The organism is Acetobacterium bakii (assembly GCF_001263355.1).
In the GTDB taxonomy this organism is placed as follows: domain Bacteria; phylum Bacillota; class Clostridia; order Eubacteriales; family Eubacteriaceae; genus Acetobacterium; species Acetobacterium bakii.
The window spans coordinates 115,344-158,648 of record NZ_LGYO01000027.1 but is presented as its reverse complement, the minus strand read 5'-3'; the positions used below and the strand labels follow the sequence as shown (position 1 = coordinate 158,648).

Genomic DNA, 43,305 nt, shown 5'->3' with positions numbered 1-43,305 from the left:
CACAAACAATTTTGTAACGTGCAGGCGAACAGGTGATAGCCTGTACGCCGTGCAGTGTAAAAATTGTTTCGTGTAAACTGGCAGCGAAGCTCACGGTAGTTTCGCAATTACCTGAATTTTATTAATAATTATGCTTTTTTATATGCTGGTGCTTTTCCTGGAGGTGCTGTCAAACCAGTCCATGCATCTTCGGTGGTGAACATTTCGATCAGGCGTCCCAATTCCAAGGTGATGGCTTCGTCAATGGATACCTTTGACTGGGCTTCCATCAGCTCATTGGCGACAATCAGTGCCAGCGGGGCTTTTTTCTTGATGATTGCCAGCGTCTTCATTCCAAAGTCAGCATCAACATCCTCAGGCACCTGTCCGTTCATGATTGTTTCCAGATTATTCCCTGCAAAGATGGCCGATTCTTTTTCAAATGCATCGGGGGCGGGTTGTCCCTGATACTTGTCCTGTTTTTTCTGAGCAGTCAGCTTCTTAATGGTTTCTTCAAGTTGATCGACGGTTGTCAGTTCGGTTATCATTCCCAGCTTCTGAGCCATTTCCGCATTGATTGATTTACCCGTGAAAACGAAGTATTTTGCCAGATCTTTGCCAACCAATCGTTCCATTCTGATCATACCGCCCAAACCGGGATAGATGCCGATCGATGTTTCCGGGAATCCGAATGAACCGGCGCCGGTTGCGACGATATACTGGCAAGCAAGTGCTAATTCGCTGCCGCCGCCAAGGGACAACCCATCTACCACAGCGATTGTTGGTTTAACAGATGATTCAAATCGTCTCAATAACTCGTGGCCTTTTCTGGTAAACTCAACGGTTCGGTCTAAAGTTGTATTTTCCATGTTTTCAATGAAGAATTTGATGTCGGCTCCGGCAATGAAAGCCTTTCCAGCACCGTTGATGGTAATGGCCTTAACCGCTTCGTTGCTTTCGGCTTCATCGAACTTCTTTTCCAGCTGATTAACAATCGTTTCGTTCAGAGCGTTCATCGCTTCTGGTCGGTTGATGGTGATTGTGGCGATACCGTCTTTGACGTCAAGTTCCACATATTTGAATTCAAATGGTTTTCCGCTTTCGTTTTGCTTGGTCAGTAAAGCCGGCATTTTAAAGTCAGGATAGCGCTTACCCATTGCTTCCACAACTTCGTATACTTTCGCAATGCCAAGTTTGTTCATGATTTCAAATGGTCCGAATTTCCAGGCCAATCCGATTTTTGCGCCTCGGTCTGTATCTTCAATGGAAGCGATCCCTTCATCAACAAGCTGACAGGCCACTCCCAATGAGGTCCCATACATATAATCCATAACGGTTTGAATTTTCGATTCATCCACTTCACCACTTAAATCAAAGAGTTGTTTTGACTCAACTTGCTGAATCAGTAATTTAGGTGCTGCATAAAAACTGCCCAGTTCATTTTCCAGTGTTTTTGCTGAATGAACGGCAATCGGTACGCCAGTAACGTTCATCAACTCAAAGGGTCCCATGCCGATGCCAAATGCTTTCTTGCAAGCGGCTTCAATCGTAGGGATATTAGCAATTTCCTGTTCTAAGACCCGCACGGCGGTGACATAGAATGGGATGAAAATTCGATTCACGGCAAAACCGGGGGAATCTTTTACAATGATGTTTGTTTTTGCATGAAGCTTTCCGATGAGTAACGCGGTCTTTAGTGTTTCTTCACTGGTTCCTTCGTGAGGAATGACTTCAACCAGTCTGTTCTTGGCTGGGTGGAAGAAATAGTGCATCCCAATAACCTTGTCCGGTCGATTGGTCCAGGCTGCCAGTTCGTGAACGTACAGGCTGGAGGTGTTTGTTGCAAAAATGGTTTTTGGATCACATATTGCATCGAGCTTTTTAAACAGTTCACCTTTGACAGTTTTGTCTTCAAAAACAGCTTCCACAATCAAATCCATATCGGTAAGATCTTCGTATGAGGTTGTTCCGTTAATTCTTTTTAAAGTTTCCTGCATTTTATCTGCTGTAATAACGTTTCGGTCAACTGCCTGCTGCAGCATATTGGTGATAATCCCAATGCCTCGTTCAACTTGAGCATCATTCATATCCACCAAAGTCACATTCAAGCCTTCTTGTGCCATCTTCTGGGCGATCCCTCCACCCATATTACCTGCACCAACAATACCAATTTTGTAGCCGTTGCTCATCCTTATTCTCCTTTTTGACCAATCATTAATGACAGTCATTTTTTAATTTACTATTCTGGCTTATCTGCTTTATAAAATCCAAAGATCGATAAATCTCTAAAATAGTTTGCTTTCTAACTTTTTTCTAAAACAACGTTCTAAAACATTATTCTAGAACGCTGTTATATTTATTATACTTATCATTCGCAAATTGTCAATATATTATTTGTAAATGTTTTCTTTTTCCGACTTTCCTGAAAAATACTATAGGAACATGCCTATGAGCGGGAATTTAGAGCAAAATAAAAACAAGGCTAAAGATGAATCGCCTAGCTTAATCATTGCAAATATTTTAAAAGATCCTGGCGGACCTGACACTAACCAGTATTTTTCCGCCAGAATCTATTTTTACTCTTAACCGTCTCCCCTTACCCGGTATTTATAGCTTCGTCCGTCTTGCCTCCCCGGTTGTTTCAATGCGCTGCCATATACAGTTCGCATTAAATTCGCAGAGATACCGCAATCTGTTTTATGAAACCATTACTTTTATTGTTCGTTTAATTTTCGGCTGTATAAAGCGTGCTTAAATCAACCTTTCGTTTATCGAAGATCACTGTCATAAACATAACGAAAGCCGATACCGGCAGGCATAAATAGACAACCTGGCTGACAATATGTGATTCCGGAACGGCCATCCATATCACCATCACGACTAAAGCAGACAGAACCGTTAAAAAACAGGTGCTTTTTCTCAGATACCCGGGGGCATATAAGATTGCAAATATCAGCAGGGTATATGGCGTATAAAGTGTCAGAAGCTGCATTAGAAAACTAATGATTCCGCTGATATTTGTTGCCACCAAAAGACCCATTAAAGCCGAAAGAACCAGCACGACCTTTGAAATGATGATTTGCTTTTTATCGGGTAAATCTTTATATATCAAATCGACGATGATATTCTTTGTGACGATGGATGATATCCCCAATAATAGAGCAATGGCTGTTGATACATCAGCAGCCCACAGCCCCGCAAACACCAACCCTGCAATCACCGGATTTAATGTCATGGTTAAGGCCGGCAGCGCCATGGCGCTGTTTTCAAGTCCCGGGAACTGGATGGCTGCAAGAATTCCCAATGCTGCCGCAATAAAACCGATGGGAAAAATCAGAACAGCTGCAGTCAGCATACCTTTTTTTGCATGTTTTTCATCGATGGCACCCATTGTTGGCTGGTACATCGTTTGGTTCGCAGGCGTATTGATAATCATCGTGATCACCCAGCCCAGGAGGATTCCAGGACCCATTCCGCTTACTAGATCGAGCCACTGACCACCCGGCGGCAGCGTCGAAATAACTGTACCAATGCCTCCCGACTTGGTGATCGAAGCGATTACTGCGACAATGAGTCCCAAATAAATGACGACGACATTCATCAGATTGGCCATGCTGGCTCCCAGCAATCCGCCAATGAACGATACCAAGATATAGACAATGGTCGATGCAATCATTCCGCCGGTATAAGTGAAAAAATCCGGCAGCAACACACTGAGCAAAGCTCCGCCGGCGATAATCTGAAGCGCATTGATGCCAAACAGAATAATAACCTGGACAACGATTGCGATGGTTCCATTGACGGTGCCGAAGGCTTTTAAAAATATTTCACTGACCGTATTAATATTCATCTTTCTTACTTTTGCCGAGATGAAAAGGCCAAATACCGCAGCGCCAGCTGCCCAGGCGCCAGTGTACCAGCCTGCTGATATGCCACTGGTATAGGCATTTTGAGCAACACCAATGGTACTTGACCCGCCGACAGCGTTACCGGTCACCATGACTGCTATCAGATACCAGGGCAATCTTTGTCCGGCCAGCAAATAATCTTTGCTGCTGGAAGTCTTTGTGATTTTTGTCGAGTAGTAAGCAATTCCGACAATCAGAATCATATACAAAATTACGATAATCAATGGTATATTCACTTCATTCACTCCTCTTTTCAATTTGACATGAATCAGTAGCTAATAATTTTTCAAATTCACCCTTTGTATTCATCACTCAGTCTACATAACTGATAACGGTTACATTGGTTGAAGCAATATTTATAACCATATATTGCTTCAACCGGTGCGGTGGTGAACAGCACTGGCTGGAAGCAATTAATAAAATTATTCTGTTGCAGCATTTGGGTTCCTGTCGAGGGAAGCTGATCCTTATTCAGGCGACATTTTGGGTTGCTTCAGGTTTTGCATATTTGAATTCAAACGGCTTTTCAGTCACGTATTGTTTAAGCAACACTCTCGGCATTTTAAAGTCGGGATATTGATTACACGTTGCGTTCACGCATTCATACACTTTCGGCATCCCAAGTTTATTCATGATTTCAAATCGTCCATATTTCCAGGCCAATCCGGTTTTTGCGCCTTGATTAGTTCGTGTTCCAGAACTTACTCTGGAACACGAACTTTAATTTTATTTACTTGTCATTTATGAATTGTCACTCGTTTATTTGCTCATATTATTTTTTAAATGCAATCCTTTATGCCTCGATGGTTGCTGATAGTTTTCTATCCGCAACTTCTTTACTCATATCTGCCATTTTTGCAGGTGTCAATGAGTACAGTTTGAACATTAACAGTAGGCCAACGATGATAACAATGGCTGGATACAGAGAAAATCCATTTTTAATGCCTTGAATCAGTTCCGGGGTAACGGCCATATCGGCGACATAGTTGACGGAGCTAAGGACAGCGGCAATGATCATTGAGCGGACAAAGATGGAAATTTTAATGGGAAAACTGATCAGTGACATGATAAAGCCACGGGCATTTTTCCCTGTTTTCCACTCACCGTAATCAACGGTTGCGGAGTACATGGCCACACCCAATGAATCAGGTAAACCATAACCAATGTAGGCCAGCAACATAACAATCTTGAAGGCGGTTGCCGGAAGCGGGATAAACCATACGATCAATAGACCGATAACTAGCAGGCTCAGGGCGATCATATAGGTGTTTTTTTCACCCAGACGTTTGGCAATGGGTGCTGCCACTAAAGCAGCAAAGAAGTTGACGACGGTTAATCCGGTCATGAATAATGCCAGTCCCGGTAAATCGTTGATGACATATTTAAAGTAATAAAATGCCATTCCGAATATAATAAATCGGCCCAGGTATCGGCCCAGTTCCACAATCATCAGTCCCATTAATGGCGGATTGACAACAATTTGTTTAAGCATTTCGCCAACCGGCATCTTGTCAGCTTTTTTTCCCGCAGGTGCTGCACAGCCGTTAAAAGCATAGTCTTTTGTCAGGCCAAAATAGATCCAGTTACAGGTGATCATGATACAGCCGGTGATGGCTGCCATATAGGTATAACCTAACAAGGGATCGCCGGTACCGGCACCAATGGCAGCAATTGCCTTAACACCAAAGAAGGTAAACGCGAGTGTCCCCAGGGCATTGAACATCCCTCTGTTGCTGGCCATGGAAATACGTTCGCCACGATCCGTTGTCATGGCATTGTTCAGAGAAATATGGGCGGCATAAAAGGTATTCCAGACCAAATGACTAACAACAAAACCAATAAGTATGATCAGTGCACTGACATTCGGCGAACCACCGAGTTGGGTAAACTGAAGCACATAAAACATTGCCGCAACAGGCGGGCCGACTAAGAGCCAGGAACGGTATTTCCCCCATTTTAGATTGCTTTTTTCCAGAATAACTCCGGATGTCGGCACTGCTAAAATATCGATCAGACTGGTGGCCAGTAAGATGGTACTGACCAATGCCAGAGGCAATTTTGCAAAGTCTGTTAGAAATGCTGCAAAAAACATGACCTCGATGGTGACTAAGGTCTGAAAGCCGAATGACGGCAACCCGTAAAGGTTAAGGACTGACTTTTTCAATGGTTTATTCATTGTGTTCTCCTCTTAAAATATAATTTTTTATTGCTAACTTGACCGATTTAATTCTTCCAAAATTGTCGGAATCACTTCGTAAAGATCACCGACGATACCATAGTCCGCTACTTCAAAAATCGGAGCATTTTCATTTTTGTTAATGGCGATAATATAATCTGAACTCTGCATTCCCGCCAGATGCTGAATCGCTCCGGAGATACCACAGGCAAAATAAATCTTTGGCTTAACCGTTGTACCGGTTTGTCCAACCTGATAAGAATGGTCAATCCAGCCGGCATCAACACAGGCTCTGGACGAGGCAATGGTTCCACCCAGTTTCTCAGCCAAATTTTTCAATAATTCAAAACCGTCGGGATTGCCTAATCCCATTCCGCCGGAAATAATGAATTCTGCATCAATCAGAGATGCCAATTCGCCGGTTTCTTTTACCATTTTAATTATTTTAGTTCTAATCTCATTGTCTTCAAAACTTACATCGAGCTTGATCGCCTTTCCTTTTCTTCCCGGTACATGTTCTGCTTTATCCATCACCCCAGGCCGTACGGTTGACATTTGGGGCCGGTGGTTAGGACAGATAATCGTAGCCATCAGATTGCCGCCGAATGCCGGTCGGGTCTGTCTGATTTTTTTATCTTCCGGATCTATTTCCAGCTTGGTACAGTCCGCTGTTAAACCGGTATCGCATTTTACTGCCAGACAGGGGCCTAAATCTCGGCCGATATGCGTTGCGCCAAGCAACACAATTTCAGGTTTGAATTTCTCGATTGCTTCTTTAATTACTTTGGTATAAGCATCGGTTCGGTAATTCTTTAGTTCGGGATGATCCGCAAAATAGACTTGATCTGCTCCGAAAGCAAATAGTTCATCTGTCATGCTGTCAACATTTTCCCCGCACAGCACAGCGCTCACTTCGGTCCCTATTTCAGCTGCTAATTTTCTGGCCTCGCCAAGCAGTTCAATAACCACCGGCATAATCTGACCTTCTCGTTGCTCGGCAAAGACCCAAACCCCTTTATAATCGCTTAAATCCTTTTTTACGGTTTCATCGGTTTTCTCAATTGCATCAAATGGACACTCGTCCACGCAAACGCCGCAACCGGTACATGCATCACCAATGACAGCAATTTTGTTCTCCATTACAATTGCACTAAAGGGACAACTATCGATACATTTAGAACAACCTTTACATTTTTCTGCTACTATTTTAACAGCCATATTACCATGTCCTTTCTATATTACATGTAACCCTTTTAATTTTGAAATCAAACTGGTACTCATCTCTTTAACCGTTCCGTTAAGCATCTCGCCTTTACCTTTTGAAGCTGGTGTAAAGGAACGAAATACTTGGGTTGGCGAAGCTTTTAAGCCGCAGTTTTCGGGTGACAAGTTAATATCCTCGTGTCCCCATACCGTAATTTCCTTCTTGCAGGCATTAACAATATTGGAGATGCTCATATATCGCGGTTCATTTAATTCTTTTACAGCGGTCAGCAGGCATGGTGTTGCGACTTCAATCAATTCATAGCCATCTTCCATCTGACGCTGAACAATCACTTTATCGCCCTGTAACTCAATATCCTGGACATAGGTAACAACCGGAACATCTAATCTTTGCGCTGTCTGCGAGCCCACTTGGGCGGTATCTCCGTCAATTGCCTGTCTGCCGGCAAAAATAATATCCAAATCGCCTATTTTTCTGATACCTGCGGCAAGAGTATTTGAAGTCGACCAGGTATCGGCACCGCCAAATGCGCGATCGCTTAGCAGGTAAGCATCATCGGCTCCCATTGCCAGGCATTCTCTCAGCATTTCGCTTGCTTGTGGCGGTCCCATGGTTAGGACTGAAACTGTTACATTTGGTTCGGTATCTTTTATCGCCAGGGCTGCTTCCAGCGCATTGGCATCATCTGGATTTAAGATACTGGGAACACCTTCTCTTATTAATGTTCCTTTAACCGGATCTATTTTAACTTCGTTGGTATCCGGTACCTGTTTTACACATACTAATATTTTCATACTTAACAATCTCCTCTATATCCCGATTTGTTTCCAGCTCCCATCAGTTTTACTTCTTGAGCAACTGTCCTGCGATGACTATTTGCTGGACTTGTGATGTGCCCTCGTAGATTGTAAATACTCTGCAATCCCGGTAAAGACGCTCAACCCGATAGTCTTTCATATAACCATAACCGCCATGTATTTGGACCGCTTTGGCACAAATTTCATTACAAATTTCTGAAGCGAAATATTTGGCCATGGAAGCTGCCGTGGTGGCATTCTGATTGGTATCCTTTTTGTAAGCGGCATCATAAACCAGATGTTTGGCAGCTTGCAGTTTGGTCGCCATGTCGGCAATCATAAAACTGATCCCCTGGAAATCGGCAATTCGTCTGCCAAATTGTTTTCTGTCCTTTGCATATTGAATCGACGCATCCAATGCCGCCTGAGCCACCCCAATTGACTGTGCCGCAACGCCAATACGGCCGACATCCAGGGTCTTCATAGCATTGGTGAAGCCCTGATTAAGTTCGCCCAGCATATCTGCTTTAGATACCCGAACATTTTCCAGAATGATGTCACTGGTGGCACATCCGATTAATCCCATTTTATGTTCTGGTTTGCCGCAGGAAACGCCATCCATTTTCATATCGATAATGAATGCGGTAATCCCTTTTGTCCCTCTGCTCATGTCTGTTTTTGCATAAACGACCGCATAATCTGAGAAAGGTGCCATGGTAATAAATGTTTTTCGTCCATTTAAGACATAACAGTCGCCATCTTCCACCGCCGTCGTTGTCATCCCGCCCGCATCAGAACCGGCGCCCGGCTCAGTTAATGCAAAGGCCAGAATTTTTTCGCCGGTTACCACCGGTTTTAAATATTTTTCTAATTGTTCAGCGGTTCCTGACAGTAATAATGGACCGCCGCCAAGGGAATTCGGTGAAGAAACATAAAGACTTGCCACTGCGCTTTCTCTGGCGATTTCTTCCATGACAATCGCATAACCGCGATGATCAGAGCCGGATCCGCCCAGTTCCTGGGGAATTTTAATCCCGAAGAACCCCGCTTTTCCCATTTTTTTTAAGAGTTCTGCCGGAAATATATCGGTCTCTTCAATTTTATCTAATACGTCTGATGTAAGTTCATTCTTGGCAAAATCTCTCGCCAGTTTACGAATTAACTCATGCTGTTCGTTAAAAATCATTTTTACGCTCCTCTTGAATTTTTAATAAAAGATCTTCCTTCATTGTCCTTACGTCAATCTTAAAACTGGCATTATGAGGAAACTTTTTATATATTATGATGTATTTTGGCATTTTGTAATCTGCCAGATGCTCTTTTATTAATTCCCTTATCTCTTCAACTGATGTTTTACCAGTGGGGCACTCTACACAGGCAACAATCTCCTCCTGCACGATCGACATCGGAATACCAAATACTTTTACCTGATGGACATATTCATTCAAAAGGATAATTTCTTCTATTTCTTTTGGTGAAATATTCTCACCCGATCGAATAATCAGCTCCTTGATCCTGCCGACGACATATAAATTGCCTTCACGGTCAAGATAACCAATGTCCCCAGTTTGCAGCCAGCCATCTTTAGACAACACTTTATTTGATTCAACATCATCTTTATAATAACCATGCATGACATTATAGCCGGAAATTTCTATTTTTCCCGGTTCATTTGCTGCTAATTGTTTGCCGGACTCCATGCTTACAATACGCAATTGGATATTGCTGATTTTTTTACCCACAGTTTTAGAACGCAGCTCCAGTGAATCTTCATACTTTGGAAAAGTGATACTTGGTGACGCTTCAGTCTGGCCGTATGACTGCATTAAATGTAAAATGCCTAAGTTTTCGATGATTTTCAAATAATCTTGCTGATAGACCGTTGACCCTGCAATGATTCCTGAATTCAGTGAATTCAAAGAATAATTTTCCCGCTCATTATGATGAATAATTGCTAAAAATTGAGAAGGAACAGCATTTAATACGGTACATTGATTATTATCGATCACCTCCATTATCGATTTTGTTTTACAGACTGAGTTTAAAAAAAGACTCCCGCCGTGTATTAAAGATGCCAGTAATCCAGTTGATAAACCAAAACTATGAAATAATGGTAGTGCTAGACAGAATTTATCATTCTTTGTCCATTGCATTGTTTCGACCGCTTCCCTGGCTATATTGATCAGCTGATAATTGCTCAGTAAAATTCCCTTAGGTTTACTCGTCGAGCCTGAAGTAAAAAGCATACTTGCCATATCATGGCTTTCTGCTTGATCTTCTCTGCTCTGGAGTACTATTCTATCGGATTCTGACAAGGGCGCTAATTTTGATAAACTATGAAATGATTCTCTTCCAATTGATTTGCAGGGATATGTTTTTGTGATTATTTCTGATGGGTTTCCTTTAAGGTTGTCGCCATAACATATGTAATCCACATCGCCAAACTCCATTAAATATTTGGCCTCATGGGTTACTATTTTCGGATTTATCAATACTGAAACAGCCCCAATTTTGGCAATGGCAAGATAACAGCAAATCCACGCCGGTGTATTATAACTCCATAAAGCCACGTGATCATCTTTACCAATATTATCATCAATAAGATTAATGGCAATTCTGTCTGAAATCAAATCAATATCTATCCATGAAAAAGATTCATTTTCATAGACAACTGCAATCTCGTCTTTTTTGTCTTTTAAAACCTCATAAAATTGCTCAATAATCGTTATTGATTTTAATTCCATTGCCTTATTTTAGTATTTCTTTAAATGTTTCGACAGCGGTTCTGACCTGTTCGTAGTTGGTCATCTGACGGTCAATTTCGATCAGCAATAAGGGAATGTTCTTTTCGGCACAGGCCTTCTTAATGATGACATAGTCAAATTCTTCGGGATCACAGAATTTAGTCATGACGAAAATTACGCCACGGGCCTGATATTTTGCTACCAGATCGACGGTATACTGAGCGATGGCCTTGTCGACATTAAAGAGGACTGAACAGTTATCCATCTCCGCAAACTTACCGGCCAGACTATCCAGGCTAGTTTCGGCGGGTTTGGCATCAACCTGATACTGTCTTGATTCGCCGGCGACATTATCGGCAACGATCTGCATGTTGTTATCATCAAATATTTTCAACAGATCAGCCGCATCAGCCAGAATACCGGTTGTGACAATTTTAATTTTATTGTTCGCTGTTTTTTCAGTGTTGGTCAGTTCACTGAGCAAGCCTTTTACCAATGCGGTATGTTCGGATTTTTCCAGATAGAACGCACTTTTGAAAATGGCGCTGCGATCAGCCGCCGTGATTTCCGGATAATCGCTTAAACAGTCGGACAATTGTCGCATCACGGCATTGTGTTCGTTATAGATTTCAATGGATTCTGTCAGCTTGGCATCATCGAAACTTAAACCAGTGGCTTTTTCCAAATCCGCAATCACGCGTTCATACCCGGCCTTGGTAAAGGCTTTTCCAAAGTCGGCTTTACGATTCTGGGGATAGACCATGGGAATAAAGGGAATATTCTCAACCGAAGATTTCCAGTTTTCCCCCAGACATTTTAATGAGTCACACAGTGACGGGATAATGATTGCTGAGGCACCGTCAAAATCGCCGCGGATGCCCAATTCCAATACCGACTGCATCACTGAACAGATAAACGCCGGAAAATAGGTTTTCGCTTCTTTGATTTCAATGTCAGCTCCCCAAGTGCCAAAGGGAATGATTCCCATTGCGTGGACGATTTCTTCCGGGGTGTAGACAGGGGCACAAATGACAACTTTTTTATTCTGTTCCAGATATTTTTTTAATTGTTCCTTTGGTGAGGATGCAATTTCATGAAATGCTTGTAATTTTTCTTTTAAATTCGACATCTTAGCAGCCTCCCTTTTTTGATTCCATTATTTCGGTTAAACCTTGCACGCGGGTTTCATATTGCGCTTCTGAGAAATTTCGCGGATCAGCCTGATCCCCATCAAATGCTACATGGGGGATTTCGCATTCAGCTGAGATCTGGCGACTCATTTCAGCCATGAAGCCACTCCATAATTTACACGAGCGATTGGTGTGAACCAGTAAACCTTCAACATGGTTGTCCTTGATCAGTTTCACCCGTTTATCGCGGGCATGTTCCAGGTTCATGGCATTGGGAACATTGCAGTAAGCCTTAACCATTCCCTCGAAGTCATCATAGATAAAACCAAACGCATCGGCGTAGATGGTTGTGACCATATTGATGCCACGGCTTTTCAGGCCCGTTGATGTTGCCCGCAGATACGGCCAGCAGGCGATCCCTTCGAACATGACCCGATGTTTTTCTTCCCCACGGAAGGTACTGTTTCCCGTCTGCACATTTTCTTTGTACTCTTTTTCAAGGACTTCCATGGCCTCGGCGGCTTCTTTTTTACCGCGTGCGGTTACCATGACCGCCATGTGGTTTAGCAGATCAAAGCCATTGAATGGTGAAGGCGTATGTCGCGCTTCAGCCGTTGCCGCTAACCAGGCCCGGCTGGTCCGGCCGGAATATTCCATGACTTCCTGATATTTTTCTTCGGTCCATTTTTTGCCGGTCAGTTCTTCCAGCTGTTTAATCGCATCTAGGAACTGCGCTTTGACATAGGCGACCTGGGCATCGGATACGTCATAATCCGGGTTAAACGGAATGTCAATGATGATCATTGGTATGTTTAGTTCCTTAGCCAGGTTTTCATACCATTTGATCATACAATTACAAATATTATTGCAGCATAATAAGAAATCCGGTGCTGGCATGTTTTGTTCCGGCGCATCTTTCGTTTTTGCATAGGCTAAATTGATTCTGGCATAAGCACAGATATCATTAGAATAGCCATCGTTTTCACTGATATTGCATAACCGTTCACCGCCGCCACGGGCAGCGATTCCGGCTGCCTGGTTTTCGGGATAACAGACCGACAGTCCCAATGTCTCGGGTATTTCGACCGGGAAGTTAGAAGAACACCAACCAATCAGTTCTCCACGGTCTTTTGCTGCCTGAGCATCCACATAGGCATCTGCTGCAATTTTTCCTAATTTAAACTTTGCTGAATTAGGATCGGGTACATACTTTTTCTTTACTTCATTACTCATTAAATACACCTCTCTTTTTTTACTTGTTCATAGGCACTGATGGCAGCCCCTAAAGCACCCATCATCTGTGATGTTTCGGACCACTGGATGGGAACCTTCAATTCTTTTTCTAATGCTTTTCTGACCCCGCCGTTCTGGGCGACGCCGCCACTCATAAAAACTTCTTCTTCGATACCAACGCGTTTTGCCAGCCCGGCAACCCGGCTCGCCACTGAATTGCAGATACCGGCAATGACATTTCCCACCGTTTCCCCGGACGCCAACTGAGAAATAACCTCAGATTCGGCAAAAACCGTACAGGTACTGGATATTTTGGCCGGTTTTTCTGCTAATTCAGCACTTTTTTCCAATTCATTGATGGGGATCTGGAGAATGTTGGCCATGACATCCAGAAACCGTCCGGTTCCGGCTGCGCATTTATCATTCATCATGAAGTTTTCCAGAATCCCCTTGTCGTTGATTCGCAGTACTTTGGCATCCTGGCCGCCGATATCAATGATCGTCCGCACCAGCGGGTTTTTGAACAGCACCCCTTTGGCATGACAGCTGAGCTCGCTGAGTTCGCTGTTGGCTGGTTCAAAGTTTCGGCGCCCGTATCCGGTCGCCATGACAAAATCAATCTCCGATAGAGTCAGCTGAGCTTTTTTCAAAACAACTTCCATGATTTTTCCTGCACCGATTGTGCCGATGCCGGCAACGAGGAGCTCAGACCCGATAATGTGTTCGCCATTTTCCAGCAGCACACATTTCGAGGTGGTTGAGCCAATATCAATCCCCAGTGTCCGTATTATTGTATTTCACCCTTTCCTCTCATTGAGTCAATATCTTCAGTCGTAAAACCAATACTGCTCAAGATTTCATTGGTGTCGCCACCATAGGTCGGTCCTTTTTTATAGTCCGGTAAACCAGCATTTTCAAACATTACCGGTGTTCTGGTCATAACTTTTGGACCTGACGGATAATCCAATTTTTCAAAAATATCGCTTTCCCAGGCCTGTGGATCTTCAATAATCTGTTCCCATGTCTGACAAATTTCAAAACAGAGGTCGGCTTCATCAAACATTTTTGTGCATTCTTCCAAGGTTTTTTCCTTGATTGCGTCAAAGATGATGCGATTCAGCTCCTGGGGATTTTGAGAAACATGTGCCAGCGTATCGTATCGTTCGTCTTTGGCCAATTCGGGTTGACCGATGACAGCGCTGAATCTGCCAATCGAGCGGTTATAATCCGGCAGCGCCAACTGCACCCAGATCTCGTCTTTGGTAATGTAGGTTGACTGCAGCGGATTCAGCATATCTTCACGGCTGATCGGGTAACGGTTTCCGTACTGAGCGGAATGGATGACGATGGCCAGACCGTAAACTGCCGCATGGAATAGGCTGACGGTTACTTTCTCGCCTTTTCCAGTTTTCAAAGCATGGATATAGGAAGCCAGCAGACCGGTTGCCAGATACATCCCGCAGGCGTGATCACCAAAACCAGGGACAATATTTACCGGTGACGTTCCTTTTTCATATAAGGTTCCGCTATAGCCCCCTCTGGCCGCGAAAGCAGTAAAATCAAATCCCGGTTTATCTTTTAATGGACCTTTCGCGCCATAGCCTAAAACTTGGCCAAATACCAGTTCCGGTTTGTTTTTAGAAAGGGTTTCATAGTCAATACCCAGTTTCACTAAGGCTTGACTTCTTAGATTGGTTACAAAAATATCGGCTTCATTCAGGAGCTTCATGAAAATTTCCATGCCCTTTGCGCTTTTGAGATTCAAAGCAATGCCTTGTTTGTTGGCGTTTTCAAAGTCAAATGCCAGGCTTTCATCCTGATCCAAAGGCATTTTGTTCCCCGGTCCAACATAACGGATGGGGTCTCCTCCAATGGATTCAATTTTTATAACCTGCGCGCCCCAATCGGCCATCGCTCGTGTTGCCGCTGGTGCCGCAATAAAAGTAGCCAGTTCTAAAACCTTAACACCTTCTAATAATTTTAATCCCATAATTCCTCCTCATTAACTTAACTCATCGACTTGTATACTTGTCTACTTGTCAACAAGTTCAAATTTGTGTCATCTTAACATATTTTTGAGTCACTGTAAACATTTAATTTTAAATATATTTATATCTTCCCTACCCCTCCGATACGCTGATTCTTTCCAGGTTTCCCTTAGTTACTAAAAAATGATTGCCAATGAATTTGGAAAACGGTATAATATTCTTTTAAAACACATCTAAACTATGTGACTTTTTTACTGATCGTATCTGAAGGAGAACTACTTGATGAATATTAACAATGGAAAATTTTTAACGGCCGAAGAGGTCTATCAAGATTTATTTAAAAAGATAGAAACGCTTGTCTATATGCCCGGTGAACGCATCAGCGAACATGATCTGTGTGAGGTTTATGGTATCTCACGACACATTCTCCGCAATGCGATCACCCAGCTCAAAACCCTTGAACTAGTTACGGTCTACCCCCAACGGGGCACCTATGTCAGTTTAATTGACATGAAACGGGTGGAAGACATCCTATTTATTCGCGAGTCCGTTGAGCAGGAGGCCTTGCATCGGATCATGCACTTTTCGGACACAACAGAACTCATCAGAAAACTGGAAGAAAATATTAGTGTCCAGAAGAAAATCATCAATCATGAAATCTCCATTGATCGCTTCAATGAAGCGGATACTGCCTTTCACCGTAATCTAATGGATGCGGTGGGCAGAGGCAATGTGCTGAGTCTTCTGAAAGATGAATACGTCCATGTCAAGCGCTGGAAAAATTTCGAACTCAGAGATCAAGAACGATTTGAACAAATCATTCGGGATCATCAATTGATTATTGATGCCGTGAGGGAAAAGCATCCGGTTGCGGGACGGAAAGCCCTTCATCAGCATCTTGACACTGTTACCAATTTGAAAAACGTTTATATAGATATATCACCGGAATATTTTATCCTCCCCTAAGCATCCTGCCTCAAAACGATTTTACCGGCTTATGCTGAGCTGAATATTCTGTTTCACTTTCAATTAACCCCATTTCTCAGTTAAGCAATTAAAAAAACGATAAAAATCCGAAAAATTTCTTCGGATTTTTATCGTTTTTTCGCTTCATGGCGTTAAGAAATATTATCTTATTTTTACTACAAACTTGAGTCTTGTGAATACTTTTCACAAGCTGTAATGATATTGTTCATTGGTCAATTCCCGCCTTAGCATGCCTTTAAAAAAAAGATGCTCTAAATGAGCTGAGGCTTCTCCCACCGCAAACACTTTCTGAATTGGCGGAAATGCATTCCAGTTATCTGCTTTTACTGACCATGCCATTTTTGTGGCAGTGTCATATGCCGTAGTAATTTTAAGTCTGTTCACAATTTCCAAGACCTCTTCAAGCCTTTCCTCATGATGTTCGATTAATTCATTAATTCTGGAATAACAATTACCAATAGCCGATCGATGGGCAGAAAATGTATATTTTACTGGCATTTCTCTGATTTTTTCCAGACTTTTGAGATACGCGCCCAATGAATCTTCATTTTCCAACCATGAAGTAATATTGGGTGTTATATCAAAAATAATATGATCTCCGGAAAAAAGAATTTCCTGCTTTTTCTCGTATAAACATAAATGTCCAGGGCTATGCCCCGGTGTAATGATGCATTCAAGTTTATAATTACCCAATGCAATGACATCGCCATCCTTTAAAAGCGTGTAATTAACTGGCTTTAACGGCATATACATCACATCGGAATCACTTATTTTTTTGATGTTTTTTTCGCCATCAGGAAACCCTAATGCATTGGCTTTTTTAACACTATTTCTTGAATCTACTAAACCAATGAGGATGTTTTTATCGATTTCGCTGATAAATATTTTTGATTTATCCGAAGCGATTACTGAAGCCAAGCCCGAATGATCCCAATGAAAATGAGTAATAAAAATATCTGTTCTTTCCATATCAATGTCTAATTCTTTTAAGCCTGCGGTAAGGGCTTCATAGCAAATTTGATTATTGAATCCTGTATCAATCAAAAGATTTCTTTCATTCCCCTTGATCACATAACAATTTATATTTTTTAATGGGCTTTTGGGAATTGGAATGCTAATTACAAAGATATCTTTTAATAGTTCCTCGATCATTTTGTTTCCTTTCAGGGTCTAATTTCCAATATTCTATAAAATAATTATATCATATTAGTATTGCTAAAATAAGATACTTTTGGGAATTTTAACGATTTAATTCATAGGATTAGTTTCTCAGATACTCTTCGAAAGTGATGTCTTTTTCAAAGATGGCTGTGGCCGCGTCCGTTCCCACTGTGCTGCTGTTTGCCTCGTCCGAAACGGTGTTAAAAAAAGTGTTCCAAAAAATTCCAAAAGCTAGACTTAGCACAATAATACTTACCAGAAACAGGATAATAATCATTATATAAAATCTTTTTTTGTTTTTAATCCGCATTTTGTTTCTCCATTCACTAGTTATTATCAAGGACTGTATGTGTAACCCATGTTGTTAATTGAAATCATATTGTCACCCAGGGGCTCGCAGTTGATGTTTAAGGTGCTGGGCAGTGAATAGCCGGTCATAATACATGAGCACCAGCTCAGCACATTCATTTTTCAGACTTTTCTCCTTAACCTAAATCTGTTTAATTCAACAAAAGTCCGGTTATAAAAAGGCCTGCCAGTATTAAAAACACCGCAACCGACTGTTTTTTTGATTCCTCATGCTGTTCAATACGCTTTGCATTTTCCTTTTCCGATAAATCACACAATATCTCTTCGAAACTCACCGAGCGCTGGTATGGCTTAACCGCAAGTGATTTTGTGAGGATGTCATAGATCTGACACGATGTCGTTTCTTTTAAATTTTTCTCCATAATCGTATAGCTGTCCATTGGATTACTCTTCATATTTTCCGGTTTGGTCCCGGTGGTCAGATAATACATGGTGGCTCCGAATCCATAAATATCAGATTGAACCGTGCCCTGTTTTTTAGTAAAACGTTCCGGTGCTGTGTAGGATAGGGTGCCAATGACTTTTTTATCCGCTTCATCGCTATCATTTTTTTTACGGGCCAGGCCAAAATCGATGATTTTTATTTCGCAGTCGTGGGACAGCATAATATTATCCGGTTTGATGTCCCGATGAATCAGACCCTGTCCGTGAAGATAATTAAGGGTTGACGCAATGCTTTCCATCCACACTTTTATGTATGATTCATTAATTTTTCCGCATTTTCTGATGATCGCACTTAAAGGTTCCCCGCGGATGTATTCCAAAACCATATACACATAGGATTCATCCTGGGTCACTTCGATGATTTTGGGAATCCCCGGATGGTCCAGACGCTTCATGACCTCGGATTCGCTCATATAGTCGATCCTATTGCCGTAGGCTTCTTTATCCAGTACTTTTAAGGCGTACTCCTCTGTTTCATTGCTTCGAACGTGAAAAACACATCCCATTCCCCCATTCCTCAGCATCTTTAAAATAGTGTAGCGGCTGCCAAAAACACTCTTTATTTTTTCTTCCATTTGGGCAATCTTCTCTTTTTTCATTTCAATCCGTTTGCCTCCTCTGAAATACCATTGGCTTCTATATACCCACCAATTCATTCATAAAAAGTGCTATTTATGTTTTTTTGATTATTTTTCACAATATTTCAGCTAAGTTGCACAAAACGTCCTGGGGACAATGGTAAATCGTTGTGTGCTGCAAGATCGGACAGACTGCTGCCTATTTTTTCGCCCTTAATATGCAAAATCAGAACTGGACGGAGATCTGTTCCTATTGTATAATGAAGCTTATTCGACATTGCAAATGGATGTTTCAGGCAACTTTCGCAACTTATCCTCAATTTACGCGCATTATGGACTGTCAGTGAAACATCTTCACTGGTAAAATATGTATCTTTTTGCATTTATCATCTGATTTTACTCAATTTGTCCTTAGGAAAGGAGACCGCTCTTGCGCAAACGCACAATACTGTTTATCATTATTATTCTGATGCTGCCCTTTTGGGGAGGATGCTCTGATCAACGTTCGGAACTCCAGGAGGAGGCCAAAAACGGTCTTCTTAATTTAGGTCAGGACAATTTGAAAAATGACGTGATCTCTTTAGACGGCGAATGGAAATTTTACTGGAATCAGCTTCTGGAACCCGGGGAATTGGAACAAGGTTCCATGAACAGCTATGTCAATTTTCCATCCTCTTGGACCAAATACAGTACGGCTGACGAAAAAATTTCCGGGTATGGCTATGCCACCTATGGGCTGAGTTTTATATCCGCGGAAAATGAAATCCTGGCTCTGAAAATTCCTAAGGTGCGCACCGCCTATAAGCTTTGGGTCAATGACGATTTAATCGCATCTGCCGGAGAAGTGGGACAAACCAGAGACACCATGGTTCCCCAATATTTGCCTCAGGTTACTTCTTTCCAAGCCCGGCAGGGTGAAAATGAGATCGTTATGCAGATCTCCAATTTTTACCGGCCCAGCGGAGGACTGCTTAACAGCATCCAGCTAGGCGATGAAGCTCAGCTCCTTGGTTTGCGCTATAACGGCATTGCCTACGAGCTTTTCCTATTCGGAGCTTTGATGATGATGGGCATCTACCATCTGGCTTTATTTTTCTTTCGCAGAAAGGATCCCGCCCCGCTGTTCTTTGGACTCTTTTGCATTCTGGTGGCGGTCAGAACCCTGCTGATTGGCGAAACCTTCTTTTTCACGCTTTTCCCTGGCTTTGACTTTGAAACCGCCTATAAGATACAAACCCTTACGTACTATTTAGGAGTACCCTTGATCCTGATGTTTTTCAGGGCGATTTTACCTGAATATTTCCATCCAAGGATCATCAGACTCACTCAATTTATGGCAGGTGCCTATTTAGTGGTGGTTCTTTTCACGCCAACCTGGGTGTATTCGGTTATCAATCCCCTGTACCAGATTTGGAGCCTTTTGATGATTTGCTATCTGTTTACCCGGCTTGTGAAAATAACCCGGCATCGGAAAAAAGACAGTTGGCTTATTATTCTTGGTGGTTTGGCTTTAATATTGACCTGCATCATGGATATTATCACCCTCAGTGGCTGGATCAACGAGAGCTGGCCGACCCTTTTGAAAATAATCTTTCAGGGGGATAACAATAGTTCCACCGGCCAATTGATCTTTGCTATTGCCTATTCATTTTTGCTGGCAAAGAACTTCTCAGAATCCATGGAATACAAAACCTCGATGGGTGAAAAGCTGACCGAAATGAATAATCAGCTGGATCAGCTGGTGGTTCAGCGGACAGAAGCCCTAACCGCATCCAATGAAAAAGTGGCGCAGCAAAACCTTGAATTGGAAAGAATTAATCAGGATCTGCAAAGAATTTCACTGAAAGATCCGCTGACCGGTTTATGGAACCGCCGTAAATATAATGAAACCATCCCTTTGGAATGGCTTCGCTGCTTACGCCATGAACAACCAATGGCGTTGCAGTTTATTGATGTTGATTATTTTAAAAATTACAACGATCAGTATGGCCATATGGCCGGTGATGAATGCCTCATTCGAATTTCAGAAACCCTGAAAACTTCCCTGCCCCGTTCAACGGATATGGCCGTCCGCTACGGCGGCGAAGAATTTATCGTATTTTTAGCGGATACCCGAAAAGAAGAGGCCATGAATATTGCCCAGATGCTGTTAAAAAGCATTGAGGCACTTGCCATTCCCCACAAAGGATCGCTGGTGAAGGATTGCGTCACCGTCAGCATCGGAGTATCCTGCATGACTCCCGATGTTAATACCACCTATGAAGATCTCGTCAATGTTGCGGACAAAGCCCTGTACCATGCGAAGTCTGATGGTAGAAATCAAGTAAAATATCTGGAAGCATAGCTTGTTGCCGCCGGGATCGTTCAAAAAAACTACTGCAGAAAAAAAGAATCGATAGAATAGACACAAAAATGTCTGTTCAAATCGATTCTTTTCTTATTTTAATCAGATATTCCATAATACTGCATTTTACCATTCTCAGCTTACAGCAAAGGTGCCGCTATTCTTAAAATAGATTGTCCCAGTTTTTTAAGGAATGATTTCTTTTTCCAATTCGAATATAAAATCTCTCGGCTTACGCCAATGATATTTAGCACATCTTCTTTAATCACCATTACTGTATCAGAATTATGAACCCAAGTTCCATACTCATAATTCCAGGCCAGACTTCGATAATCCATGTTAATGGATCCCACAATGGATACCGCATCATCGGTGACCAGCACCTTTCCGTGGAGGAACCCCGGGGTATATTCGTAAATTCTCACACCCTCTGCCAGTAAATCCCCATAAAATGCCCGGGTTGTTGCATACACTATTTTTTGATCCGGTATTCCCGGGGTGATAATCCGGACATCCACACCGCTTCGTGCCGCCAATAAAATACAGTTGGTGAGATCCGTATCTAAAATGAGATATGGGGTGGTAATATAAATATATTTTTTAGCATTGGCAAAAATATTCATGTAGGTGTTTTCAATTGGACTTCGTTCGTTGATCGGACCGTCACAAAACGGCATCACAAATTCATCCGATTTCGGACTTTCTTTGGTGGCCCGGTAATCTCCCAAAACGGTCTTCTCTCCGGTTACATATTCCCAGAGATTGAGAAAAATGGTTGTCATACTATAAACGGCATCGCCTTCAATGCGAAGGGCCATATCCTTCCAATGCCCATGGACTTCGATTTCATTAATGTATTCATCGCCAATATTGATACCACCGGCAATGGCCACATTTCCGTCCACAATGGTCATTTTTCGATGGTCACGAAAGCTGATAAAGCGATAAAGGGATGCGGACAAGGGATTAAACGGCACGCATCTGATCTTGTGCTCTTCACAGGTTTTGAAGAAATTCTTGGGCATGGTTGTCATACTCCCTCCGGCATCAACCATCATGCGCACGTCAACCCCGGCTTCCGCCTTCCGATACAGAGCATTCATTAGTTCATCATACATTTTCCCAGGAGTCACAATAAAATACTCCAGAAAAATAAATTTTTCGGCTTCATTAATGGCGTCAAGGTTGGCCTGATGCATGATCTCGCCCAGTTTCAGATACTCGGTTTTCGTGTTCTTCCAAACCGGCAGATCTGCCAGACGTTTGACTAAATCGACTTCTTTTTTAATACCGAGATCCATGATTGAATTATACACGACAGGATTCTGACCAAGCTCAGCAAAGGTGTTTTGATGAATCTCATCCAAACGCACCAGATTTTTTTTAGATATTCGCCGGTCGCCCCAAAGCAGGTAGAGCAGAATGCCCACAAATGGAAAAATCAACACAAAAATAATCCAGGATATTTTATAAGATGCGGATAGTTTTCGATAGATAATATGAAGTGCCACGATAATGGCAACGGCCTCAATGATCCAGTATCCTGCCAGCAGACGTTCCCTGAATATATAAATCAATATCCCGAAAATGATGAGTTGAATCAGAATTAACACCACATTGACAATAAATCTGGTATGACTTTGAAAATTTTTCATAGATTCTCTCCTTTGTTCTCACTTAACGCCTGGATTTTCATCCAGGTGCCTCCTGGTTCACTGCCGGCGATTAAAACTTTCTTACTGATTATCATATTTCAGTCCTCCATTCATACAAAAGCAAGTTTACTCTATTCATACCAAATAAATGAAATAACAAACAAAAAAAATACAATTATGTTGTGCTGAACCCTTCTTTTTAATCAACTTTCTCCCATTCAAAATCCATAGTCGCTTAAACCACAACACACCCCCTAACGGTTTTTTAAAACCATTAGGGGGTGTGTCTTTTTACTGGAGTATAGAATCGCAGGGATTCTCGGACTTCTCCGCGGATAATCCCGAATAAATGGATAGAATGTGTTTGATTTCCAGTGAAATATCCTGGAGGGAGCACTTCAGATCGCCCCGGAGCCAGACCTGATACAGATTAATAATGCCGCCGGACATAAAATGCAGGTGAATGGAAAATTCCGGTGTTTTTTTGATATGCTCGGGAATGTCACTGTCTGTTTCCATCTGCCGGATAAAGATTTCTTTGAGTTTGACTAGAAAGGCTTCGGATTTGCTGGCATTCATTAGGATGCGGTAATATTCCAGATCCTCCTCAAGCCAATCCGCGATTTTCGATAACAGCGGCAGCGGATCCTGTAAAAAGTGGCGATAGTGGAATTCATCCAGAAATCCCATGACCTTGGCAATGATCTCATTACCAATCTGCTCCATAAGATCCCGAATATCCTGGTAGTGGGCATAAAAGGTGCCACGGTTAATATCGGCCCGGGTAATAATGTCTGTCACCGTGATTTTTTCCACATCCTTTTCCTGGATCAATTCCAGGAATGCCTCTCGGATGAGCCGGCGTGAACGGATGGCACTTTTGTATTCTGCTTTTTCTCCCATGGCTAACACTCCTTAAATTTGCAATATCAGACAAACCATCATCGATTGTACGATTTTGTACACAAACTGCAAATCTGATGATTGTATTGAAACATAAAGATGATTATAATACAGATCGATGCAAAATTCAATATGTGTTCCATTTTGCATTTATGTTTAATTTTACACTTAATTACTTATAGGTAATTACAAAACTGCCGTGAGCTTCGCTGCCAGTTTCGCAATTACCTACTAATCACTTTAAAAGGGAGAACTTCATGCAGAAAATACTCAAATACCGTTATATTGTATTGGCCATATGGATTGTCATCACCGTTCTATTTGCCATTAACCAGCCAGACCTGAAACAGATTATCAATCAAAGGGGCGAAGCCACCATCTCCGACAGCGAACCTTCGGTTATCGCTTCGGAAATGCTCAATAAAATGGGAACCTCCAAAGGGGATTCCCTGTTGCTGGTTTTTAATGACGAAAATCAGCTTTCGGATGATGCCATGAAGGATGTTGAGGACGGCATCAATCACCTCAATGAAAACAGAGCGCAGCTCCAGATCACTAATATCATCGATCCTTTTGCTACCCCCGAAGCAAAGGATCAATTGATTTCAGCAGACAATACCACCCTTATCATCCCGGTGTCCTTTGAAAAGGAGTCACGGGACAGCCAAACCGTTATTAAAGATTTTGACTTAGCCCTTGAGGATGTGGCGGTGACCCACTATCTCACCGGATCCACGGCCATTGGCAATGACTATGTCACCGACGTGGCCAAGGGGGTTGAAAAAAGCGGGGCCATCACCATCTGCTTTATCCTCGTTGTTTTAATCCTCATGTTCCGGTCGGTTGTTACCCCCATTGTCAGTCTCTTATCCGTGGGAGTTGCCTATCTATGCTCTATGGGGATCATCGGCATTCTGGTTACCCGGTTTAATTTTTCGGTAACCAGTTTTACCCAGATGTTCATTATTCTGGTGTTATTCGGCATCGGAACAGATTATCATATTCTGTTGTTTAACCGATTCAAGGAAGAGCTTGCCCATGGGCTTTCCATTGATGCCGCCATTCTAAAAAGCTTTCAAACCGCCGGGAAAACCATTTTTTACAGCGGTTTGACGGTTTTTATGGGTTTTGCCAGCTTGACCTTTGTGCAATTTCCGGTGTATCGGTCCGCCAATGCGGTTGCCATCGGAATTGGCGTGCTGTTAATCGAAATGCTCACCCTGACCCCGCTACTCATGAAAATTCTGGGCAAAAAACTATTCTGGCCTTCAAAAAATACAACCGGGCATAAGGACAGCCGGTTCTGGGGAAAAGCGGCCTCGATTTCAGTCAGGTACCCGATCCGCTCGTTGCTGCTGGTTGCGCTGGTGTTGGCCCCGGTGATTCTATTCAGTCCCACCCCGTTATCCTTTGACAATATTAAAGATTTAAGTCCCAATGATCCCTCTGTGCAAGGCTTTAACCTGGTTGCGGATAAATTCGGAGCAGGACAGGTCATGCAGACCACCATCGTCATCGAAAATAACGATGCTATGAATAATAACGAAGATCTGGGCGTTATCGATGATTTAACTGAAAAACTCAAAGGCGTTGAGGGCGTCAAAGCGGTTGCGGGACCCACCCAGCCAAAGGGCGCCATGATTGCAGATTTGTATACCAATACCCAGACCAAAACCGTTGTTAACGGGCTTTCCGCCACCAGCGATGGGGTTAATAAAGTAAACGACGGACTGGGGATCATATCCAGCAGCCTGGTCTCCCCGGATTTTTCACCGGTACTGGAATTGTCCCAGGGCACTGGATCGCTTAAAAACGGCATCGATGCCGTGACCCTTGGCCTTGATGCCATTGACCAGGGCATTGAGGCCGGGGCCAACGGCGCGGACCGTCTGGCCGGGGGAATCGTTCAGCTCAGAGATGGTGTATCCGGTATCAATGGAGGCCTGACCGCCATTTCGTCAAAGCTTGGGGAAATCAACGATGGATACGTGACGCTTGGCGAAGGCTACGCTTCCCTGGCCACATCGACGGAACAGTTGAATCAACTCACTGCCATGATGCAGGTCAACATTAATAATCTTGATGCCAAGCTCCCCAATGATCCGGATGTGGCAGCTCTGACCGAGTTAACCGCGACTCTCTCCAGTTCATTGGAAAGTCTTAATTCAGCCATGAATTCGGCTAATGGGAACTATGATGCCCTGACAAATGGTCTTGCCCAGGTGAATGGCGGACTCCAGACCCTCATCGACGCTACCGGCACCCAATCCCCGCTGGTTATGGGCATCAATGATCTGGAAACCGGGGCAACCGCCCTTTCGGATGGCTTAAACCAGGGCAGTGCCGGCCAGGAGCTGGTAATTGCCAGCATGGCCAAACTGAGCAGTGGTGCGGCGGAAATCAAAACCGGCCAGGAAAGCCTGTATGGAGGACTCACCACGCTGAGCAGCGGCATGTCCCAGTTAAAAGACGGTATCGGCCAAAGCAGCAGCGGTTTAACCTCGATTTCAGACGGAATTAATAAAAGCGGTAATTTTCTCACCGAGCTGACCAGCACCAAAAGCTTTTATATTCCCGATGAAGTGCTAAACGGCGAAGATATTAATAAAATGCTGGATCCCTATATGTCAACGGACCGAAAAATCACTAAGCTGACAGTAACCCTGGCTTCGGAGCCCTATGCCGAGGATTCCATTGCGCTGATCGGTACACTTAACACCACCGTTCAAAACCACTTGGCGGGCACTGCCCTATCCGATGCCACATTCGGAGTTGCCGGCGCCACGTCCAGTTCATATGATATGAAAAATGTTGCCACCCATGACATTGTTTTTACCCAGATCATCGTCTTGATGGCCATTTTCATCCTACTGATCGGGGTCACAAAATCCGTCCGGATTCCGATATTCATTGTCGGATCTCTGCTGATTGCCTACTATACCGCCTTGGCAGCAACGGCGTTCATTTCGAAATTCCTATTCAGCAGTGCTGCGGCGGGCTTATCCTGGAATGTACCATTCTTTTCCTTTGTGATGATTGCGGCTCTGGGCGTTGATTACAGCATCTTCCTCATGGATCGCTACCGGGAATATCCGGAGCTGCCACCCAAGGAAGCGATTGTCCTAGCGGCCCGAAACATCGGCGGCGTAGTGATCTCGGCCGCGGTAATTCTGGCCGGAACCTTTGCGACCCTGTATCCATCCAATATCGTTATCCTGATGGAGCTGGCCATTTGCGTGGTCATCGGTTTATTTCTGCTGGCATTTGTGCTGCTGCCGGTGGTCATTCCGGCGCTGATTGCCCTAACTGATAATCTGTTGGCAAAAGAAAACCCAGTGGCTTTAGCTGTTAAAAATAAACCCCAATAGGATCAAGCTCCCTGATTGAGCAGCATCAATAATCGGGACCCCGCCCCAGTATTTTTCATTTTAACAGGGTATAATTGCGGCAACCATTAATCTATTTAAACTAAAACAAAAGAGGCCGTTGCAAAATGCAACAGGCCTCTTAAAGATTCTTTTTTCTTGCTTATCTTCCCCATCGCATTTATTGACTTCTATTTGAAGTCTTACCTGCCGAGGCCCTGATATTTCGCCTTAAATTTCATTTTCACAACCTTGCTTTTTTCGCATTTCAAATCTTGAAATGAAAACTGCCGCAACCATACTGATAAAAAACAGGATGAAAGCTGAATAAAAATAAATTGATGCCAGTCCGGTGTTCTGCATTACCACAGCATACACACTGGTTCCTACAGCGCCACCGACAAACATATTAAATGATGCCAAGGACATGGCGGTTCCTCGCATTTTAGGCAGTTTTTCCTGGACCGCTGTTATCAATGTCGATTGCAGGAAGATAAAGGCGATCCCGAAACCAAATAAGGCCAGGGATAAGACCCACACATTGGTAAATGCCGACAGACTCAAAAGTGATATACTGCCGATCACACCTGCCGAAACGAGAAACCCGTTTTTTAATTTTTTTCTAAGCCGAGGGGCGATTCGCCCGCCAATAACTGTGCCTATTCCGAACAGAGACAAAATCAAACCTACCATCACGAGATTGGAACCGGTAGCCTCCTGAATCAGCTTCCCGGAGTAGGTAAAGCTGCCAAAGACGCTAAATCCCACAAAGAAAATAACTAGAACCAGCCGCATAAACCGGTAATTGGTCAAGGGCTCCTTGTAAGCCTTAATAAAGTTGAGCTGATCGACAACCGGCTGATCCCGTTCGAGTGTTTTTAACATAATAACTGCCATAATTAATTCCGCGATGCCATATACCAGATAAACCAGGCGCCAGGATCCAAAGTAAGCCAAGGTTCCGCCAATAATAGTAGCGGTGGCCCCACCGAGGAACATCAGCCCCATAACCTTGGCAATTGCCTTTTGACGATTTTGATCATCAAAACTCTGGCCTACCAGGGCCAGGGTTACCGGGAAAATCCCCGCTCCAAAGGCGCCGTTCATGGCCCGAAAGAAGATCAGTGATGGCAGATTAAAGGCAAAAGCGCCCAGCATACTGAAGACCGCGGTTCCGATGGCGGCAATATTGATAATCTTAACCTTGCCATATCGATCCGAAAGCGGTCCGAATATTAAGGTAAACACACCAAAGGCAAGCATGTAGGCGGTAACCGACATCGCTGCCACACTGACTGTTAAATTCAAGTCACTGGCGATGTTGATAATCAGGGGTGCTGCTGCATAATTATCGCCGTTGGCTAAAAATGCCATTAAACCAAGAATCATAATCATTTTATTCTTGTTTTTCATTTTTTAATCTCCTAATATTTTCTGAATTTCATAATTTAGATGTTCGATGATTGCAACATTGATTCAAAAGGTTTTCATTATCGATATGTCTGCTTTTATCTAATACAAGCTGAGGATAATCACTGAGATTGTCCAGGATACTTTTAATAGTCCGGTTTAAGATCGGATTATCTATTTTTAGTTTGTAAAAAACAAACCGTTCTTTTCTCTCCGATTTGACTAAATTCAAATCCCTCAATTTCCCTAGATTTTTAGATATCTTCGGCTGAGAAACTGCTAAAATATCACTCAATTCACAAACACATAACTCCTTTTGTGCAAGCAGAACGATGATGCGAAGTCGTGTTTCATCGGATAAAATTTTATATATTGTGATTAGCTGTTCCATTCTCTATTCCTTTCTTAATTTAATCCACTTACACATTCCTTTATGTGCATATGTATATAATATGCTTCGTTTCGATTATTGTCAAGTTAATCTATATAAAATCAATGGTTACTTATATTATCCTCACTATCTGTTGACAGTGAATAATAATCAGATAATGTTATTGCTGTTCTCCATAAACAGGGGTTGACTCCGGAAGGACCACAATCACGACTTCGGTTTCGTCCTGATTTCTCAGCCGCGGCAAGAGATTAATGGCGGCAATCTTCACTGTACATGATCCCGACAGTTGTTCATACAACCTGAGCCTTCATTACCGAGTATGACAAATTTTCAATGATATCCTCCAAAATAGCTAATCTTTTTCTAAGTTATGACGATTGTTAATAAGTACATTAAAATTTAAAGGAGAAAAAAATGAAAATCACAAAGGCTCTGTTATTATCACTTGCTGTTGTATTTTGTATTTTAGCTGTGACCAGTTGCAGCACTGAGAAAAAAGAAGATGCGGCTCAGACGGAAACTTCCACGGCTATCCAACCAACGGATTACAGCCAGGGTGAACACTGGTTAACCGTGCCTACGGAACTTGACAAAGACGTGGATGTTTTTTACCTCTATCCATCAGCCTGGGCAAAAGTGAATGCAACCGACCCGATTGTCTGCGACATTGACAATCCGGTGATGCTAACCCAGTCAAAACTAGCTTTTAACCGACAGGCCACTGCCTTTTCGGACACTGCCAATATATATGCCCCCTACTATCGCCAGGATGACGCCGGATCAACCCTGCAGATGTCCGTTGGCGAACAACAGGATATTGTCAAGGGCATTCCTCTCACCGATGCCATGGCCGCCTTTGACTACTACATCAAAAATTACAACAATGGCCGGCCCTTTATTTTAGCCAGTCATTCCCAGGGTTCCAATGTGATGATCTATATCCTGTCGGAATATATGAAGGAACATCCTGAGGTTAATGACCGCATGATCGCCGCCTATGTCATTGGCTATTCCGTCACCGATGATTATCTGGCACAGAATCCGCACCTTAAATTCGCTACCGGCGCCGGTGACACCGGGGTTATTATTTCTTACAACACCCAGGCGCCAACCATTGAAGGCACCGATGGCGTGGTTACCCCCGGCGCCAAGGCCATCAACCCGATTAGCTGGACCACCGATGAAACCCTGGCACCTGCTTCCGCAAGTCTGGGTTCCATTCAATTGAATCCCGATGGCACCGTGGTTACGAATCCCGATGGTACCTTTAAGGTTCTGGCCAACTATGCCGATGCCCAAGTTAATACCGCCAAGGGCGTGATCATTTGCAGCACCGCTGATGTGGCGACGCTTGCTCCGGGAAGTGCCATGTTCGGTAAAGGAGTTTTTCATAGCTTTGATTTTCCCTTCTACTACTATGATATTCAGGCCAACGCTGCGCTGCGAGCTCAGAATTACCTGAAGGAACATAAATAACAGGTTTGCTTCAGTAATCGTCCTGGGGACAATGGTAAATCGTTGTCTGCTGCATGATCGTACAGGCTGTCGCCTGTTCGCCATGATGCAGACAACTGATGTTACCATTATCCCCAGGACTTACTTTATTATTTTGTCCGCCGTACCGACAATTGTTAATCAGTTGTCGGTACGGCTTTTTTTTTATTAAACGGTCTTTGGAACAATGTAAAAAAGGACTGAGTTCAGATATCGAACTCAGTCCTTTAAATTGCTCATAATATTGTCGGTTCTTTTAAATGGTCTTCCCTTACCTATCTATTCGCTTTTCTTTGGAAGGCAGCCAGATGGCTTTCTGATGCTGCTTTCAGTGACTCAAATATGGTGCGTACATCGGCTGGAAGATCTTCTTCCAGAAAACTGTCATACATTGCGATATTTTTTATTTCCGCTTCCACACCGACTACATAGCTTTCCTTCAGTGAACCTGGCAGAACCACATGGGAATCTGCGTCATTTATGGGAATTGCAATCCCGTTGGTTTCAAATAATGGAATCAGTGAACTGATATGTTTTGTTTCCGCCTTGATGATGCTTGAAAATGGTTTAACTTGACCATAAATATTGAGAATTTCGGAATATTCGGCTTCCGCTGCATATTCATCCTGAATGGCATAAGTCAACATTTCATTCAAAGTGAGACTTTCATCTGCCAGGGCACTTGCTGATCCGTATGGAGTTTCAGCAGCCATGGCAATACCGGTTGTTCCAAATAATGTTAATATTAATGTGACGGTCGTTAATAATCGTTTCATTTTTTATCTCCTTTTTATTCGATTAGTTAGAAAACTATCAGCGCTGTTTCCTATTATGGAATCATTATAATATGGGTTTGTGTCAATTTCATGTCAACATTCTAATTCATGATATTTTGAGTTTAATTAATCGTTAATCAATATATATATATTGACAAACGATATATAAGACGATATACTAGGATTAGTTATTGATTGTGAGGTGTTCAATGAAAGGCGCAAAAATAAATTTTTTAAAAGTGGCTATTGTTATTATTGGTGTCACTATTCTCTTGCTATGTGTATTCGGGTTGCCGTGGTTGGCTGAATATTCGACAGAGATAAATCCGGAGTATGGTTATTTGAAATATCCAATTCTTATTTGGATCTATATCACGACCATCCCCTTTTTTGTTGCGTTATTTGAAGGATTTAAACTATTAAAGTATATTGAAAGTGAAAATGCTTTTTCTGAATTAGGTGTAGAATCATTAAACCATATTAAACAGTGTGGGATTGGGATAATCATATTATATGGGATCGGCCTTGTGATTCTTGGATTTCAGAATGTTTTACATCCCACAATGTTGATTATCGCAGCAACCATCATTTTTGCGGCACTATCGATATCACTTTTTGCGGCAGTTCTTCAGGAACTGCTAAAAACTGCACTTGAAATCAAATCCGAAAATGATTTAACAGTGTGAGGTGAATATAATGATAAAAATCAATATTGATGTATTATTGGTAAAACGAAAGATGAGTGTCACAGAACTTTCTCAGAAAGTGGGAATAACCATGGCAAATCTTTCCATACTTAAAAATGAAAAAGCCAAGGCAGTGCGGTTTTCGACTTTAGAAAAATTATGCGAAGCACTGGATTGTCAGCCAGGTGATATCCTGGAATATTCAAAAGATCAAAAGGTTACAAGTTAAATCATAAATAATTATGGAGGTTATCATGAAAAAATATATTTTACCATTCATTTTCATTGTTTTGGGAATCGGCTGTGCAGTAGCATATGGAATTATCGGATCAGAAGTTGCTCCGGACGGGACGCTTATGGAACCATTTTTTTTAATCCCAATGGGTTACTTATTCCTGTTCCTGAGCATTATTACGGGACTCATTGTTTTCATCAGATCCCTATATAAAAAACACAAGAATTCATATAGGGTCAACTCCTTTCATAACAATGATACCACTTCTTAAATAAAGAGCCTTCTCATGTTCAGCAATGAACTGAGAAGGCTCTTTATGATTTTATTGTTATTCTCCGAATGACACTCCCAGGCTTTTTGCCACATAGATCAGCTCCGAATGAATATCAACCTGTTTGTTTTCACCGATGACGTCTTCCAACATAGCATAGGTCATCTTGCCGTCCTGGAGGGCCACCATGCATCCGAATTTTCCGGCAGCAATAAGTTCAACCGCTGCGATGCCGTACCGGGTGGACAACAGGCGATCATAGGCAGAGGTGATGCCGCCTCGTTGGAGATGGCCTAAAACCGTATTTCGGAATTCATGATCCGGAATTCGTCCTTCCAGGTCCAACGCCAGTTTATTGCCGATCCCGCCTAAGCGCACCGGATCCGGTGAGTCACTGACAATTTTACACACTGTCAGTTCCCCACCTTTTTCTTTGGCCCCTTCGGAAACCACAATAATGCTAAAAGGAATGCCCCGCTGACTGCGCTCATTGATTTTTGCAACAATACCATCCAGTGAATAAGGTATTTCCGGAATAAGAATCACATCCGCCGACCCGGCGATGCCTGCATGGAGGGCAATCCATCCGGCATTACGCCCCATTACTTCCAGAATCATAATGCGGTGGTGGGATTCGGCGGTTGTGTGGAGTTTATCCAGAGCATCCACAACCACATCCACTGCCGAATTAAAACCAAAGGTTACATCGGTTTTTGATAAATCATTGTCAATTGTTTTGGGAACGCCAATGACATTAACCCCTTTACGAGCAAAATCCCTGGCACTGGTTAATGTACCGTCGCCGCCTAAAACAACCAGTACATCCACCCCTTCTTTTTTTAGGTTTGCAACGGCCATATCGGAAACATCTTTTTTAATCTTCTGGCCGTTCTCTTCCACCATATAGTCAAAGAGATTGTCTTTATTGGAGCTGTAGAGAATGGTTCCGCCTTTGTGGAGAATCCCCGAAACACTCTGGGCATCGAGTTTGATAAAGTCGTTGTTATAAAGACCCCGATAACCGAACTTATAACCGATGACTTCATAGCCATAGTTTGAAATCGCGGCTTTAGTAACCGCCCGAATAACGGCGTTTAGACCAGGACAGTCCCCACCGCCGGTTAAAATACCGATTTTTTTAATTGCATTCATGCATTATGCTCCATTTCATTAGTAAAATTATTAATCATCTCAATTTTTAATCAAATCATATTCATATTCGAAACGTCCGATTCATTGAAAACTATCTCAATTGTACCATTTTTAAAGCTTTGATACCATGAAATTCCCTTTAATTGCTGCTCTTTAAAAATAATTGTAAAATAATTAATATATATACAAAATAAATGATTGAAATTAATAAAATTGGTTATAAAATAAGAATAGACCTAAATTTCCATTTGTGTGAGTTTTCAATGGTTTAGGTCAAATTTGAAATATATCAGTGAGGAGAATTAGTTATGAGCATTATTCCAGTATTACGAGAGTTTAAAGGCAAAAGTCTGATTGTTTTTCCAGATGATTATGTGATTATTGACATTGAAACAACCGGGTTCAACCCCAAAAATGATGAAATCATTGAAATTGGGGCTGTAAAAGTATGCAATAATGAAATCACATCCATATTTCAATCATTAATCAAACCGAGGAATCCCATTAATAATTATATTTCTAATTTGACCGGTATTACTGATGAAATGGTTGTGGATTCCCAATCCGAAAAAGAGGTACTGGATGCCTTTACTTCTTTTGCAGCGGACAGCCTTCTAATGGGTCATAACATTAATTACGATATCAATTTCCTGTATGACCATTGCAAAGAGCATCTGGACTATTATTTTAAGAATAATTTCATTGATATCATGGATTTGTTAAGAAAAAAAACAATACCCCTTCAAAATCAGAACATCATGGCTTTATGTGAAAAATGTGCAATTCGCAACACCAATGCACACAGAGCCTTATCCGATTGTCTTGCAATCAATGATCTGTTTCAGCATTTAAAGCGCCAATATAAACCCACCCATTGCATAGGAAAATTGGATGTTCTTAATTTTAGCGCCGAGCTTGGAAGTAAGCATCCCCTGAATAAAAAGAAATGTCCGATCGGCAAAAGCGGCAGTGCGGCTCTGGTTATTTAATATACTTTAGATCATAAATCCGTCCGGGGGACAATCGTAAATCGTTGTCTGCTGCATGATCGTACAGGCAGAGCCTGTTCGTCATGATGCAGATAACTGATGTTACGATTGTCCCCCGGACTTACTTTTATGCTTAGAAACTTACTTTAGCAACAATCTCAAGACAAAAATAAGTAATTTTGACAATGCTGAATCATCGTCCTCAGGACGAGTATATTATCAGCCCCAAAAGATGCCGTTTCTTAGCTCGATCACTCCGATTATTTTTATTGCAATTACATATAAATATAATTTTGGGGCTTTTCCATGCCGATGATTAGTTTATTGATTCGGATCATTTGGTCTAGCTTTTCAATTGGAGCTTCTATGGCCTTTAATTTACAGGCTGTCAGGCAGTGATAACAGTGAATGCATTTTTCAAGATCGATGACTGCGGTATCATCCAAACTGATGGCACCGACCGGGCATTCTCTTTTGCATTTTCCGCAGCTTACACACTGTTCGGACAGAATAGTGATGGTCAGCGCTCTTTTTTTGCTGAAGTCATGAACCAATGGGTACAGCAGCTTCACCCGTATTTTCTGGTGTGAAAACATGTCGTACAGGCGCTCGCTTTTAATGGACGCAAATGCATTTGACTGCATTTGATAATAAAAGCTTTGAATAAAGGATTCACTGATGGCCGTGGGAAATGGCTCCTGGTGATGGAAATGGGGTGATACAACCTTCATCCCGCCAATAATGGGAATATCCATGGCCGCAAACAGTTTGGCGGTGTTTAAAAAAGCTTTACCTGAGGTGATGCCTGCATAATTAAGGTATAAAAATGCTTTGAAATGATAGACTTCCGGATTTAACAGCATTTCTTCAAACAACCGCTGCATGGGTTCCAGCAGATCCATATGATAAGCCGGGGAACCAAATCCCACAACATCCGCTTCTTTTAGCTTGTTAAAAATGATATCATAGTTATTTCGATTCGTTCCCAACCCCAGATCCAATAGCTCTGCTGTATGCCCGTTTTTCTCAATGGCCGTCTTCAAAACCTCGGATGTTTTTCGTGTGGAGCCATTGGGAGAAATATAAATTAACTTAAAATTCATTGCGAGCTCCTTATTGAATCGGTATTTTAGGTAATTGCAAAATTAACGTCTCAAACACAAATTTTCAAATCCCCTAAAACAAAAGTTTATTTGATTTTTATAAATTATCGTTGATTATGCCTTAACACTATGGTTTATCCTATCAGAACGGATAATAAATAACAATGATAATTAGAGAAATAAAAGGCCTGAGCCAAGCAAACTTATGGCTCTATTCAAGGATTTGGTAATCGGCGGGATAACTCGGCCTGCTGAGAAACGTTTAACAGAATAAGCCGATCTTCCCTTCAGCATTTTCAGCAAGACAACCAATTGAGTAAACTTTGCTTTAGACAATATAAAAAATAGGTTTACATGGATAATTGAAAGCTTATTGGTTATATAATAATTATAAAGAAAATTTGTGCCATTTACTGAAAATAAAAAGTTTATGAGTAAGGAGAATTATTTATGAGTACACGTGAAGCCATGAGAGCATATAAAGGTCAACATCTTGTTGAATTTCCCAATGATTATGTGATAATTGATATCGAAACCACAGGTTTTAACCCCAAATTCTGTGAAATCATAGAGATTGGAGCGGTTAGAGTATGTGATGATAAAATCACTTCTATCTTTCAATCAATGGTCCGACCAAAGAACCCCATTAATTCTTATATTACAAATTTGACAGGGATCACCAACAATATGATTGCTGATGCCAATCCCATTGAGGCAGTATTGGATTCTTTCCTTTCTTTTATTGGAGACACTGTTTTAGTTGGGCATAACGTTAATTCGGATATTAATTTTTTATATGATTATTGCGAAATGTATCTTTCGAGCCATTTAAGCAATGATTTTATCGATATTCGTGAACTGTTCAGAGAACAGCAAAGTTCAGCACTCAATCATAAACTTGCAACCATGTGTGAAAAATGCGCGATTCAAAATACCAACACTCATCGAGCCCTTACGGATTGCCTGGCAGCCTATAACCTGTATCATTCATTGAAGATGCATGATGGTCCCATTGCCTGTGTGGAAGAATTGGATACCCTTAATCTTGCCTCGGAGTTTAAGATTAAGCATTCACCATATAAAAGAAAATGTCATCGCAAAGAAGCCGGTGTTGATAAATCTTTTCGTGTTTCCAGGGCCCTTTACCCATAAACAAGTAATATTAGATTGTTAAAAAAAACACCATTTCCCAACGGCCTGGCCGTTTGCGTATCCGTAGACACAAATCGGTCAGCCAGGGAGATGGCTGTTTTTTTTCGCGCAAAATTCCAGCATCAGCAATTACACGGTTGACAATGATAATCAACCTTCTTTGCTTCCTAATTCTGAAGTTTCGCAAGATTGCACTTCTGGGTTACCCGTGATTGCAATTGATCCATCACTATCTCTTCGTTCTTTATACAGGCACTTCTGCAGCATTTTCCAAACTCAATACCAGTGCTGTTAGGGTTTTGTGTTGGCAGTCTTGTTTCAGTTGATTGCATAATGCTTCATAGGCAGCACCGCTAAACCCTTTAAACGGCGGGTTAACAATCATCAGCATGGGATGCTTTACCTGGGCCACCGCATACTCAAGTCGGACGTATTCGTCGTCCGTCAGATCTTTCACCGGGGTTTTGAGCTTATCCTGAAAGCCGGCTTTTTTAGCCACTTCATCGATCCGCATTAATTTGTCCTTAGCTCGGAGCAGCGCGAGTTTCAAAACCGCTGCCACGCTTTTATTTAAATAACGGTCTTTAGGATTTTTGAAAATTTCCGCATACTCCCGGTTTCGCAGCTCTTTGAATTCGGCTTTCTTTGAGGCATTAAAGCTGCGGCGATTAAAGGTCAGAACCTCATGTGTTCCCAGGGTTTGGCCGGTTATCATGTTCAGGAATGATTTTTTTGCTTCCGCTGAAACAAAAGACACTTCCTCATAGGCGTGCTTTTCGATGGCAAACAGTTTTTCATTTCCCCGGCGTATTTTCAAAAGGGAAAAATCCCGATAACTGTCAATGGTTTGACCCGATTTTCTAAAAACCTCCAGCATGGCCAGAGTCATATCGTTTACCAGCGCAAAATCCTCAATGGTGAAAACGCCGTTTTTCTTATTGATCAGTTCCAGTGCCCCAAAGACTTCTTTTTCATCAATCCCCAGCGGCACTGCAATTTCCGAGGTGATGGTAATGCCCATGGCCTGGTCCATGCCTTCAAAGGGCAGGTTGTACCGCTGTGAATCCCGGATGAAATATGGCAGGCCCTCAAAGACGCACTGGGCCGCGATGCCGTTTCCCTTGCGCAGTTTCAACTGATAGAATTCGTCGGCCGCAGGACTTTTAATGAGCAGCGGATAGATGTACGCCCCTTTCCCATCACTGTCCTTTAGCCAGAGAATGGCCGCAAGAGCCTCAGTTACCATCAGAAGTTCGTCCATGGTTGTGCTGAGAAGCCGCGGAATAGCGGTACTTGCCTGAATCTGAGATTGAAACTGTTCCATGCACTCATCATGGTTGAGACGCCTTTCCGCTGTGAAATCCTTAAAGATCCTGGACTTGAGACTGTCTGTAGTTTCCCGTATGACCCGGGTCCCTTCGAGATTTCCGAATGCATCAAAATTCACCTCAGCCAGACCGTGAATGTTGATAAAGCGCTTTTTGGCATACCGGTTCAGCGGTGCGGTGCGGCTGATATATGAGACGTAGCTGGCTTTTCGGGTGGGATCATCGGCATGGACAATGTATTCGAAACGGTCTGTTTTCAGAGCTTCCTTCTGGGCATTATTCATGGTATACCAGCAGTAAGGCTGGGCATTGACGCAATAGGCCCTGGTGTTTTGATGAAGACGATTGATGAAAACATAGGTTGCCAGATTGCCGCCTTTGGAATGTCCCAGAATATTGCGCTCACCGAAAATTCCTTGCATGTGGGCATCATAAAAACTCATGGCTCTGTGATGATGCTCGGTAATAACCCCTAGCGACGCTGCAAAGCAGCCACCCCAGTCCAGCACCAGACTGGACGGATACATCTGCTCACAGCCGCTGAAGGTGACGGCGCCATTGTTTTCACTGTCCTCGAAAGCAAGACCCACAAAACTGGTTTTTGGTTTTTCCAGAGTGTTTCCGAAGGGTCCGTGATTGTCGTTCATATAACCGGTGATCAGAATGTCCCCCAGGTTTTCGCTGGTTGCATAGATTCTCCTGAAGTATCCCTGGCGCAATTTCATAAATTGCCGACCATGCTGAGACTTGTTGACGAACCCGGGATACATGGAATGGCTGCACTGATCCAGAAGGTCGATGTAAACATCCAGTTTCATCGGTGTTTCCCGGGAGATGCTTGATTTCAACGCAGGGGGAAGGTGAAAATAGACCAATTCCAGCAACAGGTATTTTTCCACATCCAGCAAATTGCACATTTTCAGGCTCATAACATTCCCCCTTCGGACCTTTTTAAAGATTTATTGTGTTTAACATTATTTGAATATTAATTATGCATATTATACTAAATATAAAGAATTTTCACAATCCTATGACGCCAATAACAGGTTTTATTTCACAAATAAAACTGGAGACAATGGCAAGGTCACTTTATCGGTATCATGATACCGATAAAGATTTACCGTTGTCCCCAGGGCGATTTTCTCAGCAACACCAGGTTTTAATCAATATTCTGGATATCGACTAATATTTCATTGCGTCTGAAAGTTGGCGGTGTAAATGGCGGATTGTAGCGTGCTAAACGAAAGCCGCCGATGGTTTTGATATCTTTGTCAACCAGCCATTTTTGTAGTTTCTCCAGATGCTTATCAATTTTTTCGCTGCTGATGGAACCTGAAAAAGAAATAACAGCACAAAGTCGGTCTTCTCTTGTTTTTATTTTGATTCGGGAATTGTCCGGATCCGGCAGGCTTTCCCTGGTAAAGTGATGCGGCATCACAAATTCGGTGGTAACGCTTCCGTTTTCGAGCTCATTAATTACCGGAACCGTCATGTCAATTTTTTCTTTTTTTGAATTGCTGCCGCTAATGTATTCGAAAATCTGTCCAAATCCGTTTGTATCGGTCATGCTGACCTCGTCGACTGCGGCGGTAAAATAGTCTTCATAGGATCGTATTTCAAATGCACCATCTTTTTCAAGCACCTTATATGCCGGGGTTTCATGATGTGCCATTGCAAATCCTCCTTTACTGTTTATATAGTATTACTACCCATTTATAAAATCATATTCAGAGGATTATAAAAATCATGTCAATCAATGGCGATCCTTAATTAGACTGCTCAATTTATCGGTGCATTTTGAAAAATGCCATCGGTTTGACCAATGATCACATCAGCAGGTCCATATACGAATCAAAGGCTTCCTCGCTGAAACGCTCAAAATTTACTCTGGCAAAATCCGGGGTTAACGGGTATTGTTCCTTGAATTCATTCCAGTTGAATAAATATTGGGATGAAGGTTTGGGAACCAGATTCGGATCAAAGACAAAATCTTCGCTATTTAGGGGGGTTCCAAAGGATTCTCCGGCGTTGTCATAGGTCGCATAATCACGGACAAATGCTGTCAGTGCGGCCAGGGATTCCAGATTCACCTCTTTCATCGTCAATGGGTTCTTATCAAAATCAAAGATATAGCCGCCGCCGGGGAGCATAATGTCCAGGAATCGTTTGGCCCGATCCACAATCTGGACAGGGCTATCGGTTTTAAGGGAACTGCATGGGAATAAACCGGTCAGCATAAATTTCTTGCCCAGTTTGTCTTTAATGATTTGGGGATCTCCGTATTCAAACATCAACTGAGTGCCTCCGGGGATTTCGGATAATAAAATATCCAGATAACGGGTCCAGTCGGTTTCGCAGAACATATGAGCTCTGACCCCCAGGGCGGCATACTGCTGAAGCATTCTTTTGCAGGATGGCAGCCAGACTTCCGAAAAATCTTTTTCTCCCATGAAAGTCGGCATATGCAGTGGTATGAATACGCCGCCTTCGGGATGTGGATTTTTAGGAAGTCCCCAGTGAAAAAGCAATGGCATCAATACGTCCGCAGCTTCTATAATCAGTGCTCGGTGCCGTCTCAGATCCAGACTGATACCCGTAAACCCCCTAAGCTGATCGGCAATGAAGTCCATGGGCGCTTCTGTGTAATTCAATGAACCTTTGGGGCTTCCCACATAATAACCATGGGTCTGAATCAGATCTTGTGCCATTTGACCGATAACCTTGTTCTTATTTTGAAGGGATAGTTTTCCCATTTGGATTGATATAGACATTTTGATAGGATTTTTGGGGTCAAGATTTTTATTCTGTCTCGGAATAACGGTTTCAACCAGATAATCGAAGGGGTTCTCGATTAATTGGGAATACTCGTCATCCTTCATCCCCACAACTTCCGGATGTTGAACATAGCCGTTCTTTCCCATTACAAAGGTTTTCGAACCGAACAATTGGTAGAAAGGAAGGTGTCTTGTCACAAGCGGACATGCCATAAGCACAGGACATCGGTCAGAATAAATTTCACGGCAGATTTCTCTTGCAGGATTTTTAAGTTTTGAATAGTCATATTGGAAATCAAACAGATTCTGGCCATCATATTCTGCCAGCAGGTGATTGGGCAGGCTGACACCAATGGGCATACGGTCCGGGATTTTATTTGCATAAAAATCCTGGTACAGTCTGCCTCTTTCCAACTGTAATTTTAAAAGATCAGTCATTATTTTCCCCTTTCTTGAATGATGAATTGTTCATTGATGCTGTGCTATCGATATTAAAGTGTTGACTGTGGATTTATACAAATTAACGCTTTTTTACAAACCCCTATTCACTCGAAAATTAGGGATCGTTTAAAGAATTTCATGGATTCAATTCATTAATTTTATTTTGAAATAAACGATTTGTTTTTATTATAGCTTATGAACAAAACGAAAGTAAAGGATATCCTATCTTTCATTTATTTTTTTATTTTCTCTACTAGTCTGTTAACTTGGTTAGAAAATTGGGTATAACGTTGATGTAAATGTTTATGGTTCATAAATTCAAAGGAGGAAGTGAAAATGAATACTGATGTTTTAGGCAATGTGACCAAGGGCAGAAAAGGCCTGGGGATTGTGGTATCTATCCTGATGGTTCTCCTTGGTGTTGGGGTCTTCTTTGCTCCCCAGTTTTTTGTATCCATGATGATCTGGTTATTTATTATCGGCATCATGATTTATGGCGTATTTCTGATTTTCGATTTTGCCAGAAGCGAGGTTAAAAATGGTTGGAATCTTACTGCCGGGATTTTGGCAGTCATTCTTGGTTTCTTATTGCTTTTTTCGCCAACACTTGCCCAAGCCGAAACCTTCGCATTTATGCTGGCTTTCATGACACTGTTCACTGGGATTAACCAAGTTACCGCATCATCTGTGTTGAAAAAACAGGGCGGTGAAAACACCGGATGGCTTACGGCAGCCGGAGTTATTAATATTCTTCTGGGGTTCTTCTTTCTTTTCAACCCCTACGTCATGCTATTCACCTTTTATATTGTTGCCGGTATTTATTTAATCGTCAGCGGTATCGCATTATTTGCTTCAACCATGTCAAGTAAGCCGACTGCTGTTTAAGACCGAATCGAAGGCACAGGATTTCACTTTGAATCCTGTGCCTTAGCTTTTTTGATTTAACCGTCTTGGGGACACTGGTAAATCGTTGTCGGCTGTATAATCGTACAAGCTATGATGCCGACAACTGATGTTACCAAAGTCCCCGGGACTAATTTTTTTATGCTTTTAATATCAATTTAAAAATCAGTTCTCAGAATTATTCTAAACCAAGGCCATTGGCAATATTAAGGATAATCACAAGCATAACCACCAGTTGATATACTCTGAGAACCCTTTTTTCAGATAAAACACCACTGAGTCGTGCCCCAAGGAATCCCCCGATCATTGCTGCGGGAATAATATAGGCCAATAAACTTAAATCAAAGGCTTCATACCCGGTTGTCAAACCAATGGTAATTAATGTCGATAGCTGGGAGAAGAAAATAGTGATAATAGAATAGACTGTGGCATCCTTAATGGGAATGCCAAAACAAAGCATCAGCAATGCCACGTTAATGGGCCCCCCGCCAATCCCCAACAAGGTTGAAAGAAACCCGAGGAATAATCCGAGGGCTAAATACCAGCCCATTTTTTTGAGCTTCCAGGATTTCCATTTTTTTATGGTGTAAAGCAATGCAAATACCAGGGATAAAACCGTTAGAATAATCTGAATCCACTGTACCGTTGATTCAGATGCGAAAAAATCCAGTAGCTGGGAAAAAGCACTCTGGCCTAAAACGCCTCCTAAAAAAGAACCAAAAGATATCAGTAACGCCAATTTTATTTTAACATCGATGGGATTTTTAAATTGCTGCCAGGTGGCAACAATGGCCATGGTAAAAACCGCTATACTGGAATAAAATGAAATTTCGTTTAATGAGTGCACACCGATGGCATCCAGCATCGGCTTGATGATAACGCCGCCGCCCATTCCTGAAATTGCCCCCACCGTGTTTGCCAAAACAATGACTAAAAAATAAAGGATACCAATTTGCATCTCCAACACTTCACTTTCTTAAAACCGGAGTTCGCTAAAATTTAGACTGTTAACCGTTCCTTATTTTGAGCCTATTCGAATTTTTATTATTTCTACCCCAAACAATATTTTTCAATCAAAGCAAGTGTTCTATGCGATAAAATACTAGTTTGTAAATAATCATCATTTTATTGTAAAACGCATGGTAGACTATTTAAAATTTGGGTAGACAAACTATAACTTAAATTTGTTATGGCATTATTCTCTTTTAACT

Annotated in this window: 38 protein-coding genes; 11 read left to right on the top strand and 27 right to left on the bottom strand. The window is 42.2% G+C overall.

The window, feature by feature from the left end:
* Positions 1–128: 128 nt before the first annotated feature.
* The gene (locus AKG39_RS11625; RefSeq protein ID WP_050740567.1) at positions 129–2,168 is read right to left on the bottom strand and encodes a 3-hydroxyacyl-CoA dehydrogenase/enoyl-CoA hydratase family protein; all 2,040 of its coding nucleotides are present in this window, start codon (positions 2,166–2,168) and stop codon (positions 129–131) included.
* 259 nt (positions 2,169–2,427) lie between these two features.
* Here AKG39_RS11625 and AKG39_RS20065 point away from each other — a divergent pair, with 259 nt between their 5' ends.
* Complete coding sequence (locus AKG39_RS20065) at positions 2,428–2,565, top strand: hypothetical protein (RefSeq protein WP_160316176.1); 138 nt, start codon at positions 2,428–2,430, stop codon at positions 2,563–2,565.
* Positions 2,566–2,704: 139 nt separating this feature from the next.
* On the opposite strand, the gene AKG39_RS11620 is transcribed toward AKG39_RS20065, so the two are convergent.
* From AKG39_RS11620 to AKG39_RS11575, 10 genes are all read right to left on the bottom strand, one after another.
* Complete coding sequence (locus AKG39_RS11620; protein WP_050740566.1) at positions 2,705–4,123, bottom strand: sodium:solute symporter family protein; 1,419 nt, start codon at positions 4,121–4,123, stop codon at positions 2,705–2,707.
* Between the two features lie 557 nt (positions 4,124–4,680).
* Positions 4,681–6,063 carry an MFS transporter gene (locus AKG39_RS11615; protein WP_050740565.1) on the bottom strand — a complete coding sequence of 461 codons (1,383 nt, stop codon included), beginning with the start codon at positions 6,061–6,063 and terminating at the stop codon, positions 4,681–4,683.
* Positions 6,064–6,096: 33 nt separating this feature from the next.
* On the bottom strand, positions 6,097–7,281 hold the full coding sequence (locus tag AKG39_RS11610) for an FAD-binding protein (protein WP_050740564.1): 1,185 nt from the start codon (positions 7,279–7,281) through the stop codon (positions 6,097–6,099).
* A 15-nt stretch (positions 7,282–7,296) separates the two neighbouring features.
* Positions 7,297–8,082 (bottom strand): electron transfer flavoprotein subunit beta, encoded by a 786-nt coding sequence (gene etfB / locus AKG39_RS11605; protein WP_050740563.1) that lies wholly within the window; start codon positions 8,080–8,082, stop codon positions 7,297–7,299.
* Positions 8,083–8,131: 49 nt separating this feature from the next.
* Positions 8,132–9,271 carry an acyl-CoA dehydrogenase family protein gene (locus AKG39_RS11600; RefSeq protein ID WP_050740562.1) on the bottom strand — a complete coding sequence of 380 codons (1,140 nt, stop codon included), beginning with the start codon at positions 9,269–9,271 and terminating at the stop codon, positions 8,132–8,134.
* A complete protein-coding gene (locus AKG39_RS11595; protein ID WP_050740561.1) occupies positions 9,261–10,829 on the bottom strand; it encodes a class I adenylate-forming enzyme family protein in 1,569 nt (522 codons plus the stop codon). Before AKG39_RS11595 ends, AKG39_RS11600 begins: the two co-directional genes overlap by 11 nt.
* A 4-nt stretch (positions 10,830–10,833) precedes the next feature.
* The gene (locus AKG39_RS11590) at positions 10,834–11,958 is read right to left on the bottom strand and encodes a 2-hydroxyacyl-CoA dehydratase subunit D (RefSeq protein WP_050740560.1); all 1,125 of its coding nucleotides are present in this window, start codon (positions 11,956–11,958) and stop codon (positions 10,834–10,836) included.
* 1 nt (position 11,959) lies between these two features.
* Positions 11,960–13,192 (bottom strand): 2-hydroxyacyl-CoA dehydratase subunit D, encoded by a 1,233-nt coding sequence (locus AKG39_RS11585; RefSeq protein ID WP_050740559.1) that lies wholly within the window; start codon positions 13,190–13,192, stop codon positions 11,960–11,962.
* Positions 13,192–13,980, bottom strand: a complete 789-nt coding sequence (locus AKG39_RS11580) for an acyl-CoA dehydratase activase (protein ID WP_050740558.1) — start codon at positions 13,978–13,980, stop codon at positions 13,192–13,194. Before AKG39_RS11580 ends, AKG39_RS11585 begins: the two co-directional genes overlap by 1 nt.
* Positions 13,980–15,182 (bottom strand): CaiB/BaiF CoA transferase family protein, encoded by a 1,203-nt coding sequence (locus AKG39_RS11575; RefSeq protein WP_050740557.1) that lies wholly within the window; start codon positions 15,180–15,182, stop codon positions 13,980–13,982. The genes AKG39_RS11580 and AKG39_RS11575 overlap by 1 nt, the downstream gene beginning before the upstream one ends.
* A 280-nt stretch (positions 15,183–15,462) precedes the next feature.
* Here AKG39_RS11575 and AKG39_RS11570 point away from each other — a divergent pair, with 280 nt between their 5' ends.
* Positions 15,463–16,146, top strand: a complete 684-nt coding sequence (locus tag AKG39_RS11570) for a GntR family transcriptional regulator (RefSeq protein WP_050740556.1) — start codon at positions 15,463–15,465, stop codon at positions 16,144–16,146.
* 204 nt (positions 16,147–16,350) lie between these two features.
* Here AKG39_RS11570 and AKG39_RS11565 read toward each other — a convergent pair whose 3' ends face one another.
* The 4 genes from AKG39_RS11565 to AKG39_RS11555 form a co-directional block, all read right to left on the bottom strand.
* Positions 16,351–17,319, bottom strand: coding sequence for an MBL fold metallo-hydrolase (locus AKG39_RS11565; protein WP_050740555.1), 969 nt, complete (start codon positions 17,317–17,319; stop codon positions 16,351–16,353).
* A 109-nt stretch (positions 17,320–17,428) separates the two neighbouring features.
* Positions 17,429–17,638 (bottom strand): hypothetical protein, encoded by a 210-nt coding sequence (locus tag AKG39_RS11560; protein WP_050740554.1) that lies wholly within the window; start codon positions 17,636–17,638, stop codon positions 17,429–17,431.
* A 26-nt stretch (positions 17,639–17,664) separates the two neighbouring features.
* Positions 17,665–17,796, bottom strand: a complete 132-nt coding sequence (locus AKG39_RS20705; protein WP_278277935.1) for a hypothetical protein — start codon at positions 17,794–17,796, stop codon at positions 17,665–17,667.
* Between the two features lie 32 nt (positions 17,797–17,828).
* Complete coding sequence (locus AKG39_RS11555) at positions 17,829–18,740, bottom strand: serine/threonine-protein kinase (RefSeq protein ID WP_050740553.1); 912 nt, start codon at positions 18,738–18,740, stop codon at positions 17,829–17,831.
* Positions 18,741–19,149: 409 nt separating this feature from the next.
* Between AKG39_RS11555 and AKG39_RS11550 the strand changes: the two genes are divergently transcribed.
* A complete protein-coding gene (locus AKG39_RS11550) occupies positions 19,150–21,063 on the top strand; it encodes a sensor domain-containing diguanylate cyclase (protein WP_050740552.1) in 1,914 nt (637 codons plus the stop codon).
* Between the two features lie 140 nt (positions 21,064–21,203).
* Here AKG39_RS11550 and cls read toward each other — a convergent pair whose 3' ends face one another.
* Both cls and AKG39_RS11540 read right to left on the bottom strand, forming a co-directional pair.
* A complete protein-coding gene (cls, locus tag AKG39_RS11545; RefSeq protein WP_050740551.1) occupies positions 21,204–22,718 on the bottom strand; it encodes a cardiolipin synthase in 1,515 nt (504 codons plus the stop codon).
* Between the two features lie 291 nt (positions 22,719–23,009).
* Positions 23,010–23,621 carry a TetR/AcrR family transcriptional regulator gene (locus AKG39_RS11540; RefSeq protein ID WP_050740550.1) on the bottom strand — a complete coding sequence of 204 codons (612 nt, stop codon included), beginning with the start codon at positions 23,619–23,621 and terminating at the stop codon, positions 23,010–23,012.
* A 257-nt stretch (positions 23,622–23,878) separates the two neighbouring features.
* On the opposite strand from AKG39_RS11540, the gene AKG39_RS11535 reads away from it, so the two are divergent.
* The gene (locus AKG39_RS11535) at positions 23,879–26,989 is read left to right on the top strand and encodes an MMPL family transporter (protein ID WP_050740549.1); all 3,111 of its coding nucleotides are present in this window, start codon (positions 23,879–23,881) and stop codon (positions 26,987–26,989) included.
* A 228-nt stretch (positions 26,990–27,217) separates the two neighbouring features.
* Here AKG39_RS11535 and AKG39_RS11530 read toward each other — a convergent pair whose 3' ends face one another.
* The 3 genes from AKG39_RS11530 to AKG39_RS20060 form a co-directional block, all read right to left on the bottom strand.
* Positions 27,218–28,399 (bottom strand): MFS transporter, encoded by a 1,182-nt coding sequence (locus tag AKG39_RS11530; RefSeq protein ID WP_050740548.1) that lies wholly within the window; start codon positions 28,397–28,399, stop codon positions 27,218–27,220.
* Between the two features lie 28 nt (positions 28,400–28,427).
* Entirely contained in the window at positions 28,428–28,787 is a 360-nt protein-coding gene (locus tag AKG39_RS11525; protein ID WP_050740547.1) for an ArsR/SmtB family transcription factor, read from the bottom strand.
* A gap of 160 nt (positions 28,788–28,947) precedes the next feature.
* Complete coding sequence (locus AKG39_RS20060; RefSeq protein WP_160316175.1) at positions 28,948–29,088, bottom strand: hypothetical protein; 141 nt, start codon at positions 29,086–29,088, stop codon at positions 28,948–28,950.
* A gap of 116 nt (positions 29,089–29,204) precedes the next feature.
* Here AKG39_RS20060 and AKG39_RS11520 point away from each other — a divergent pair, with 116 nt between their 5' ends.
* A complete protein-coding gene (locus AKG39_RS11520; protein WP_050740546.1) occupies positions 29,205–30,266 on the top strand; it encodes a DUF3089 domain-containing protein in 1,062 nt (353 codons plus the stop codon).
* A gap of 293 nt (positions 30,267–30,559) precedes the next feature.
* Here the strand turns inward: AKG39_RS11520 and AKG39_RS11515 are convergent, their stop codons facing one another.
* The gene (locus AKG39_RS11515; RefSeq protein ID WP_050740545.1) at positions 30,560–31,060 is read right to left on the bottom strand and encodes a ferritin-like domain-containing protein; all 501 of its coding nucleotides are present in this window, start codon (positions 31,058–31,060) and stop codon (positions 30,560–30,562) included.
* Positions 31,061–31,269: 209 nt separating this feature from the next.
* On the opposite strand from AKG39_RS11515, the gene AKG39_RS11510 reads away from it, so the two are divergent.
* From AKG39_RS11510 to AKG39_RS11500, 3 genes are read left to right on the top strand one after another with little or no spacing between them, the layout of a single operon-like run.
* On the top strand, positions 31,270–31,746 hold the full coding sequence (locus AKG39_RS11510; protein ID WP_050740544.1) for a DUF2975 domain-containing protein: 477 nt from the start codon (positions 31,270–31,272) through the stop codon (positions 31,744–31,746).
* 7 nt (positions 31,747–31,753) lie between these two features.
* On the top strand, positions 31,754–31,975 hold the full coding sequence (locus AKG39_RS11505; protein ID WP_050740574.1) for a helix-turn-helix domain-containing protein: 222 nt from the start codon (positions 31,754–31,756) through the stop codon (positions 31,973–31,975).
* A 25-nt stretch (positions 31,976–32,000) separates the two neighbouring features.
* The gene (locus tag AKG39_RS11500) at positions 32,001–32,252 is read left to right on the top strand and encodes a DUF3955 domain-containing protein (RefSeq protein ID WP_050740543.1); all 252 of its coding nucleotides are present in this window, start codon (positions 32,001–32,003) and stop codon (positions 32,250–32,252) included.
* A gap of 57 nt (positions 32,253–32,309) precedes the next feature.
* Here AKG39_RS11500 and AKG39_RS11495 read toward each other — a convergent pair whose 3' ends face one another.
* On the bottom strand, positions 32,310–33,404 hold the full coding sequence (locus AKG39_RS11495) for a 6-phosphofructokinase (protein WP_050740542.1): 1,095 nt from the start codon (positions 33,402–33,404) through the stop codon (positions 32,310–32,312).
* Positions 33,405–33,712: 308 nt separating this feature from the next.
* On the opposite strand from AKG39_RS11495, the gene AKG39_RS11490 reads away from it, so the two are divergent.
* The gene (locus tag AKG39_RS11490; RefSeq protein ID WP_050740541.1) at positions 33,713–34,393 is read left to right on the top strand and encodes a 3'-5' exonuclease; all 681 of its coding nucleotides are present in this window, start codon (positions 33,713–33,715) and stop codon (positions 34,391–34,393) included.
* 275 nt (positions 34,394–34,668) lie between these two features.
* Here AKG39_RS11490 and AKG39_RS11485 read toward each other — a convergent pair whose 3' ends face one another.
* A complete protein-coding gene (locus tag AKG39_RS11485) occupies positions 34,669–35,496 on the bottom strand; it encodes an EFR1 family ferrodoxin (RefSeq protein WP_050740540.1) in 828 nt (275 codons plus the stop codon).
* A 450-nt stretch (positions 35,497–35,946) separates the two neighbouring features.
* Here AKG39_RS11485 and AKG39_RS11480 point away from each other — a divergent pair, with 450 nt between their 5' ends.
* Positions 35,947–36,648 carry a 3'-5' exonuclease gene (locus AKG39_RS11480; protein ID WP_050740539.1) on the top strand — a complete coding sequence of 234 codons (702 nt, stop codon included), beginning with the start codon at positions 35,947–35,949 and terminating at the stop codon, positions 36,646–36,648.
* 244 nt (positions 36,649–36,892) lie between these two features.
* On the opposite strand, the gene AKG39_RS11475 is transcribed toward AKG39_RS11480, so the two are convergent.
* From AKG39_RS11475 to AKG39_RS11465, 3 genes are all read right to left on the bottom strand, one after another.
* On the bottom strand, positions 36,893–38,905 hold the full coding sequence (locus AKG39_RS11475; RefSeq protein WP_050740538.1) for a GAF domain-containing protein: 2,013 nt from the start codon (positions 38,903–38,905) through the stop codon (positions 36,893–36,895).
* 230 nt (positions 38,906–39,135) lie between these two features.
* On the bottom strand, positions 39,136–39,648 hold the full coding sequence (locus tag AKG39_RS11470; RefSeq protein ID WP_050740537.1) for an SOUL family heme-binding protein: 513 nt from the start codon (positions 39,646–39,648) through the stop codon (positions 39,136–39,138).
* A gap of 154 nt (positions 39,649–39,802) precedes the next feature.
* Complete coding sequence (locus tag AKG39_RS11465; protein WP_050740536.1) at positions 39,803–41,188, bottom strand: uroporphyrinogen decarboxylase/cobalamine-independent methonine synthase family protein; 1,386 nt, start codon at positions 41,186–41,188, stop codon at positions 39,803–39,805.
* A gap of 339 nt (positions 41,189–41,527) precedes the next feature.
* Here AKG39_RS11465 and AKG39_RS11460 point away from each other — a divergent pair, with 339 nt between their 5' ends.
* Positions 41,528–42,076: an HdeD family acid-resistance protein gene (locus AKG39_RS11460; protein ID WP_050740535.1), complete on the top strand. Its 549-nt coding sequence runs from the start codon at positions 41,528–41,530 to the stop codon at positions 42,074–42,076.
* A gap of 196 nt (positions 42,077–42,272) precedes the next feature.
* Here AKG39_RS11460 and AKG39_RS11455 read toward each other — a convergent pair whose 3' ends face one another.
* Positions 42,273–43,052 carry a sulfite exporter TauE/SafE family protein gene (locus AKG39_RS11455; RefSeq protein ID WP_050740534.1) on the bottom strand — a complete coding sequence of 260 codons (780 nt, stop codon included), beginning with the start codon at positions 43,050–43,052 and terminating at the stop codon, positions 42,273–42,275.
* Positions 43,053–43,305: the final 253 nt, after the last annotated feature.

Bases quoted from the DNA above. Each gene is read 5' to 3' on its own strand.
- AKG39_RS11500 (WP_050740543.1), top strand. From the start codon at position 32,001: ATGAAAAAATATATTTTACCATTCATTTTCATTGTTTTGGGAATCGGC.
- AKG39_RS11525 (WP_050740547.1), bottom strand. From the start codon at position 28,787: ATGGAACAGCTAATCACAATATATAAAATTTTATCCGATGAAACACGA.
- AKG39_RS11480 (WP_050740539.1), top strand. From the start codon at position 35,947: ATGAGTACACGTGAAGCCATGAGAGCATATAAAGGTCAACATCTTGTT.
- etfB (WP_050740563.1), bottom strand. From the start codon at position 8,082: ATGAAAATATTAGTATGTGTAAAACAGGTACCGGATACCAACGAAGTT.
- AKG39_RS11475 (WP_050740538.1), bottom strand. From the start codon at position 38,905: ATGAGCCTGAAAATGTGCAATTTGCTGGATGTGGAAAAATACCTGTTG.
- AKG39_RS11575 (WP_050740557.1), bottom strand. From the start codon at position 15,182: ATGGGATTAAAATTATTAGAAGGTGTTAAGGTTTTAGAACTGGCTACT.
- AKG39_RS11470 (WP_050740537.1), bottom strand. From the start codon at position 39,648: ATGGCACATCATGAAACCCCGGCATATAAGGTGCTTGAAAAAGATGGT.
- AKG39_RS11510 (WP_050740544.1), top strand. From the start codon at position 31,270: ATGAAAGGCGCAAAAATAAATTTTTTAAAAGTGGCTATTGTTATTATT.
- AKG39_RS11540 (WP_050740550.1), bottom strand. From the start codon at position 23,621: ATGGGAGAAAAAGCAGAATACAAAAGTGCCATCCGTTCACGCCGGCTC.
- AKG39_RS11520 (WP_050740546.1), top strand. From the start codon at position 29,205: ATGAAAATCACAAAGGCTCTGTTATTATCACTTGCTGTTGTATTTTGT.
- AKG39_RS11485 (WP_050740540.1), bottom strand. From the start codon at position 35,496: ATGAATTTTAAGTTAATTTATATTTCTCCCAATGGCTCCACACGAAAA.
- AKG39_RS11495 (WP_050740542.1), bottom strand. From the start codon at position 33,404: ATGAATGCAATTAAAAAAATCGGTATTTTAACCGGCGGTGGGGACTGT.
- cls (WP_050740551.1), bottom strand. From the start codon at position 22,718: ATGAAAAATTTTCAAAGTCATACCAGATTTATTGTCAATGTGGTGTTA.
- AKG39_RS11490 (WP_050740541.1), top strand. From the start codon at position 33,713: ATGAGCATTATTCCAGTATTACGAGAGTTTAAAGGCAAAAGTCTGATT.
- AKG39_RS11610 (WP_050740564.1), bottom strand. From the start codon at position 7,281: ATGGCTGTTAAAATAGTAGCAGAAAAATGTAAAGGTTGTTCTAAATGT.
- AKG39_RS11615 (WP_050740565.1), bottom strand. From the start codon at position 6,063: ATGAATAAACCATTGAAAAAGTCAGTCCTTAACCTTTACGGGTTGCCG.
- AKG39_RS11560 (WP_050740554.1), bottom strand. From the start codon at position 17,638: ATGCGGATTAAAAACAAAAAAAGATTTTATATAATGATTATTATCCTG.
- AKG39_RS11600 (WP_050740562.1), bottom strand. From the start codon at position 9,271: ATGATTTTTAACGAACAGCATGAGTTAATTCGTAAACTGGCGAGAGAT.
- AKG39_RS20065 (WP_160316176.1), top strand. From the start codon at position 2,428: ATGAGCGGGAATTTAGAGCAAAATAAAAACAAGGCTAAAGATGAATCG.
- AKG39_RS11455 (WP_050740534.1), bottom strand. From the start codon at position 43,052: ATGCAAATTGGTATCCTTTATTTTTTAGTCATTGTTTTGGCAAACACG.
- AKG39_RS11590 (WP_050740560.1), bottom strand. From the start codon at position 11,958: ATGTCGAATTTAAAAGAAAAATTACAAGCATTTCATGAAATTGCATCC.
- AKG39_RS11460 (WP_050740535.1), top strand. From the start codon at position 41,528: ATGAATACTGATGTTTTAGGCAATGTGACCAAGGGCAGAAAAGGCCTG.
- AKG39_RS11530 (WP_050740548.1), bottom strand. From the start codon at position 28,399: ATGAAAAACAAGAATAAAATGATTATGATTCTTGGTTTAATGGCATTT.
- AKG39_RS11625 (WP_050740567.1), bottom strand. From the start codon at position 2,168: ATGAGCAACGGCTACAAAATTGGTATTGTTGGTGCAGGTAATATGGGT.
- AKG39_RS11465 (WP_050740536.1), bottom strand. From the start codon at position 41,188: ATGACTGATCTTTTAAAATTACAGTTGGAAAGAGGCAGACTGTACCAG.
- AKG39_RS11535 (WP_050740549.1), top strand. From the start codon at position 23,879: ATGCAGAAAATACTCAAATACCGTTATATTGTATTGGCCATATGGATT.
- AKG39_RS11515 (WP_050740545.1), bottom strand. From the start codon at position 31,060: ATGAAACGATTATTAACGACCGTCACATTAATATTAACATTATTTGGA.
- AKG39_RS11585 (WP_050740559.1), bottom strand. From the start codon at position 13,192: ATGAGTAATGAAGTAAAGAAAAAGTATGTACCCGATCCTAATTCAGCA.
- AKG39_RS11555 (WP_050740553.1), bottom strand. From the start codon at position 18,740: ATGAAAAAAGAGAAGATTGCCCAAATGGAAGAAAAAATAAAGAGTGTT.
- AKG39_RS20705 (WP_278277935.1), bottom strand. From the start codon at position 17,796: ATGAATGTGCTGAGCTGGTGCTCATGTATTATGACCGGCTATTCACTG.
- AKG39_RS11595 (WP_050740561.1), bottom strand. From the start codon at position 10,829: ATGGAATTAAAATCAATAACGATTATTGAGCAATTTTATGAGGTTTTA.
- AKG39_RS11570 (WP_050740556.1), top strand. From the start codon at position 15,463: ATGAATATTAACAATGGAAAATTTTTAACGGCCGAAGAGGTCTATCAA.
- AKG39_RS11565 (WP_050740555.1), bottom strand. From the start codon at position 17,319: ATGATCGAGGAACTATTAAAAGATATCTTTGTAATTAGCATTCCAATT.